The 57,103-nt window shown below is 69.2% G+C and carries 47 protein-coding genes and 3 tRNA genes (1 of these 50 cut by a window edge); 14 read left to right on the top strand and 36 right to left on the bottom strand.

Translation table 11 applies throughout. From position 1 onward, the window contains the following. The 6 genes from AC1C2S_RS16060 to AC1C2S_RS16035 form a co-directional block, all read right to left on the bottom strand. Window positions 1-148, bottom strand: partial view of an Ig-like domain-containing protein gene (locus AC1C2S_RS16060; protein ID WP_495353606.1) — the 5' portion only. 5,168 nt of this gene lie to the left of the window's left edge; only the first 148 of its 5,316 coding nucleotides appear in the window; its start codon is at window positions 146-148; its stop codon lies beyond the left edge, outside the window. Between the two features lie 167 nt (window positions 149-315). Further along, window positions 316-1,032: a hypothetical protein gene (locus AC1C2S_RS16055; RefSeq protein WP_495353605.1), complete on the bottom strand. Its 717-nt coding sequence runs from the start codon at window positions 1,030-1,032 to the stop codon at window positions 316-318. Beyond that, complete coding sequence (locus tag AC1C2S_RS16050; protein WP_495353604.1) at window positions 1,029-2,783, bottom strand: serine/threonine-protein kinase; 1,755 nt, start codon at window positions 2,781-2,783, stop codon at window positions 1,029-1,031. The genes AC1C2S_RS16055 and AC1C2S_RS16050 overlap by 4 nt, the downstream gene beginning before the upstream one ends. Further along, window positions 2,783-4,027, bottom strand: a complete 1,245-nt coding sequence (locus AC1C2S_RS16045; RefSeq protein WP_495353603.1) for an FHA domain-containing protein — start codon at window positions 4,025-4,027, stop codon at window positions 2,783-2,785. The genes AC1C2S_RS16050 and AC1C2S_RS16045 overlap by 1 nt, the downstream gene beginning before the upstream one ends. After that, window positions 4,008-4,901 carry a PP2C family protein-serine/threonine phosphatase gene (locus tag AC1C2S_RS16040; protein ID WP_495353602.1) on the bottom strand — a complete coding sequence of 298 codons (894 nt, stop codon included), beginning with the start codon at window positions 4,899-4,901 and terminating at the stop codon, window positions 4,008-4,010. The genes AC1C2S_RS16045 and AC1C2S_RS16040 overlap by 20 nt, the downstream gene beginning before the upstream one ends. Window positions 4,902-5,042: 141 nt before the next feature. Then, complete coding sequence (locus AC1C2S_RS16035; RefSeq protein WP_495353601.1) at window positions 5,043-6,080, bottom strand: TerC family protein; 1,038 nt, start codon at window positions 6,078-6,080, stop codon at window positions 5,043-5,045. 209 nt (window positions 6,081-6,289) lie between these two features. On the opposite strand from AC1C2S_RS16035, the gene AC1C2S_RS16030 reads away from it, so the two are divergent. Next, the gene (locus AC1C2S_RS16030; protein ID WP_495353600.1) at window positions 6,290-7,003 is read left to right on the top strand and encodes a TIGR00645 family protein; all 714 of its coding nucleotides are present in this window, start codon (window positions 6,290-6,292) and stop codon (window positions 7,001-7,003) included. A gap of 158 nt (window positions 7,004-7,161) precedes the next feature. Here the strand turns inward: AC1C2S_RS16030 and AC1C2S_RS16025 are convergent. Both AC1C2S_RS16025 and AC1C2S_RS16020 read right to left on the bottom strand, forming a co-directional pair. Continuing rightward, window positions 7,162-7,234, bottom strand: a tRNA-Glu gene (locus AC1C2S_RS16025). Window positions 7,235-7,332: 98 nt separating this feature from the next. Continuing rightward, window positions 7,333-8,235, bottom strand: a complete 903-nt coding sequence (locus tag AC1C2S_RS16020; protein ID WP_495353599.1) for a diacylglycerol/lipid kinase family protein — start codon at window positions 8,233-8,235, stop codon at window positions 7,333-7,335. Window positions 8,236-8,295: 60 nt separating this feature from the next. On the opposite strand from AC1C2S_RS16020, the gene AC1C2S_RS16015 reads away from it, so the two are divergent. Then, window positions 8,296-8,931: an MBL fold metallo-hydrolase gene (locus AC1C2S_RS16015; protein WP_495353598.1), complete on the top strand. Its 636-nt coding sequence runs from the start codon at window positions 8,296-8,298 to the stop codon at window positions 8,929-8,931. On the opposite strand, the gene AC1C2S_RS16010 is transcribed toward AC1C2S_RS16015, so the two are convergent. From AC1C2S_RS16010 to AC1C2S_RS15990, 5 genes are all read right to left on the bottom strand, one after another. Then, window positions 8,932-10,401 (bottom strand): serine hydrolase domain-containing protein, encoded by a 1,470-nt coding sequence (locus tag AC1C2S_RS16010; protein WP_495353597.1) that lies wholly within the window; start codon window positions 10,399-10,401, stop codon window positions 8,932-8,934. A gap of 98 nt (window positions 10,402-10,499) precedes the next feature. Next, entirely contained in the window at window positions 10,500-12,869 is a 2,370-nt protein-coding gene (locus AC1C2S_RS16005) for a transglycosylase domain-containing protein (RefSeq protein ID WP_495353596.1), read from the bottom strand. Window positions 12,870-13,070: 201 nt separating this feature from the next. Next, window positions 13,071-13,145: transfer RNA gene (locus tag AC1C2S_RS16000), tRNA-Gln, on the bottom strand. Window positions 13,146-13,241: 96 nt separating this feature from the next. Then, window positions 13,242-14,756 carry a glutamate--tRNA ligase gene (gene gltX / locus AC1C2S_RS15995; RefSeq protein WP_495353595.1) on the bottom strand — a complete coding sequence of 505 codons (1,515 nt, stop codon included), beginning with the start codon at window positions 14,754-14,756 and terminating at the stop codon, window positions 13,242-13,244. Between the two features lie 11 nt (window positions 14,757-14,767). Further along, entirely contained in the window at window positions 14,768-15,709 is a 942-nt protein-coding gene (locus tag AC1C2S_RS15990; RefSeq protein ID WP_495353594.1) for a LysR family transcriptional regulator, read from the bottom strand. An 82-nt stretch (window positions 15,710-15,791) separates the two neighbouring features. Here AC1C2S_RS15990 and AC1C2S_RS15985 point away from each other — a divergent pair, with 82 nt between their 5' ends. Continuing rightward, the gene (locus AC1C2S_RS15985) at window positions 15,792-16,865 is read left to right on the top strand and encodes an aminotransferase class V-fold PLP-dependent enzyme (protein ID WP_495353593.1); all 1,074 of its coding nucleotides are present in this window, start codon (window positions 15,792-15,794) and stop codon (window positions 16,863-16,865) included. Window positions 16,866-16,974: 109 nt separating this feature from the next. On the opposite strand, the gene AC1C2S_RS15980 is transcribed toward AC1C2S_RS15985, so the two are convergent. Beyond that, complete coding sequence (locus tag AC1C2S_RS15980; RefSeq protein WP_495353592.1) at window positions 16,975-17,694, bottom strand: helix-turn-helix transcriptional regulator; 720 nt, start codon at window positions 17,692-17,694, stop codon at window positions 16,975-16,977. Continuing rightward, window positions 17,675-18,145 carry a group III truncated hemoglobin gene (locus tag AC1C2S_RS15975; RefSeq protein WP_495353591.1) on the bottom strand — a complete coding sequence of 157 codons (471 nt, stop codon included), beginning with the start codon at window positions 18,143-18,145 and terminating at the stop codon, window positions 17,675-17,677. Before AC1C2S_RS15975 ends, AC1C2S_RS15980 begins: the two co-directional genes overlap by 20 nt. Window positions 18,146-18,251: 106 nt before the next feature. Here AC1C2S_RS15975 and AC1C2S_RS15970 point away from each other — a divergent pair, with 106 nt between their 5' ends. Continuing rightward, window positions 18,252-18,755 carry a hypothetical protein gene (locus AC1C2S_RS15970; protein ID WP_495353590.1) on the top strand — a complete coding sequence of 168 codons (504 nt, stop codon included), beginning with the start codon at window positions 18,252-18,254 and terminating at the stop codon, window positions 18,753-18,755. A 57-nt stretch (window positions 18,756-18,812) separates the two neighbouring features. On the opposite strand, the gene AC1C2S_RS15965 is transcribed toward AC1C2S_RS15970, so the two are convergent. The 5 genes from AC1C2S_RS15965 to AC1C2S_RS15945 all read right to left on the bottom strand — a co-directional run bounded on the left by AC1C2S_RS15965 (window position 18,813) and on the right by AC1C2S_RS15945 (window position 23,939). Next, window positions 18,813-19,583 (bottom strand): fumarylacetoacetate hydrolase family protein, encoded by a 771-nt coding sequence (locus AC1C2S_RS15965; protein WP_495353589.1) that lies wholly within the window; start codon window positions 19,581-19,583, stop codon window positions 18,813-18,815. Further along, a complete protein-coding gene (locus AC1C2S_RS15960) occupies window positions 19,580-20,107 on the bottom strand; it encodes a GNAT family acetyltransferase (protein WP_495353588.1) in 528 nt (175 codons plus the stop codon). Before AC1C2S_RS15960 ends, AC1C2S_RS15965 begins: the two co-directional genes overlap by 4 nt. After that, entirely contained in the window at window positions 20,104-21,219 is a 1,116-nt protein-coding gene (locus AC1C2S_RS15955; RefSeq protein ID WP_495353587.1) for a branched-chain amino acid aminotransferase, read from the bottom strand. Before AC1C2S_RS15955 ends, AC1C2S_RS15960 begins: the two co-directional genes overlap by 4 nt. Before the next feature lie 25 nt (window positions 21,220-21,244). After that, the gene (locus AC1C2S_RS15950; protein WP_495353586.1) at window positions 21,245-22,306 is read right to left on the bottom strand and encodes a 3-isopropylmalate dehydrogenase; all 1,062 of its coding nucleotides are present in this window, start codon (window positions 22,304-22,306) and stop codon (window positions 21,245-21,247) included. A gap of 79 nt (window positions 22,307-22,385) precedes the next feature. Next, window positions 22,386-23,939 (bottom strand): MFS transporter, encoded by a 1,554-nt coding sequence (locus AC1C2S_RS15945; protein ID WP_495353585.1) that lies wholly within the window; start codon window positions 23,937-23,939, stop codon window positions 22,386-22,388. A gap of 104 nt (window positions 23,940-24,043) precedes the next feature. Here AC1C2S_RS15945 and AC1C2S_RS15940 point away from each other — a divergent pair, with 104 nt between their 5' ends. Next, window positions 24,044-24,619, top strand: coding sequence for a TetR/AcrR family transcriptional regulator (locus AC1C2S_RS15940; protein ID WP_495353584.1), 576 nt, complete (start codon window positions 24,044-24,046; stop codon window positions 24,617-24,619). A gap of 71 nt (window positions 24,620-24,690) precedes the next feature. Here AC1C2S_RS15940 and serA read toward each other — a convergent pair whose 3' ends face one another. From serA to AC1C2S_RS15920, 4 genes are all read right to left on the bottom strand, one after another. Further along, a complete protein-coding gene (gene serA, locus AC1C2S_RS15935; RefSeq protein ID WP_495353583.1) occupies window positions 24,691-26,280 on the bottom strand; it encodes a phosphoglycerate dehydrogenase in 1,590 nt (529 codons plus the stop codon). Window positions 26,281-26,401: 121 nt separating this feature from the next. Next, window positions 26,402-26,773, bottom strand: a complete 372-nt coding sequence (locus AC1C2S_RS15930) for a hypothetical protein (RefSeq protein WP_495353582.1) — start codon at window positions 26,771-26,773, stop codon at window positions 26,402-26,404. Continuing rightward, window positions 26,770-27,231 (bottom strand): hypothetical protein, encoded by a 462-nt coding sequence (locus AC1C2S_RS15925; protein ID WP_495353581.1) that lies wholly within the window; start codon window positions 27,229-27,231, stop codon window positions 26,770-26,772. Before AC1C2S_RS15925 ends, AC1C2S_RS15930 begins: the two co-directional genes overlap by 4 nt. A gap of 62 nt (window positions 27,232-27,293) precedes the next feature. Then, on the bottom strand, window positions 27,294-27,617 hold the full coding sequence (locus AC1C2S_RS15920) for a hypothetical protein (RefSeq protein ID WP_495353580.1): 324 nt from the start codon (window positions 27,615-27,617) through the stop codon (window positions 27,294-27,296). 113 nt (window positions 27,618-27,730) lie between these two features. Between AC1C2S_RS15920 and AC1C2S_RS15915 the strand changes: the two genes are divergently transcribed. Beyond that, entirely contained in the window at window positions 27,731-31,966 is a 4,236-nt protein-coding gene (locus AC1C2S_RS15915; RefSeq protein ID WP_495353579.1) for an nSTAND1 domain-containing NTPase, read from the top strand. A 141-nt stretch (window positions 31,967-32,107) separates the two neighbouring features. On the opposite strand, the gene AC1C2S_RS15910 is transcribed toward AC1C2S_RS15915, so the two are convergent. From AC1C2S_RS15910 to AC1C2S_RS15900, 3 genes are all read right to left on the bottom strand, one after another. After that, a complete protein-coding gene (locus AC1C2S_RS15910) occupies window positions 32,108-33,346 on the bottom strand; it encodes a hypothetical protein (protein ID WP_495353578.1) in 1,239 nt (412 codons plus the stop codon). Next, window positions 33,343-34,083 (bottom strand): copper homeostasis protein CutC, encoded by a 741-nt coding sequence (locus tag AC1C2S_RS15905; RefSeq protein ID WP_495353577.1) that lies wholly within the window; start codon window positions 34,081-34,083, stop codon window positions 33,343-33,345. Before AC1C2S_RS15905 ends, AC1C2S_RS15910 begins: the two co-directional genes overlap by 4 nt. Window positions 34,084-34,296: 213 nt before the next feature. Next, window positions 34,297-34,683 (bottom strand): hypothetical protein, encoded by a 387-nt coding sequence (locus tag AC1C2S_RS15900; RefSeq protein ID WP_495353576.1) that lies wholly within the window; start codon window positions 34,681-34,683, stop codon window positions 34,297-34,299. 115 nt (window positions 34,684-34,798) lie between these two features. On the opposite strand from AC1C2S_RS15900, the gene AC1C2S_RS15895 reads away from it, so the two are divergent. Further along, window positions 34,799-39,022 (top strand): nSTAND1 domain-containing NTPase, encoded by a 4,224-nt coding sequence (locus tag AC1C2S_RS15895; RefSeq protein WP_495353575.1) that lies wholly within the window; start codon window positions 34,799-34,801, stop codon window positions 39,020-39,022. Window positions 39,023-39,107: 85 nt separating this feature from the next. On the opposite strand, the gene ilvC is transcribed toward AC1C2S_RS15895, so the two are convergent. From ilvC to AC1C2S_RS15855, 8 genes are all read right to left on the bottom strand, one after another. Further along, the gene (gene ilvC / locus AC1C2S_RS15890) at window positions 39,108-40,190 is read right to left on the bottom strand and encodes a ketol-acid reductoisomerase (protein ID WP_495354412.1); all 1,083 of its coding nucleotides are present in this window, start codon (window positions 40,188-40,190) and stop codon (window positions 39,108-39,110) included. Further along, window positions 40,187-40,696, bottom strand: a complete 510-nt coding sequence (gene ilvN, locus AC1C2S_RS15885) for an acetolactate synthase small subunit (protein WP_495353574.1) — start codon at window positions 40,694-40,696, stop codon at window positions 40,187-40,189. Before ilvN ends, ilvC begins: the two co-directional genes overlap by 4 nt. Window positions 40,697-40,699: 3 nt before the next feature. Then, the gene (locus AC1C2S_RS15880) at window positions 40,700-42,505 is read right to left on the bottom strand and encodes an acetolactate synthase large subunit (protein WP_495353573.1); all 1,806 of its coding nucleotides are present in this window, start codon (window positions 42,503-42,505) and stop codon (window positions 40,700-40,702) included. 44 nt (window positions 42,506-42,549) lie between these two features. Continuing rightward, complete coding sequence (gene ilvD, locus AC1C2S_RS15875) at window positions 42,550-44,244, bottom strand: dihydroxy-acid dehydratase (RefSeq protein ID WP_495353572.1); 1,695 nt, start codon at window positions 44,242-44,244, stop codon at window positions 42,550-42,552. Window positions 44,245-44,253: 9 nt separating this feature from the next. After that, complete coding sequence (locus tag AC1C2S_RS15870) at window positions 44,254-46,500, bottom strand: bifunctional alpha,alpha-trehalose-phosphate synthase (UDP-forming)/trehalose-phosphatase (RefSeq protein WP_495353571.1); 2,247 nt, start codon at window positions 46,498-46,500, stop codon at window positions 44,254-44,256. A gap of 105 nt (window positions 46,501-46,605) precedes the next feature. Further along, a complete protein-coding gene (locus AC1C2S_RS15865; protein WP_495353570.1) occupies window positions 46,606-48,552 on the bottom strand; it encodes a YhgE/Pip family protein in 1,947 nt (648 codons plus the stop codon). Then, window positions 48,549-51,431 carry an MMPL family transporter gene (locus AC1C2S_RS15860; protein ID WP_495353569.1) on the bottom strand — a complete coding sequence of 961 codons (2,883 nt, stop codon included), beginning with the start codon at window positions 51,429-51,431 and terminating at the stop codon, window positions 48,549-48,551. Before AC1C2S_RS15860 ends, AC1C2S_RS15865 begins: the two co-directional genes overlap by 4 nt. An 8-nt stretch (window positions 51,432-51,439) precedes the next feature. Beyond that, complete coding sequence (locus AC1C2S_RS15855) at window positions 51,440-52,039, bottom strand: TetR/AcrR family transcriptional regulator (protein WP_495353568.1); 600 nt, start codon at window positions 52,037-52,039, stop codon at window positions 51,440-51,442. A gap of 96 nt (window positions 52,040-52,135) precedes the next feature. Here AC1C2S_RS15855 and AC1C2S_RS15850 point away from each other — a divergent pair, with 96 nt between their 5' ends. From AC1C2S_RS15850 to AC1C2S_RS15830, 5 genes are all read left to right on the top strand, one after another. Next, window positions 52,136-52,324: a hypothetical protein gene (locus AC1C2S_RS15850; protein ID WP_495353567.1), complete on the top strand. Its 189-nt coding sequence runs from the start codon at window positions 52,136-52,138 to the stop codon at window positions 52,322-52,324. 101 nt (window positions 52,325-52,425) lie between these two features. Further along, window positions 52,426-52,902 carry a hypothetical protein gene (locus AC1C2S_RS15845; RefSeq protein WP_495353566.1) on the top strand — a complete coding sequence of 159 codons (477 nt, stop codon included), beginning with the start codon at window positions 52,426-52,428 and terminating at the stop codon, window positions 52,900-52,902. A gap of 126 nt (window positions 52,903-53,028) precedes the next feature. After that, window positions 53,029-53,754: a biotin transporter BioY gene (locus tag AC1C2S_RS15840; RefSeq protein WP_495353565.1), complete on the top strand. Its 726-nt coding sequence runs from the start codon at window positions 53,029-53,031 to the stop codon at window positions 53,752-53,754. Beyond that, window positions 53,751-54,431 carry an energy-coupling factor ABC transporter ATP-binding protein gene (locus AC1C2S_RS15835; RefSeq protein WP_495353564.1) on the top strand — a complete coding sequence of 227 codons (681 nt, stop codon included), beginning with the start codon at window positions 53,751-53,753 and terminating at the stop codon, window positions 54,429-54,431. The genes AC1C2S_RS15840 and AC1C2S_RS15835 overlap by 4 nt, the downstream gene beginning before the upstream one ends. Continuing rightward, complete coding sequence (locus AC1C2S_RS15830; protein WP_495353563.1) at window positions 54,428-55,021, top strand: energy-coupling factor transporter transmembrane component T family protein; 594 nt, start codon at window positions 54,428-54,430, stop codon at window positions 55,019-55,021. Before AC1C2S_RS15835 ends, AC1C2S_RS15830 begins: the two co-directional genes overlap by 4 nt. Before the next feature lie 83 nt (window positions 55,022-55,104). Here the strand turns inward: AC1C2S_RS15830 and AC1C2S_RS15825 are convergent. Then, window positions 55,105-55,177, bottom strand: a tRNA-Lys gene (locus AC1C2S_RS15825). Window positions 55,178-55,317: 140 nt separating this feature from the next. On the opposite strand from AC1C2S_RS15825, the gene AC1C2S_RS15820 reads away from it, so the two are divergent. Beyond that, the gene (locus AC1C2S_RS15820) at window positions 55,318-56,172 is read left to right on the top strand and encodes an inositol monophosphatase family protein (RefSeq protein ID WP_495353562.1); all 855 of its coding nucleotides are present in this window, start codon (window positions 55,318-55,320) and stop codon (window positions 56,170-56,172) included. Window positions 56,173-56,174: 2 nt separating this feature from the next. Next, entirely contained in the window at window positions 56,175-57,098 is a 924-nt protein-coding gene (locus AC1C2S_RS15815; protein ID WP_495353561.1) for an LLM class F420-dependent oxidoreductase, read from the top strand. The last annotated feature ends 5 nt before the right edge of the window (window positions 57,099-57,103 follow it).

The raw sequence follows: 57,103 nt of genomic DNA, 5'->3' as shown, positions 1-57,103 counted from the left end.
ACACTTCACGAGCGTCGAGATCGACATCGGTGACCGGAAACCCCTGATGCAGCACCGCGAAGGTGAGCGGAATGCCGGCGAGCAGAGTGATGGCGACAGTGGATGCGGCGGCCTTGCGCGTGCGCACCCACGATGTGAAGGTACCCAAACCGCCACTCCCCTGATTCTGGTCGACTCATGACTGGCGCCGAGCCTGACCCCACACCGGGGTACACGGTAACACGATCGACCTGCGACGACACATGGGGAGAACTCCCCGTGACGCTCCGTGGCGTCGGGCGAAGACGTGGCGTCCTCAGGCGAAGACCGGTGGCGTCACTCGCCGGTCTGCTGCTCGGCATCGCGTCGAGCAGCATCGAGAAGAGGGAGGTCGTCGGTGGTCACGAGCCGCGTCGCGACCGCATACTCGACGAGTCGCGCGCGACGGTTGGTGGCGAGCTTGCCCCGCCCACCGCGCAGGCCGTCGACACCGATGCGGTCGAGCTTCTCGCAGACGTTGTCGAGTTTGCGGTTGAACGTCGTCATGCTCCAGCCGAGTCTCGCGGCGGCTGCAGCCGAGCTCGGCACGAGCGCACGCCCGCCGGCGGGCTGGGCCAGCACGTTCTCGGCGAGCGCGACGACGAGCAGCCGCTGACTCGAGGTGAGGGTCACGGGCAGGATCGTCGTGCCGCCGTCGGCCGCTGCAGCGGTGAGCGAGGTGTTGTAGAAGTCCTCTTCGGCATGCACCGTGAAGTCGTACGTCGTCGCGCCGGCGCTGAACATCACGTGAACCGTCTGGAAGACGAGCGGCAGCTTCGCGCCCGGGGCGAGCCACGCCTGCACGCTGCCCGTCGCGTCGGAGATCGTCGCCGAGAGGATCTGGCCGACGTTCGAGAGCCACCAGAGGCCGAACTCCGAGGAGAGCGTGAGAAAGGTCCGATGCAGGTACGGATTGTCGTCGATCGTGAGGTCGGATTCGCGCCCGATCGTGAAGGGGGCGCCCACCTCGACGGTGTACGACTCCCCGCAGTACTCGACGCGAAGCGGCCTCATGGGGTGCAGCCCGTCGTGGGGTCGGAGGTCTTGCTGCCGCGCTGCACCTGCACGTCGATGCATGTGCGTGCGCCGGCCACGACGTCTTCGACGACGATGGACGGACCATCGGCGACCTGCGGATCCCCGGACCCGTCGGACAGGGTCCAGCGGTACCTGTCGCCATCGACCGATCCGCTGTGGGAGACCTGGAAGGTCACGCTCGTGCCGTCTGCACTCGCGACACCGGTCGAGACGACCGCGGCTGGTACGGCCCCCGGGATCAGCGCATTGCCGCCACCCGGATTCGACGACTCGACAACCGGCGGAGTGTTCACCGTGCCCGACAGCGCGATCGCGATGCCGATGACCGCCGCGATCACGACGGCGGCGGCGATGCCCACGATGATCCCCAGTCGATTCCGGCGGGTCACCGCCGTGGCGGCAGGCTCGCGCGCGGCACCGGTCATTGCATCGGCCGGCCGCACGATCGTCGACTCCGCACCGCTCAGTTGACGACTCGCAGTCGAGCCCGGGGCACCGGTCGGTCGCACGATCGTCGAGTCGGGAACGACATCGCGCACGACGCCGCGCACCACGGTTCCCTCATCGGCCACGTCGCCGGCCGTACTCATCGCGGCGCCGCCCGACGGCGCCTGGGCGTTGATCCGCTGCGGCGAACGAGCGCGGGTCGCATCGTCGTCGTCGGCGGCGACGGCCGGCGCGCCGCGAACCGGAGCGGGACTGACCGGCGTCGCCGACCGCGACGCCTGCGCGTCGACCGTGCGCACCGAGCGCGCCCGCGTCGCATCGTCATCGTCATCGTCGGGTTCCGCCTCGCTCGGAGCGCTCGCGAGGTTCGGCACCTCGATCGTCGTGGCGGCGTACCCGAGTTCGAGCTCGACCCGCTGCAGCGCGCGAGCGAACTCGACGGCGCTCGGGTAGCGGTCGTCACGGCGTGTGGACATGCCCTTGGCGAGCACCGCGGCGAGACTGCGCGGCACGTCCGAGCGGTCCATCGGCGTGATCGCACCACGTTCGATGCGGCCGATGAGATCGAGTGATCCGTTCGAGCGTCCGGGGATCTCGAAGGGCGTGCGACCTGCGACGAGCGTGTGCACCGTGGCCGCGAGCGAGAACACATCGCTGCGAGTGTCGGGCCTCGGGTCGTCTTCGAACATCTCGGGTGGCGACCACGGCACGCTCATGCCCACGGCCGACTGGCCGGAGGCGGTCGACGACGACTCGGACGGAAACGTCATCGTGTGCACGGGCAGCTCGCCCTCGAGGTTCGAGGAGATGCCGAAGTCGGTCAGCGCAGGCCAGCCGTAGTCGTTGGTGAGCACGTTCGCCGGCTTGATGTCGCGGTGCAGGATGCCCGCCGCGTGCGCAGTGGCGATCGCGCCGGCCAGACGCACGCCCGTGCGCAGGGCGTCTTCGATCGAGAGCGGCTGGCGCTTGTATCGTTCGGCGAGGCTCGGCCCAGAGCAGTACTCCATGACGAAGTACGGGCGGCCGTCGCCCGAGACGTCGGCATGGAAGATGGTGACGATGAACGGATGCGCCGACAGCTGGGCCATCAGGTTCGCCTCGGCGACGAACTGCGCCTTGGTGTCGCGACCGAGGCCCTCGGCGAGCAGCACCTTGACGGCGACCTTGCGCCTCGGCAGCTTCTGTTCGAAGAGGAAGACGTCGGCGAAGCCGCCTGATCCGAGCAGGCCGAGCGGGGCGTAGCCCGGCAACTCGGGCGGCGTCGATGGGGCTCGCCGCATCAGCCGCCCACGATCTGGATGGTCCAGCCGCCGCCCAGGTCGACGACGGTGCCGGTGAGTACCGGGGTCGGTTCGCCCGAGCGCAGCTTCACGGGCGGCTTGCCCGGCGCCACGACATGGGTACCGTTGCGCGAGTGCAGGTCGGTGATCACCACGGTGTCGCCTTCGAGGGCGAGTCGCACATGGCTGCGTGAGATGTCGGGGTCGCCGAGGCCGATGGTGATGAGGCGCGGGATGCGGCCACCCGACACCTTGCTGACACTCGGCGCACGCCCGAGCACGACCTCGTGGCCGATCGATTCGAGCGTTCCGTCCGGCATCCTGATGCTCGCCTCTGCCTGTGCTGACGATGCGGCGGGGGCACCTCCAGCGGGAGTCACGACCGCCTCACGGCCCGCACGCGCCTCGCGGAGACGGCGGATGTCGATGCTCGCCACCGTCATGCCGTCGTGGTCGCCGTCGACCTCGGCGACCGGCATCACCGGGGCCGGCATCACCGGGACCGGCGTCATCGCGGCCGACATCACCGGGGCCGGCGTCATCGCGGCCGGCACAGGCGGCAGGCCTGCAGGGCGCGGGCCGGCGGGCAGGCCCTGCGCGAACGAGGACGACGCACCGGCGACGGTCTCTTCGTCGGGCACCATCGTGAGCTCGACGGGCGCGGTCACACGTGCGGGTGCTCCCGAAACAGCCGGGGCAGGCAGCGGGAGGTCGGGTTGCACTTTCGGCGCAGCACTCGTGGCGGGGCCGGGAACAGGGCCGGCTCCGGATGCCGCCGCCGGAGAGACGCTCGGCTGCTCGGGGGCGACCGGCTCGATGCCGTCGGACACCACCGATCGCACAGACACCACGGCCTCGATGACGGGCAGCGGCTCCGACGAGGCATCCGTGCCGCCCTCGACGACGACCGAGATCTCGGAAGCCCCGTCGAGAACGCGCTCGACCCAGGTGGACACTCCCGCATCGTGGATCTCGCCCGAGGCCGAGCGCACGGTGATCGGTCCGCGCACGACGACGCGTGCCGAGCCGGTCGATTCGTCTCGCACCACGAGTGCGAACGACGGGGTCGCCGCGAGTCCCTTCGCGGTGAGGCGATCGAGCACGAGCGGTGTCGGGTCGCCCGAACCGAACCCGGGCCAGAGCTCGGCGAGCTGCCCCACGGCATCGGCGGGAACGACGAGGATCACGCCGCCACGAACTGCAGCGAACCACTTGCCCGCTGGATCATGCCGGTAGGTCGCCATCTCCGCCTCCCCCGGTGCGCGGCCGCGTGTCTTCGGCCGCCCTCGAAAGCCTGCCGCGCCGGTCGCGCGTCGTCTCGTCATCGTCGTCGTCGGATCCGAGCACGGACTCGACGACGATCGCCGTCACGTTGTCACGACCGCCGTGGGCGAGGGCCGCGTCGACGAGTTCGCCTGCGAGGCCCGCCGCGTGGCCCGTGTCGCCCGCGAGGATGTGGGCGATCGACTGGTCGTCGACTTCTTTGGAGAGGCCGTCGCTGCACACGAGGAAGACCTGCCGGCCCGCCGCCGGGATCAACCACACGTCGGGGTCGACGAACTCGTCGGCTCCGAGCGCGCGCGTGATGACATTGCGTTCGGGGTGGCGTTCAGCGTCTTCAGCTTTGATGAGACCGGCATCGACTAGCTCTTGCACCGCCGAATGGTCGACGCTCAGCTGCTCGAGGGTGCGGCCGTCCCACGCGTAGACCCGCGAGTCGCCGATATTGAAGACCATCCAGTGGAACCCCGCACCGTCACCGGCGTCGACCAACGCAATGCCCGAAAGTGTCGTGCCCGCGACCGCGGTGCCCTCTTCGCCGGCCTCGCTCAACGCGCGAACCGCGTCGTTGGAACTGTGAATGGCATCGAGCACCTGCTCGGGCGACGACGGCACACCGAACTCGAGATGACGCGAGAAGGTGTCGATCACCGCACGACTCGCCGCGTCACCGCGGGCGTGGCCGCCCATGCCGTCGGCCACGAGGTAGACGGGCGCTTCGGCGAGGAACGAATCCTCGTTGACACTGCGCACGCGCCCGACATCAGTGCGCGCGCTATGCGCGATGAGCGCAGCGCCGCGCGTCAGGGCGACGACGCCCTCGCCATCACCTGGCACGGTTCTCCTCGATCGAGTGGGAAAGCGGGCGGCGGCCGCGACGAAGCATCCGGACGCCGACTCTCAACGCTAGCAACTCCCGCGCCATCGTGACGACGCCTGTGGATACCGCTCGCCCGGCTGCGGCCCGGGGCGATCGTCTCAGTGACCGTCGGGGTGCGAATCCTCGGTGAAGTGCGGCACCTCGTCCATGAGCTTGTGGCCCCGCGACTTCGCATCGACGCGGGCCTTGATGAGGCTCGCGACCGTCGCGACCGCCATCGCGGCGAGGATCACGCCGAGCGACATCCAGGTGGAGATCTCGGGTGCCCACTCGATGTGCTCACCGCCGTTGATGAACGGCAACTCGTTGACGTGCATCGCGTGCAGCACGAGCTTGACGCCGATGAAGGCGAGGATGAACGCGATGCCGTACTTGAGGTACTCGAGGCGCTCGAGCAGACCGCCAAGCAGGAAGTACAGCTGACGCAGGCCCATGAGCGCGAACACGTTCGCCGTGAATACGATGAACGGGCTCTGGGTGATGCCGAAGATCGCGGGGATCGAGTCGAGCGCGAAGAGCAGGTCGGTCGTGCCGATCGCGACGAAGACGATGAGCATCGGCGTGAAGAACCGCTTGCCGTCGATGACCGTGCGGAGCTTGACGCCGTCGTACTCGTCGGTGATCGCGACCCGCCTGCGCAGGATGCGCACGATGAAGGTGTCGCTGTCGTCGTCTTCGTGGCTGTCGCGCACCTGCTGGATCGCGGTCCAGACGAGCCACGCGCCGAAGATGTAGAAGATCCACGAGAAGTTCTCGATGAGCGAGGCACCGAGGAGGATGAAGATGCCGCGCAGCACGAGGGCGATGATGATGCCCACCATGAGCACCTCTTGCTGCAGTTTTCTCGGCACCGAGAACTTCGCCATGATGATGACGAAGACGAAGAGGTTGTCGATCGAGAGGCTGTACTCCGTCAGCCAGCCGGCGAGGAACTGGCCACCGTGCTCTGCGTCGCCGAGCACGAACATGAGCCCGGCGAAGACGAGCGCCAGCGCGACGTAGAACGCGACCCAGAGCGACGACTCCTTGACCGAGGGCACGTGGGGTCGCTTCAGCACGAGCAACAGGTCGCCGACGAGGATCAGCGTCAAGACGACCAGGGAACCGACTTCGAACCAGATGGGAAGATCGAGCACGTTGTGCCTTTCGGAATGCGGGGACAGCGGAATCCGAAAGTCTCTCCCACTGCTGCTCTCGCAGGTCCCACGCCCGGAGCGGCGACGACGGCGCTCGTACTGACGATCGTGGGTCGAGGCCGGGCCTCGCGGGATACTCCCCTTCGCTTCGGCGAGTCTAGCCGACACGAGTGCGCCGTAGACTCGAACCCCCGATCCGAGGAGAGACCTTGAGCGCCACGAAGACGCCACCGCCCGCCCGGTCCGAATACCGCATCGCCCCGTGGTCGAGAGCCGTCGGCCTGCTCATCTTCACGAGCAGATGGCTGCAAGCCCCGCTCTATCTCGGCCTCATGGTCGCACAGGCCATCTACGTCGTGGTCTTCCTCAAAGAGCTGTGGCACCTCGTCGAAGGGGTCTTCTTCGACCCGCATCCGCTGACCGAGGCCCAGATCATGCTGCTCGTGCTCGGACTCATCGATGTCGTCATGATCGCGAACCTGCTCATCATGGTCATCATCGGCGGCTACGAGACGTTCGTCTCACGTATCAAGGTCGACGGACACCCCGACCAGCCCGAGTGGCTGAGTCACGTCAACGCGAACGTGCTCAAGGTCAAGCTCGCAATGGCCATCGTCGGCATCTCGTCGATCCACCTGCTGAAGACCTTCATCGAGGTCGGCGGCATGACCGCCAGCGGAACGACCGAAGACGGCGAGAAGTACACGCCCACGGGCGTCATGTGGCAGGTCATCATCCACTGCGTCTTCATCCTGTCGGCGCTCGCCCTCGCACTCATCGACCGGATGTCATACCACCAGGTCCGCCTGCACGAGGTGCACGACGGCGTCGCTGTTCCCGAGCCAGCCCCCGAGCCCGACGCCCGTCTCGGGCTCGAAGACGACGCGGCGCCCGAGCTCGTCGGCAGCGGCATCCGCCACTGAGCAGCCGCTGCGGTGCGGCATCGAACGGATGTCGCACCGCAGCGCCGTTCGCGTGTCCGTGCCCGCGCAGACGACCCCGCGCAGCGGAACGACGCCGGAAACGCCGAATGCCCTCGCGGAAGCGAAGGCACTCGAGTGGTTGTCGCTTGTCACATGCGTGACCCCAGCGGGATTTGAACCCGCGCTGCCGCCGTGAGAGGGCGGTGTCCTAGGCCGCTAAACGATGGGGCCGAATCGACAACTTGAAGAGTATGACACAGCTTCAGGGCCGCCGCAAAATCGCGGCAGCGGCGACATCCGCGCGCTCGAGGGGGTTGTTCGCGGCTCTCTCAGGCGAAGACGGAGACCGCGCCGGGCACGATCTCGATGTCGATCGGCAACGGCCCGATGCGCTCGCCGTCGGCGTAGGCGACGATGTCGTCGGCCTCGATGCGCACGGCGCGGGCGGTGAGGAACTCGACCGCCGGATGATCGGTGTGCCGGCCCGCGAACACCTTCGGGAAGACGGCGACGAGCCCCGCCCGCGACAGCGGATGCACGATGAACACGTCGAGCAGTCCGTCGGTGAGGTCGGCGTGCGGCACGATGCGCATGCCCCCGCCGATCGAGGAGTTGTTCGCGACGGAGACGAGCATCGCGCGTTGCTCGCGGCGCACTCCGTCGACCGTGATCGCATAGCTGCGAGGGCGGAACGTCACGAGTTCGCGCACCATCGCGAGCGTGTACCGGCTCGGGCCCCTGGGCCGGACCATCCCGTTCGCCCGCTCGTTGACGACGGCGTCGAAGCCGGCCGAGACCACGCTGACGAACCAGGTGGTCAACTCGCCGTGGCGGATGACGCCGGCGTCGATCGCCCGGGGTTCCCGGCCGAGGGCGGCAACGAGCGCCTCGGTCGCCGCGGCCGGGTCGTCGACTGCGAGTCCGAGCCCGCGTGCCAGGTCATTGCCCGTGCCGGCGGCGACGATGCCGAGGGGCACGCCGGTGCCCGCGATGAGGTTCACGCCGAGCGACACCATGCCGTCGCCGCCGACCACGATCACGCCGTCGGTGCCGAGCGCGAATGCCGACTCGACCTCGCGGCGAAGCAGTTCGAAGTTGGCCTCGCGGAGCTCGGAGACCTCGTACCCCTCGCGAATCAGCCGCTGCGCGACCGCGGGCCCGACGGCGCGATTGCGACCGAACGAGGCTGCTGGATTGATCGCGACGATGAGTCGCTTGGGAGCGCTGGGCATGGAGAGATTCTGGCAGGCGCACGGCTTGCGCGCAGACCGCGCGCGGTGTTGGCTCGGAACATGCGTCTCACGAAACTCGAACATGCCGCGCTCGTCATCGAAGACTCCGGCGACAAGCTCTACGTCGACCCGGGCAAGTTCACGACGCCGATCACCGAGTCGGCCGGCACCGTCGCGGTCGTGATCACGCACCAGCACGACGATCACTGGACGCCCGAGCAACTCACGCGCATCATCGAGGCCGATCCCGAGGTGCGCATCTTCGGCCCTGCGGGCGTCGCCGCGGTGGCCGCCGACTTTCCGATCGAGGTCGTCGCTGCGGGCGACACGATCGAGGTCGGGCCGTTCCGGCTGCGGTTCTTCGGCGGGCGGCACGCGCTCATCCATGCGTCGATCCCGCTCGTCGACAACCTCGGTGTGCTCGTGAACGACGCCCTCTACTACGGCGGCGATTCGTTCACCGTGCCCGGCGTGCCCGTCGAGGTGCTCGCCGCGCCGGCCGGCGCTCCATGGATGAAGATCGGCGAGGCGATGGACTACGTCGTCGAGATCGCGCCGCGGCGGGCGTTCCCGACCCACGAGATGGTGCTCTCGCGCGCCGGCAAGGCGCTCTCGAACGCACGACTGGCCTGGGCGACCCAGCAGGGCGGCGGCGAGTACCTACCGCTCGAGCCGGGCGACACGCTCGACTTCTGATCAGGCGACGGATGCCTCGGGGTCTTCAACCCGAACGATGAATGTCTGCGCCCTGGGCGCGGCGAGCGGGGTCATCCGCACCTCGACCCTGAGCCGCCCGGTCGCGCCGGGTAGGAACCACACGAGGTGATCGGGCGAGTCGCACGTCGCACCGACGGGCGTCGTGCTCGCCTCGGTGCGCCCGCCGACAGCGGCCCAAGCAGCTTCGATCGCGGCGCGGCGCTCGTCGTAGGGCACGTCGAGCCCCACGTTCACCGCGAGCACGGCCGAGGCCGCGGCATCCGACCACTCGTTCACGAGCCGGCTCAGCGCGACGGATGCCTCGTGGGTCTCGGGCCACGGAACGGGGGCCGCCGACACGGGGCCGCTGCGCTCGGCCGCCTCGAGCACGATCGCAAGCGCGACCTCGGCACCCTGGGAGACCCTGGCGTACGTCGCGTTCTCGAATGCGACGACCCCCAGGCCGGATGCGGCGTGCCAGCGCATGTGCGCACTGAATCCCGGATAGCCGCCCGAATGCGACACGATCGCGCCGAACCGCTCATCGAGCTCGACGAAGAGCCCGAAACCGTAGCCGTACACCGTCGGCGTCGGCGCGACCTGCGTGCCCGGCATCGCCGGAGGGCCGTGACGTTTCGCGGCGACTCGCGTGAGCTGCTGCATCTCGCGCCGGCTGGCCGCGCTGAGCGGGCCGCGTTCATCGCCTTCCCAGGCCGAGGCGAGCCAGGCCGCCCACGCCGCGAGGCTCCTGGCCGAGGCGAAGAGTCCGCCGATGGCCGAGAAGACGCCCGGCCCGGTGAACGGGAGCGCGCGCCACCCCTCGCCATCGACCTTCCGGTAGCCGATCGCGACCGACGGCTCCGCACTCTCGGGCCGCTCGAATCGCACGTCGAGCCCGAGCGGGTCGATGAGTTCGCGTGCGACGAACTCGGTGAACGCGACCCCCGAGACCCGCTCGACGACCTGACCGAGCACCGCGTATCCCAGGTTCGAGTATTCGAGCGCCGTGCCGGGGATCGTGACGCAGCGGATGCCCGCGGCGAGCGTCGCACGGAACTCCTCGGGCGTCATCGACTCCTCGCGGTCGGCCCACGGGTCATCGGTCGGCAGCCCGCCCGACATCGTCATGAGCATGCGGACGGTCGGCGCGACGTCGAGACCACCCGGATTCCGGGGCGAGAACTCGGGTACGAATGCGTTCGCCGGGGTGTCGAGGTCGAGGAGTCCCCGATCGCGGAGCAGCAGCAGTCCGGCAGCGGTGAAGCTCTTGGTGCAACTCGCGATGCGGAAGAGCGTGTCTGGGCCGGATGCCTTCGTCGCCCCGGCGAGCTCCGCGGAGCCCGAAGCCCCGGCTTCGATCAGGCCATCACGATCGAACACGGCCCAGCTCGAACCTGGCGCGGTGCCGTCCGCGAGCCGCTCGGCGAAGACGGACTCGATGGCCCGCACGGTGTCGGCGGCGACGCGCATGTTGCTCCCTCGTGATCGTCCCGCCGACGCGGGGTCTCCCCCAGCGTACAAGTCGGTTTCACACGAACCGGCGAATGGCGCCGGGAGCGCACCGGCTGTCAGCCGCGACCGCGGTCGCCGCCGCGATCACCGTCGTCGCGATCACCGCGACCCGGGCCGCCGTCACCATCGTCACCGGGCCCGTCGTTCGGCGGCTCGACCGCAGGCGGCCCGTCGCTCTCGGCCGGAGCGCTCTTCTGCGGCGCAGCCGGCCCGGGCGCCGCCACCGTGAAGGCATCGCCGCCGTACTTCGCCGCCGCAACCGACATGACCATCGGCCACATCCGGTGCCGGGCAGTGGCCGCTTGGCCGCTGTCGAATGAGATCGCACGCTGGTTGGCATCACCCGTGAGGCTCACCACACCGGCGACCGTCGCGACCTTCGAACTCGCCCCCGCCATCCAAGTGTCTTTGCTGCCGTCGGTCGTGCCCGTCTTGCCGATCATCGGCACGTGGGGTTGCACCCCACCGTTCGACACGGTGGCGGTACCGCTCGTCATCACGAGCTGCATCGCATAGTGCATGGCTGCGGCGACCTCAGGTGACACGGCGGGAGTACAACTCGACGCCGGCACGGCAACCTCGTTGCCATCGCGGTCGGTGATGCGATCGATCGCGATCGGAGTGCAGGCCACACCGTTGTTCGCGATACCGGCGAAGGCGATGGCGAGGCTGAGCGGAGCCACCTCGTTCGTGCCGATCACGCTCGACGGACCCTGTTGCAGCGGATCGCCATCGGCGCGGTGCATCCCGAACGCCTCCGCGGTCTTGCGGATGCCGCAGAGGTCGAGCCTCTTCGCCATGCCGATGAACCCGGTGTTGATCGAGTTGACCGTCGACTCGAGAGCCGTGTAGTTGGCGCCGGCCTCGTTCGCATCGTTCCTCGGATTCCACGGCCCGGCATTCTGCGGGCCGAAACAACTGTCTCGGAAGGTGCCCCAGTTCGACTTCGGCTTGGAATCGACGCGCTCGGAAAGCGAGTGGCCCTCGTTGAGCCACTGCGCGAGGGTGAAGACCTTGTAGGTCGACCCGGGCTGGAACCCGCTCGAGCCGCCCTGCGTGTAGTCGGTGTTGTAGTTGATGCTCGTGTACTGCGGGCCCGTCTCGAGCACCTTGGGGTCTTGGCTGTACTGCTTGTTCTGCGCCATGGCCAGCACACGCCCGGTGCCGACCTGCACACTCGAGATCACGCTCCCGACGTCCCAACCGGGGTAGGTCTGCGGCACGTTCTGGGCGATCGCGTTCTCTGCTGCCACCTGCAAGTCGAGGTCGAGCGTCGTGTAGACGTCGTAGCCGCCGCGCCGGAAGTTCCGCATGCGCGTCTCCGCGTCATCCCCGAAGGTCGGATCGGTCTGCAGGATGTTCTTCACGTAGTCGCAGAAGTACGCCGACCCGTTCGCGGTCTGGCACCCGGTGCTCGGCTCCTTGATGGCGGGCTGCACCGGGGTGGCCACCGCCGCGTCGTACTCCTCTCGGGTGATCTTCTTCTCGTCGAGCATGTGGAAGAGGATGTAGTCGCGGCGAGCCTGGTTTCTCGCGTACCCGTTCGCTGCGCCGTTCTCCTCGTTCTCAGGCCTGTCGAGCTGGAACTCCACGGGGTTGTTGACGATCGCCATCAGCGAGGCCGCCTGAGCGAGCGTGAGGTTCGCCGCGGAGGTGCTGTAGTAGTAGTTCGCTGCCGCCTCGACACCGTACACGGTGCCGCCGAAGCCCGCGATGTTCAGGTAGCTGAGCAGTATGTCGTTCTTGGAATACCGCTTCTCGACGCCGATCGCGAGGCGCATCTCTTTCAGCTTGCGTTCGATACCGGCGTTGCCGGTGGATTCCGTCGCGGAGTCGTAGCACTCCGCCTTCTGCTCGTCGATGAGGGCACGGCGTCCGTCGATGCCGAGGGCCTCTGCCTCTTCCTCCGACATGCCCTCGAACGCCGTCACGTTCGCCTCGCCCTCGCACTCCTGCACCCGCACGTTCTTCACGTACTGCTGCGCGATCGACGACCCGCCCTGGGTCTCCCCGCCGGTCGCGGTCGTCACCGCGGCCCGGAGCGTGCCCTGCAGGTCGACGCCCCCGTGTTCGTAGAACCGCGGATCCTCACCGGCGATCGCGGCATCCTTCACGTACTGACTGACGGCGTCCCAACCGACCTCGACCCGGTTCTGGTCGTAGAACGAGGCGAGCAGCACCGGGCTGCCATCATTGGCAAGCGCGTAGATGTTGCTCTTCTCGGAGAGCTCGTCGATCTCGAGATAACCGGGGAGCTTGTCGAACATTCCGATGGTTCCGGATGCCGCGATGCCGACGGTCGCGAGTGCGGGCGTGACTCCGGCGACGACGAGCAGGGCGGCGCCGACGCTCGCCGCGATCAATCCGATGAAGCCGCCGATCACCCCGAGGGTCGTCCGCGTCTCTTGGAAGTCACGACTCCGCATGTTCCGAGAAACCATGGCCCACCAATCCCCTGTCGACGTCTCTCGATTCACCAGGGAGCCTGTATGGAGGCTCGAACGGTGCCGACAACTCAATGCAATCGCAGCGCGCCGCCGAAGTCCAGCCCACACGACGACCACTTCACGGCTCGGTATTCGGGAAAAGAAAAAGGCCCGCGTGACCGGGCCTTTTTCACAAAATATTGGCTGGGGTACCTGGACTCGAACCAAGAACAACGGTACCAGAAACCGCCGTGTTGCCAATTACACCATACCCCAATGGCCGAAACCGAAGTCCCCGGCCGACATGTAACTCTAGCCTACGAGCACACCCCCGCCAAACCGAGCTGCGCTCAGCGGGAGCCTCTCGGCTGCTCAGGCGATGAGCGCCGTGAGCCGGTCGATGCGCTCGAGCGAGTCGACCTTGCCGAGGATCTGCATCGACTCGAAGAGCGGCGGCGAGACCCGTCGACCGGAGATTGCGGTGCGGACGGCACCGAAGGCCACTCGGGGCTTCAGGGCGAGGCCGTCGACGAGGGCGGCGCGTAGTGCCTCTTCGATCTGCACGTGCGTCCACTCTTCGGCCGGCAATCGGTCGAGCGCCTCGCGGGCAGCCGCGAGCACGGTGGCTGCATCAGCGGTGAGCGCGGCGACGGCTGACTCCTCGAACTCGAGCTCTGCGGCATCCGTGAAGAGGAATCCCAGCATGCCGGGAGCCTCGCCCAGCAGGGAGATGCGCTCCTGCACGAGCGGCGCGCCCTCGGCGAGCACGGCCTCTTCGCCGGGGGTGATCGGTGTCGAAACCGCACCGGCCGCCTGCAGGTACGGCACCGTGCGGGCGGCGAAGTCGGCGACGTCGAGCTGGCGGATGTGGTCGCCGTTGATCGACTCGGCCTTCTTCAGGTCGAAGCGGGCGGGGTTGGGGTTCACGTTCTCGACATCGAAGGCCGCGACGAGCTCGTCGCGGCTGAACACGTCGCGGTCGGCGGAGTAGCCCCAGCCGAGGAGCGCCAGATAGTTCAGGAGCCCTTCGGGAATGAAGCCGCGGTCGCGATGGTGGAACAGGTTCGACTCGGGGTCGCGCTTGGAGAGCTTCTTGTTCCCCTCGCCCATGACGTAGGGCAGATGGCCGAAGCGCGGCACGAACGCGGTCACGCCGATGTCGATGAGCGCGTGGTACAGCGCGATCTGACGAGGCGTCGACGACAGCAGGTCTTCGCCGCGCAGCACGTGCGTGATGCCCATGAGCGCGTCGTCGACGGGGTTCACGAGCGTGTACAGCGGTGCGCCGTTCGGGCGAACGACGACGAAGTCGGTCGTGTTTCCGGCAGGGAAGGTGATCTCGCCGCGCACGAGGTCGTCGAAGCCGAGGTCGACCTCGGGCACCCGCAGTCGCAGCGCCGGCTCGCGACCTTCGGCGCGGAACGCCGTACGCTGCTCGTCGGTGAGATCGCGATCGAAGTTGTCGTAGCCGAGCTGTTTCGGGCGACCGGCCGCCTCGTTGCGGGCGTCGATCTCTTCAGCGTTCGAGAAGCTCTCGTAGACGTGGCCCGAGGCCTTCAGTCTTTCGATGACGTCGGCGTAGATGCCGGCGCGCTGCGACTGCCGGTAGGGCTCATGCGGGCCGCCGACGCCGACGCCTTCATCCCAGTCGAGGCCGAGCCAGGTGAGCGCATCGAGGATCTGCTCGTAGCTCTCTTCGCTGTCGCGCGCGGCATCGGTGTCTTCGATGCGGAACACGAACGTGCCGCCGGTGTGGCGCGCGTACGCCCAGTTGAAGAGGGCGGTGCGTACGAGGCCGACGTGCGGCGTGCCGGTCGGCGAAGGGCAGAAGCGCACACGGATGTCGCTGCCGGTGGCCTGGGTCGTGGGGTGAGCTGTCTCAGACATACCCCTCAATGCTATCGAGGCGCGAGGGTCGCGAGTACGGCGAGTGTCGCGGCCACGGCAGGCACGCGTTCGGCGCCGCGCGCCGTGACGAGATGGAGCGAACGCACATCGGCCCGAGCAGTGGGCCTGGCGACGACGTCGGCATGTCGCGGCGATGCGGCGAGCGCGAGCGCCGGCATCAGTGCCACCCCGAGGCGTTGCGCGACCATGCCCTCGACCGCGACGAAGTTGTCGGTTTCGAACGCGATGCGCGGCGTGAACCCGGCGGCGCCGGCGAGCTCGAGCAGGTGGCCGCGGCACCGCGGGCAGCCCGCGATCCAGGGCTCGTCGCGCAGCGTCTCGAGCGCGACGACGTCGGATGCCGCTGCGGGATGGCCGGCCGGGAGCACGAGCCGCATCGGCTCATCGCCGAAGCAGCGCACCTCGAGCCCGCGCGCGCTCGCCCGGTGCGGGTCGTCGCGGTCGCCCGGGTAGCTGAACGTGATCGCGAGGTCGGCGCCGTCGACACGCACCGCCTGAACAGCTTCGGGCGGCTCGGCCTCGACGTAGGTGACATCGATGCCGGGGTGCGCGGCGGCGAGCGCCGCGATCACGCGCGGCACGAGGGTCGCCGACGCCGAAGGGAAGGCGACGAGACGCACCCGGCCGGCTCTGAGCCCTCTGATCTCGGCGAGTTCGCCGGCCGCGGTCTCGAGCACCGTCGCGACCCCGTGCGCGTGCCGGGCGAGTACTCGACCCGATTCGGTCAGGCGGATGCCACGGCCCACGCGCTCCACGAGTGCGATGCCCGTGCGCTCTTCGAAGCGGCGCAACTGCTGGCTCACCGCGGGCTGGCTGTAGCCGAGGGACTCGGCGGCGGCCGTGAGCGAACCACGCGCGGCGATCTGCTGCACGACCCGCACGGTCTGCAGGTCGAGTGCAGCGGCGAGAGCATCGATCGCGGCATCCGGCATGCTCGAATCATAACCGAATGGCATATATATGATCGCTCACTTGATCTTGTCGAATGAATTCGTGCGGTCGAGACTGGACCGTATGCACCGCACGCACCCGACTCGTGATCGCTTCGCCGCCGGACGCGGCTATCTCGCCGCCTGCACCCTCGGCCTGCCCGCCGACGTCACTCGCGACGCGGTGCGACGCGACCTCGAGTCCTGGTCGTCGGGCACGGCGAACGGTGCCGACTACACGGCGGTGCACGAACGCGCGCGCGGCCATGCCGCTACCCTGCTCGGCCGCACAGCCGCCGACATCGCCACCGGGTCGCAGGTCTCCGTGTTCACCGGCATGGTCGCGGCATCCGCGCCCGCCGGCGCCGAGGTGATCTGCGTCGACGGCGACTTCTCTTCGGTCGTCGCACCGTTCCTCGCCCGCGGCGACCTGCGGGTGCGGCACGTTCCGCTCGCCGCGCTCGCCGACGCCGTCAGCCCGTCGACGTGGCTCGTCTCGTACTCGCTCGTGCAATCGGCCACCGGTGAGCTCGCCGACGCGGCATCCGTCACCCGCGCGGTCCGCGAGGCCGGCGCACTCAGCCTCGTCGACACCACACAGGCGACCGGGTGGATGGCCACCGACGCGCTCGAGGCCGACGTCGTCGTCTGCCATGCGTACAAATGGCTGTCGGCACCGCGCGGTGCCGCATTCGCCGCGTTCTCGCCGCGCGCCGTCGAGGAGATCACCCCGCACGCCGCCGGTTGGTACTCGGGCGCGGACCCGTGGGCCTCGTGCTACGGGCCGGGCCTGCACCTCGCCGACGACGCGCGGCGATTCGACGTCTCCCCCGCCTGGCACGCCTGGGCCGGCGCTGAGGCGGCGCTCGAATTCGCCGCCTCGCTCGACATGACGGGTGTGCGCGACCACGACGTCGGCCTCGCGAACGCGTTCCGCGAGCGTCTCGGGCTCGCGGCATCCGACAGTGCGATCGTGGCCTGGCCCGACGCCGACGGCGCCTCGCTCGCCGCGCTCGCCGCTGCGGGCATCACGGCGTCGGGGCGGGCCGGCCGAGCCAGGGTGGCGTTCCATCTCTGGAACGACGACGAGGACGTCGAGCTCGCCGCCAGTGCGCTCGACATCGGCCGCACCCGATCGCCGCTCAGCGCACGGCGCTGAGCGCAACGGGCCAGCGCCCTCGACATCGGCCGCACCCGATCGCCGCTCAGCGCACGGCACTGAGCGCAACGGGCCAGCGCCCTCGACATCGGCCGCACCCGATCGCCGCTCAGCGCACGGCGCTGAGCGCAACGAGGCACCGGTCGGGCGCGGCGAACGGCAGCAGCCGGGCTTCGACAGCCGATTCCGATGCCTCGCCCGAGAGCACTTCGCGGATGAGACTCTCATGCACGGCGCAGATGACATCGCGGTGACGTCGCGCCGCATCGCGGAACGGGCAGGCGTGGAGCGAGAGCCCTTCGGGCACCGGTTCGGGAGCGAAGCCGAGCTCGTCGAGCACCCGGACGAGTCGTTCGGTCGACGATGCCCGGGTCGACGCGATCTCGTCGGGCGAGGGTTCGACGGGCGAAACGCCCTCGTCGGGCGGGATCGACAGGCTCGAGGCCCAGCTTCGGCCCGCTTCACGAGCGAGCATCGCCCGCGTCTCGACTCCCTGCCCCTCGAGTGCGGCCGCGAGCAACTCGATCAGCCGTTCGCGGGAGCGTTCGTCTCGTGCGCGTGTCGCAACGGTGTCGACGAGCGCGTAGCGCAGGCGCGGTCGCCCTCGATGCGAGCGACGCTGGGCCGTCGTGGCGACGACGCCAGCCCCGACGAGCTGGTCGAGGTGGAAACGCGCGGTTGTGATGTGCACACCGATCGATTCGGCGAGCTCCGCGGCCTCGACGGGCTCTCCGGCCAGATGCAACGCGTCGAGCACCCGCCGCCTGGCCGGTGACGCGAGTGCGAGTGCCCAGCGGTCGGTGCCGGACTCAGCTTCCGCCGATTGCATCGATCGCCCCTTCCGCCTCGAGCCGAGCGCGCGTCGAGATTGTCTCGAACGCGCTGCCCGAACCGCCCGACAGCCGAAGGCCGATCGATCCGGCGATGCGGCGCGCCTGGATCTTCGCGCGCTCGGCCGACTCGCCGGCGAACTGCGCGTCGACGTTCGCGACCCAGAGTTCGAGCCATCGGTTGAAGTGCGCCGCGCCGAGCGGGGACTTCGCGTGAAGAGCGACGTGCATGGCGAGCGCGTTTCGACGGTAGCTGCCGGTGCGGAAGAGTACCGTCTCCCAGAAATCGCACATGATCGGCAGGTGGTGATCGAGATTCATGTGCGCGACATCGGTGAAGATCGGTCCGATGAGCGGATCGGCGAAGGCGCGACGGTAGAAGGAGTCGACGAGCCGCCTCACGTCGACACGGTCACGGATGTCGCGGAGCTCTCGCGGGTGATCGGCCATGCGCCCACGGTACCCGTCCTCCCAAATAAACCGCAATCTGTTACGTTCAATTCGACGGTCTCCGCCCAGGCGGGTGTCCGGGCGAATCGACGTCGAAGGGATCGAAATGGGTTCGGGCTATCAGATCGTCGCCGCAGACGGACACCTCCGCGACACGGGGCCGGCTCCGAGGATCGGACCGACCACCGTCGGCAACGCCCTCGGCATCGCGTTCATCGTCATCGGCGGACTCGTCGCCGCACTGACCGGGCCGCTGCAGCTGGAACGGGGCAGTTGGCTCGCGGCCTATCTCGTGCTCGTGGGCGGCGCCACCCAGTGCCTCATCGCCCGCGTGCTCGAACACGCCCCGTGGGCCACCGGCCGTGGCGGCTGGTTCACCTTCGCCGCTTGGAACCTCGGCAACCTGCTCGTCGTCGTCGGGGCGCTCGCACGGGTGCCGCTCATCGCCGACTCCGGCGGTCTGCTGGTCGCGGTGCCCCTCGTCCTGGCATTGCGGACCCCCGGCGGATCGGGGCCTGCTCGGCGTGCTGTCACGGCGCTCGCGCTCATCGTCGTGCTTGTCGGAGTGCCGGTCGGGCTCGTGCTCACCCACCTCCGTTCGGTGGGCTGACCGGGCGCGTTCGAATGCCTCGCCGCGCCGCCACGCCTCGACTCCCCGGCCGCCGGCTCAGGCGGAACGCACCGGGTTCGACAGGGTGCCGAGGCCTGAAATGGTGACTTCAACGGTGTCGCCGTCGATGATCGGGCCGACACCCGCCGGAGTGCCGGTGAGGATGACGTCGCCCGGCAGCAGGGTGAACACGCTCGATGCGTAGGCGATGATCGCGGGCACCGAGTGCACGAGGTCGGCGAGCCGGCCCTGCTGCTTGCGCACCCCGTTGACGCTCGTCTCGATCGTGCCGTTCTCGAAGTCCACTTCGGTGTCGATGACGGGGCCCAGAGGGCAGAACGAATCGAAGCCCTTCGCCCGCGCCCACTGCCCGTCGCGCTGCTGCAGGTCGCGGGCCGTGACGTCGTTGGCGATCGTGTACCCGAAGATGTACTCGTCGGCATCGGCTTCGGCGACGTTCTTCGCGATGCGGCCGATCACGACGGCGAGTTCGCCCTCGTGCTCGACGCGCTCGCTCTGCTTCGGCAGCACGATCGTGTCGTCGGGGCCGATGACCGAGGTGTTCGGCTTCAGGAACAGCAGCGGCTCGGCCGGCGCTTCGCCGCCCATCTCGGCGGCATGGTCGCGGTAGTTCTTGCCGACCGCGACGACCTTCGACCGTGGGATCACGGGCGCGAGCAGCTTGGCCTCGGTGAACTTGATGCGCTCGCCGGTCGGCTCGAAGCCCGCGAACATGGGGTCGGCCTTCAGTACGACGAGCTCGTGCTCCTCTTCGTCGACGATGCCGAACGAGATGGTGTCGTCGTGGCTGAAACGCGCAATCTTCATGCCTTCAGCCTACCGGCGGCGTGTTCGCGATCAGGAGCAGCCGGGGCATCGGGGATGAGCCGCTTGCCGAGGCTCACCGCCTCGTCGACGCCGTAGCCGAGGTGGCGGTAGAACTCGATCACCTCGGTGTTCGTCGAACGTACCTGCAGATTCAGTTTCGGGCAGCCCCGCTCGGCGAGGAGCCGTTCAGCCTCGGCCATCAGCCGCACACCGAGCCCTTCGCGGCGTCGCGACTCGTCGACGGCGAGGTAGTTCACCCAACCGCGATGCCCGTCGTACCCGACCATCGCCGTGGCGATGACCGTGGCGCCCGACTCCCCCACGAGGCCCGACGCCCCCACGAGGAAGAGGTCGGGCTGCACCGTGAGCTTGCGCTCGATGTCGAGGTACGGGTCGTTCCATGGCACGACGAGGCCGGTCGATCGCCAGAGCGCGACGACCGACTCCGTGTCGGCGATCTCGAAGGGACGGATGCGCACCTCGGCATCGCCGACGGGTGCCGCCGGCGCCGCGATCGTCGTCACGCGTCGAGGCGCGTCAACCAGCCGTGGCGGTCTTCGACGCGACCGTACTGGATGTCGGTGAGCTCCTGACGCAGCGCGAGGGCGAGGGCGGATGCCTCGGCGCCGGCGTGCACGATCTCGAAGTCTTCGCCGAGCAGGCGCCCGATGGGCACGACGACCGCAGCGGTGCCGCACGCGAAGGCCCCGACGATGTCACCGGATGCCGCGCCGGCACGCCACTCGTCGAGCGAGACGGTGCGTCGCTCGACCACGTGGCCTCGATCTGTCGCAAGCTGCAGGACGGAGTCGCGCGTGATGCCCTCGAGGATCGACTCCGACTCCGGCGTGACCAGGGTGCCGTCGCGCCGCACGAGCACGATGTTCATGCCGCCGAGCTCTTCGAGGTTGCCTTCGCTGTCGAGGAACGCGACCTGCTGGCATCCCTTCTCATATGCCTCCGCCTGAGGCAACAGGCTCGACGCGTAGTTGCCGCCGGTCTTCGCAGCGCCCGTGCCGCCCTTGCCGGCCCGCGAGTACTGGGTCGAGAGCCAGATGCTCACGGGCTCCACCCCGCCCGGGAAGTAGGCACCCGCGGGGCTCGCGATGACGTAGTAGTTGACCTTCTTTGCCGGGCGCACACCGAGGAACGCCTCTTTCGCGAACATGAACGGCCGCAGGTACAGGCTCGTCTCGGCGGCGCTCGGCACCCAGTCGGCGTCGACGGCGATGATCTGCTTCAGCGATTCGATGAAGTACTCGCTCGGCAGTTCGGGCAGCGCCATGCGATGGGCCGAGCGTTGCATGCGAGCCGCGTTCTCGTAGGGCCGGAAGGTGTGGATCGACCCGTCGGCGTGCCGGTACGCCTTCATGCCCTCGAAGATCTCTTGGGCATAGTGCAGCACGGCGGCAGCGGGGTCGAGCGCGATCGGGCCGTAGGGCGAGACGCGCGGGCGGTGCCAGCCGCCCTTCTCCGACCAGCAGATGTCGACCATGTGGTCGGTGAAGTGGGCGCCGAAACCGGGGTCGGCGAGGATCGACTCGCGTTCGGCGGGCGTCTTCGCCTGCTCGTTGCGGGTGACCTGCCAGATGAGTCCGGCTGCGGACGGGGCCTGGAGCGGGAGGTTGATCGTCATGATGTGTGTCCTTCGATGCGCTGGATCAGTCGAGTGCGCCGATACGGTCGGCGATGGCGTCGCCGACCTCGGAGGTCGTGCGCCGGCGGTCACCGCGTTCGGCCACATCGGCGACGACGGCCCGCTGCACCTTCGCCGCGGCATCCGCCCTGCCGAGGTGGCTGAGCAGCAGTGCAACGGAGAGGATCGCGGCGGTGGGGTCGGCGATGCTTTTGCCGGCGATGTCGGGTGCTGAGCCATGGACCGGCTCGAACATGCTGGGGAATCGGCCGTCGGGGTTGATGTTGCCCGAAGCCGCGAGCCCGATGCCGCCGCTGATCGCGCCGGCCAGGTCGGTGAGGATGTCGCCGAAGAGGTTGTCGGTGACCAAGACGTCGAACCGCGCGGGGTCGGTGACGAGGAAGATCGTCGCCGCATCGACGTGCAGGTAGTCGACGGCGACGTCGGGGAATTCGGCGGCGACCGCGTCGACGGTACGCTTCCACAACGAGCCGGCGAAGACGAGCACATTCGTCTTGTGCACGAGGGTGAGCTTCTTGCGCGAGCGAGCGGATGCCGCGGCGAACGCGTAGCGCACGACCCGCTCGACCCCGTAGGCGGTGTTGACGGAGACCTCGTTCGCGACCTCATGCGGTGTGCCCGCACGGATCGCGCCGCCGTTGCCGACGTACGGACCTTCTGTGCCTTCGCGCACGACGACGAAGTCGACCTCGCCGGGATCGGCGAGCGGGCTCGCGACCCCCGGGTAGAGCACCGACGGGCGCAGGTTCACGTAGTGGTCGAGTTCGAAGCGGAGCTTCAGCAGCAGGCCGCGCTCGATGTTCGCGCCCGCGAGTCGCGGGTCGCCGGGGAGCCCGCCGACGGCGCCCAGGAGGATCGCGTCGTGGCTCTTGATCGACTCGAGGTCGTCGTCGGTCAGCACGTCGCCGGACTCGAGATAGCGGGCGGCGCCCAGTGAGAACTCAGTCTGCTCGAACGAGACACCCGTGCCCTCGGTTGCGGCGGCGAGCGCTTTCAGCGCCTCGCCGACGACTTCGGGCCCGATCCCGTCACCGGGAATCACCGCGAGTTTGACCGTGTCCACCATGAATGCTCCTTCGTGCGCCAGCCCTCCCAGCGTACTGGCCGCACCGCCCGGTGACACCCGGCGCGTCACGGCGATCGGGTCAGTCGACGGCGACTGGGGCGGGGTTGCGCAGCGCGACCGCAGCGACGAGCGCGGCGGCGACCATGAGTGCGACGCCGATGAGCGAGGTCACCACGACCCCCTCGTCGAAAGCGAGCGCGGCGGATGCCGCGAGCTGATCGCCGATCGAGGCTGGCAGCTGCTCGGCGACGGTGACCGCGCCGGCGAGCGTCTCTTGCGCGGTGGAGGCCTGTTCGGTGCTGAGCACGGCGGGCAGCTCGATCGCAGCCCGGAAGTGGGCGGCGAGGATGGAACCGAGCACCGCAGTTCCGAGCACCGCGCCGAGTTCGTAGGCCGTCTCCGACACCGCCGATGCTGCGCCGACCTTCTCAGGCGGCGCACTCGAGAGGATGAGCTCGTTGGAGACCGTCTCGGCGGCGCCGATGCCGACGCCGAGCAGCACGAACGCGATCACGACGGGGGCGATCGACTCGGCGGTTGCGGTGAACGCGATGACCGCGTACCCCGACGCCGAGAGCAGGAGCGCCACGGGCACGAGCACCCGGGGTCGCACCCGGCGTGCGATCGGCACGACGACGAGGCCGGCGATGATCATCGCGACGAGCCCCGGCAGCAGGGCGAGGCCCGCAGCGACCGGAGTGAGGCCCGCGATGAGTTGCAGGTGCTGCGACACGAAGTACAGGAACCCGACGAGGGCGATGACGCTGAAGAGGTTCACGAGCACGGCGCCGCCGAACGATCCCTGCCGGAACAGTCGCACGTCGAGCATCGGAGAGCTCGCCTTCAGTTGCCGTCGCACGAACCAGACACCGCAGACGAAACCGAGGATGATCGCCTGGATGCCGAAGCCCGAGACCCCCTCGGTGGCGATGGACTTGATGCCGAAGACGACGGGCACCATCGTGGCGAGCGAGAGCAGCGTGCTCGGCGCGTCGATGCGCCCGGGCGCGGGGTCGCGGCTCTCGGGAATGAGGAGCGGCACGAGAACCAGCATCGGCACGAGCACGGGCACCGCGAGCAGGAACACAGCGCCCCAGTGGAAGTGCTCCAGCAGGATGCCGCCGACGAGCGGACCGAGGGCGCTGCCTGCGGCGAAACCCGACGCCCAGATGGCGATCGCGAGCCTGCGTTGTTCGCGATCGACGAAGACCGTGCGGAGAAGCGACAGGGTCGACGGCATGAGCATCGCGCCGAAGAAGCCGAGCGCCGCGCGAGCGGCGATGAGTGCTTCGGCGGTCGGTGCGAACGCGGCGACGATCGAGACCACGGCGAAGCCGACGGATCCGATGAGCAGCATACGGCGACGCCCGAAGCGGTCGCCGGCGCTGCCCATGGCGACGAGGAGGCCCGCGAGCACGAGCGGATACGCGTCGATGATCCAGAGTTGCCCGGCCGCGCTCGGTTCGAGATCGCGCGAGATCGCAGGCAGCGCGAAGCTCAACACGGTGTTGTCGACCGAGACGAGCAGCACGGGGAGCATGAGCACGGCGAGTGCCGCCCAGGCGCGGCGAGGCGTGCGGGTCGTGACGTGCGTGCTCGTTGGGATCTGGGCGGTGTCGTTCGTGTCAGTCATCTCTGGCTCGTTCGTCTGAGACGATTTCTATACCGTCCAGCTGGTATAGTAACAGATATGCCACGACCCTCGTCACTCATCAGCTCCTCGACCGCGCCGGCCTCATGAGCCGCCCGCCCGCCGCCCGCGTGGCGGTGCTCGACGCCTTCGAGCGCATCATCATCGCCGACGGCGAGCGCACCGCGACCCTCGACGCCACCGCTCGTGGCGCCGGCGTTTCCAAAGGCGGACTGCTCTACCACTTCGGCTCACGGCATGCGCTGATCGCCGGGCTCATCGAACGGCTGCACCGACTCGTCGACGACGACGTCGCCCGCATCCACGCCGCCCCCGAGGGCGCGATCTCCTACTTCGTGCGCTCGTCGGTCGACCTCGCGTCACCGCTCGACCACAGCTTCGTCGCCACCGTGCGGCTCGCACAGGGCGGCGACCGGCAGGCGGCGCAGGCGATCGACGCCGTGCGGTCGCGCTGGCTCGAGGTGATCGGCCGGCACGTCGACGACCCCTCGCTCGCCCTCGCGATCACGCTCATCGGCGACGGGCTCTACTACCATTCGGCGCTTCGCGCCGGGGTCGACGCGAGTGGCCCCGACGCCGCCGCCGCCGCCGACATCGGCCCCGCCGAGATGGACGGGCTCGTCGCACTGGTCGAACGCATCGCCCAGACGCCGGCCGAGTAGCGACCGGCACAGCGGATGCCCCGGCACGCGCTGCAGGGCAGCGTCACGCCGGGGCATCCCTGTGACAGTCGTTACTCCGTGATGTCGATCTCGACGAACAGGCTCGCGTCGATCGCCGACCGCACTCGCTCGAGCACCTCGGCCGGCACCGGCGAGTCGACGGTCAGCACGCTGAGCGCGTGGCCGCCGGCTTCGCGGCGTGCGATCTGCATGCCGGCGATGTTGATGCCCGCCTCGCCGAATTCCTGTCCGTAGACGGCGACGATGCCGGGGCGATCGGCGTACTCCATGACGATGTGGGTCGTCGCGATCGGCACCTCGAGTTCGTAGCCGTTGACGCCGACGAGCTTCTCGATCTGCTTCGGCCCGGTGAGCGTGCCCGACACCGACACCTGGCGGCCGTCGGCGAGCGCACCCGTGAGGGTGATGACGTTGCGGTACTCGGGCGATTCGGGCGCCGTGATGAGGCGCACGTCGAGACCGCGCTGCTCGGCGAGGAGCGGGGCGTTCACGTACGACACGGTCTCGCTGACGACGTTCGTGAAAACGCCCTTCAAGGCCGCGAGCTTCAAGGCGCTCACATCGAAGTCGGCGAGCTCGCCACGCACCTCGACATCGAGACTCGTGAGGGGGCCGTTCGCGATGCCGGCGAACAGTTGGCCGAGCTTCTCGACGAGCGGGATGCCCGGGCGAACGTAGGGATCGATGACCCCGCCTGCGACGTTGACTGCGTCGGGCACGAGCTCGCCGGCGAGCGCGAGCCGCACCGACTTCGCGACCGAGACGCCCGCCTTCTCTTGCGCCTCGTCGGTCGAGCCGCCGAGGTGCGGCGTGACGATGATGTTGTCGAGCTGCAGCAACCGCGACTCGGTGGGCGGCTCGGTGACGAAGACGTCGAGCGCCGCACCGGCGATCTCGCCGGTCGACAGCGCGTCGAAGAGCGCGTCTTCGTCGATGAGCCCGCCGCGCGCGACGTTCACGACGAAGGCCGTCGGCTTCATGCGCCGCAACTGCTCGACGCCGATCATGCCGAGCGTCTCGGGGGTACGCGGCATGTGGATCGTGATGAAGTCGGACTGCTCGATGAGGTCGTCGAGGGTCACGGTCTGCACGCCCAGCTGCTGGGCGCGAGCGGCGGTGATGTACGGGTCGTACGCGATGACGTTGGTGCCGAAGGCCTGCAGGCGAGCCGCGATGAGGGCGCCGATTCGGCCGAGGCCGATGATGCCGACCGTCTTCTCGTAGAGCTCGACGCCCGTGTACTTCGAGCGCTTCCACTCCCCCGCCCCGAGCGACGCGCGCGCCGCGGGAATGTGACGGGCGAGGCTCAGGATGTGGCCGACGGTCAGCTCGGCGGCGGAGATGATGTTCGATGTGGGCGCGTTCACCACCATGACGCCTGCGGCGGTCGCCGCCTTGACGTCGACGTTGTCGAGGCCGACGCCGGCACGGGCGATGACCTTCAGCTTCGGGGCCGCCGCGATCGCCTCTGCATCGACCTTCGTCGCCGACCGCACGAGGATCGCGTCGGCATCCGACAGCGCCGCGAGCAACGCGGGACGATCGGTTCCGTCGACGGACCTGACATTGAAGTCGGGGCCGAGGGCCTCGACAGTGGCGGGCGAGAGTTCTTCGGCGATCAGCACGATCGGCTTTGACACGAACGATTCCTTCGGGGGCGACGCGCGACGGGGCACGCTGAGGGGAGCGCCTACGCCAGTGGGGGCGCCGTTATCCCGTCAACCCTAATGGAGCAGGGCCGTCGCCTCGTGCCGTGTGACCTCACACGACGACTCCGCCGAGTCGGCCGAGCAGCACCGACAGGCTGAGGAAGAGGGCGGCCGAGACGCAGAGCCCCGTGAAGTACAGGGCGATGCCCACGAGCAGGCGGCGAGATCGGCCGAGCACGAACGCGGCCGCGAAGCAGCCCAACGGCGCGAGGAACGCGACCGCGACGACCGCCCAGCCGGCCGCGGTGAACGAGAGGCCGATGCCGAGCAACTGCACGACGCTCTCGACGACCTCCCACACGTCATAGGCGTAGAACAGGCCGAACACGACCGCGAGGGTGACGGTGAGCCACATCGGCAGCTTCGAAGTGCCAGAAGCCTCGGTGACGACGGATGCTTCGGGCTCGGTGTACTCCGCGCTCATACGGCTACCCCCAGGATGAACGGTACGGGCGCGAGCGCGACGACACCCACGATGAGCCAGACGAGACGAGAGCGCATGCCCGTCGTGGCCCGCAGCGCGAGCAGGAACCAGCACGGAGCGGCGAGCACCGCGAGCCACAGCCCCAGCGCGTACATGAAATCGCCGACGACACTGGTGCCCGGCGTGCTCGTACGCAACGCGGTGATGATCCAACCGATGGTGTAGAGCAGGTAGACCCCGCCCAGCACCCCGAGCACGACGAGCTCGACCGAGCCGGTCTGCCCTGCGGCATCCGGCGCCTCGTGCTGCTCGTCTGCCTCGCCGCCGTTCGCGTCAGAGTCGTCGTCAGCACCGGACTCGACGTCCGCCGGGCCACCGACGGCCTTCCAGCCGGGCGCGAGGGTCGGGTCGTCGTCGCCCTCCCAGCGCAGCGCATCATCGTCGGAGTCCCGGGCCATGGCTCCAGACTAGCGATCCGTCGACGGCGATCCCGTGTCGAGCAGCCGGACTCGCCGAGACGTCAGCGATGCAGGAGGTAGCGGCGTTCGACCTGGTCGGGGGCATGGGTGTCCGACCCTGAATCGGGTGCGAGTCCAGCTCTGCGCTCGGACTGGTCCCGATACGCGGGAGCGTCAGGGGCGGGCGTCTGGAGATCGCGTTCGGGAGCGAGGTCGAGCCGACGCTCGGACTGGTCCCGATACGCGGGAGCGTCAGGGATACTCGCCTGGCCGTGCGCGGCTCCATCGGACTCCACCTGGCCGGCGCATCCACCCAGTCCGACGCCGAGCGATGCGGCGAGCACGGCCGCGAGGATGATGCTTCGGGTCTTCTGTGTCGTGTTCATGACGAGAGCGTCCCGCCTGCCGGTATTGGTCCGTGGAGAGAGCGGTATGGACTCGGTATGGGCGCGGCCCACAATTCGTTGACAACGGTCATCGCCGCGCCCACACTGCAGGTGTGGAGATCCGAGTGCTCGGTGACCTCACGATCGACGGCGGGCGACTCAGTCCGAAAGAGCGTTCCCTGCTCGCCGCCCTTGTCCTCCGGGCCGGCAATGTCGTCACACCCCATGAATTGGCCGATGCGGTGTGGGGCGACGACCTGCCGACGACCTGGCCGAAACAGGTTCAGGCCTTCGTCGTCCAGATCCGACGTGCATTGGGCGCGACCTCCATCGCCACGACACGTGCCGGCTACCGACTCCGGGTCGACCCCGACTCGATCGACGCCGTCCGCTACGAACGGCTCCTCGAAAGCGCCCGCGTGCACCGCGCCAGCGGCGATGCTGCCCGTGCCGTCGACATGATCGAGCGTGCAGCATCGCTCTGGAGCGGGATGCCGTACTCCGATCTCGGCGAGTGGCCGCCTGCAGTTGCGGAGGCGGAGCGCCTCGGCGAGATCGGCAAGTCCGCAGCGGAGGACCTGCTGGCAACGCGGCTGGAGTTCGGCGAGCACCGTGTCGTCGTCCCCGACGCAGAACGCCTGGTGCGGGCCGAGCCGCTTCGCGAACGCCGTTGGGCGATCCTCGCCACAGCGCTGTATCGGAGCGGTCGGCAGGCCGATGCCCTCGCCACGCTGCGGAGCGCGCGGGATCGGCTGGCGGACGAGCTCGGCATCGAACCCGGCACGGAACTCGTTGCGCTCGAATCAGCGATCCTGCACCAAGATGCCTCGCTCGACGCACCACCGGAGCTCCAGCTGGCGAGTGCGGAGTGCCCCTATCGCGGCCTGCAGCCGTTCGGCACGGATGATGCCGAGGAGTTCTTCGGGCGTGACGCCGATATTCAGGCTGCACTGGCCCGGCTCTCCGGGTCGCCGTTCCTCGCGGTCTCCGGGGCATCCGGCTGTGGGAAGTCCTCGCTGGTGCTGGCCGGTCTCGTCCCCGCGCTCCGGGCTCGCGGTGACACCGTAGTCGTCCTCGGCTCGGGGACCACGCCGATCGCCCGGCTCCGAGACGCGATCTCCGGTCGAGGCCACGCCGACGTCGTCGTCATCGATCAGTTCGAGGAGCTGTTCCACTCCGGCCTCCCGGACGCGCACGTGGCGGAGTTCTCCGCGCTGATCGCGGGAGCCGTCGCTGCGGGACAACGAGTGATCGTCGCCGTACGCGCCGACTTCCTCAGCGCATGCGCAGCCGAGCCGAGCATCGGGCCGCTGTTCGCCGCGGGTGTCCACCTCGTCGGGCCGCTCGGTCCCGACGGGCTCCGCAAGGCCATCGAGGAACCGGCGCGCCTCGCCGGCCTCCGGATCGAGCCGGGACTCGTCGAGCTGATCCTGCGAGATGCCGCAGGCGCGCCGGGCGTGCTCCCCCATGTCTCGCACGCCCTCGTTGAGACGTGGCTGCGCCGTGAGGGCGCCACGCTGACGGTCGCCGGCTACGAGGACTCGGGCGGCATTTCGGGCGCGATCGCCAAGTCGGCCGACCAGCTCTACCTGTCGCTCGATCCCGATGCGCGGGCAACCTGTCGCGCCACGTTCCTGCGACTGGTCGAGGTCAGTGCAGACGGGGCGCCAACACGTCGACGCATCCCGATCACTCCGATGCGTCAGGACGCCGCACACGACCGAGTGCTCACAAGTCTCGCCCGCGCCCGGCTGGTGAGCACCGAGGAGGACTCGCTCATCGTTGCGCACGAGTCGCTCGCGACGGCGTGGCCGCGCCTCCGAGGCTGGCTCGAGGACGACGCCGAGGGCCTCCGCGCGATGGGTGCGCTCGCGAGTGCGGCGAACACGTGGGAGGCGGATGGTCGGCCCGATGAGGATCTGTACCGCGGAGCCCGCCTCAACGCCGTCCTCGCATGGCGCGATACCGCAGACCCCGAACTCACCGAATCGGAAGTCGCCTTCCTCGAGGCATCCGCAGCGCAGGAGCGTGCTGCCGTGGACGAGATCGAGCACCGTGCCAAGCACGACCGCAGGCAGAACCGTCGGCTGCGCGTGCTGCTGGCCGCTGCCGTCACGCTGTTCGCCGTCGCCGTCACCGCGGGCGGCTTCGTCGCAGCCGGCTCGAACGAGACCGCGCACCAGCGGGAGACGGCCCAGATCGAAGCGCTCACGAGCACGGCGCTGTCGCTTCGGGGAACGGACCGGGATGTTGCCGCCCTGCTCGCCGCAGAAGCCCACCGACGGTGGCCCGACGACTCTCGCACGCGCTCCGCGCTCATGGGCGCGATGACGAGTTCCCACGGCCTGCTCGCGACGACGCATCTCGAGGGCGTTGACGGCATGTCGGGCACACTCATCCCCGGAACGCGGCGCGCGGTCGCGGTGACCGCCGACGGCACCGCGGTGTTCGACATCGACTCCGGTGCGCGCTTGTACACCGTCGATCTGCCCTCTGAGAGTCGCGACTTCAACAGTCGATACGGGCCGGCGGTCAGCGGAAATGGAGCGCGGGTCGCGAATGCTGAGCGGATCCTCGATGACACCGATACACCCGTGGGGATTCGGTTGTCCATCGCCGACCTTTCAACCGGCGCACTGATCCGGCCGACGATCGAACTCGACTTCCCGCTCAGTTCCATCGCGATGAACCACGAGGGCGTCTTGATCGCCGCGATCGACGAGATCGGTACGCTGCGGCTCATCGACGCGGATTCGGGCCTCATACGGCTGGTCGCCGGCACCTCATCCCACGCGGCGCAGGAGATGACGGATCGCGCCGGGGCCGTGCGCTTCACGCCCGACGGACTCCTCGCGTACGGCACCGTAGAGGGGCCACTGCACGTGGTGGACCCGGACACGGCTGCCGTGGTCACCACGTTGCCGATGCCCGCGGAGTCGACGAACGTCTCCATGACAGTCGTCTCCGACACACGCGTCATCACGACGGGCGACCAATGGATCTCGTCCGTGGATATCGCCGCGGGCCGGGTCGACTGGTCGCAGCAGTTGGTGACCACTACCGACGACCCGTGCCCGTGGGTGACGGCATCCGTCGAACTCCGGACCGTGTATTGCGGTGACCTGTTCGGTCACATCGACGAGCGGAGCCTCGACACCGGAGCGCCGACCGAGCGCTCATTCGACCCACAGCTCGGGTTCGTCGGCCTCATGTCCGTCGTGGAAAACCGTCAGGAGCTCGTGGTCGTCGGCCGCGGCACGGCGATCACGCGCTGGAAGCTCGACGGGTCTGGTGCAGTCACCCGGGTCCTCGCTCCGGGGTGGGTGCTTCGTGACGCGTACTCGCAAACCGGCTCGAGCCTCGTCGTCGCCCGCCGCATCGATGGGGTGGAGACCTGGGAGGACTACCGCGAATTCGCAGTGCTCGACACGCGAACGGAGGAGCTGCTCCTCCGCGTTCCCACGCCCTCGTATGGTGTCATGTGGGCGGGCAAGACAACCCTGGTTGGCGATTTCGGCGGCGTCGGGCCGCACCGAACGGGCTTCCTCGACACCCGCACCGCTGAGACCTTTGCGGGAGACCCGCTCCCCGACGACACGGTGGGCGTCTGGATGAACGCCGGTGGCGACCGGATGTACGTCGGCCGGCGAGACGGCGAGATCTGGACGATCGACCCGACGACCGGCCGCCGCGTCGCACCGACGATGCAGACGGACGGCGGCGATCCGGTGCTCATCACGACGAGTCCCGATGGCAGCCGCGTGCTCGTGACGAGCTGGAACATGAAGTTCATCCCCGATTCGATCCTCTTCGACGGAGAGACGGGCGAGCGGGTCCGAGCCGGACTCGTGGGAGTCGGCTTGGCGGCTCTGACGGCGCGGGGCGAGGTCGCCGGTGCGTTCGACTACCAATCCATCGTCCGCTACGACGCCGACACCTTCGAGCGGATCGGCGCCCTCCCAGGCGCCTCCGGCGGCCTCGACACCGTGAACGTGAGCGCCGACGGCCGCCTCCTCAGCACGTATTCCTTGAACAACACGGTGACCGTCTACGACCTCGTGGGCGGCGTACAGCTCGGCGACCCCATCCCCGTGATGGGCGAGTGGAATTACACCCAGGGACTGGTGTACTCGGGAGTGCTCCGCGCCGATGGAGCAGAACTCGCGGTCAACGTCCCGGCCGGCATCGCGGTGTGGGACCTACGGCCGTCAGCGCACGCGGATGCGGCCTGCGAGATGGCCGGTCGCGACCTCACGCGCGACGAGTGGATCGCCTATCTCTCCGACCTCGGTCCCTACCGATCGACGTGCGGCTTCGGGGCAGCTGGGCAAGCCGAGCCGGCCGGCTAGATATGCAGTGACCCGTTTCTTGGTGAGGGGGTTGCGGGCCGGGGCCTCGCTCACCGTTCTCGTGGGTGACCGGGCAGGGTCCACCGGCCCACCTTTCCGACAGTTGTGGGAGGCTGCTCACCACCCGAGCGACCGACGGGCTCAGGGAACGGGCAGGCAGTGCCCGTCGACACCGGGCAGCACGATGCCGAACTCGAAGTCGATCCTCGCCGAGTCGACGGCGCCCAGCGAACCGCCGCCCACCAACGGTTCGTCGTGGAGCCGTTCGATGGTTCCGAGGCCCGCCGCCTGCCAGGCTGCGACGATGCGATCGGCGGCCGCGACATTGCGCTCGGTGACCTCGCGGTCGTGTTCGTCGCTCGTCGTGTCCGTGATCACTCCCGTCGTGAACTCGCCGTTCAGGCTCAGCTGGATGCCGCCGTCGCACGCCGCCTCGACGACGGCGAGCGGTGACGCAGCCGACCAGGTCGCGGAAGGGCCGGCGGCAGCAACCGCGGCATCGGCGAGCACTGCGAACTGCCGTCGAGCCTCGTCGAGCGACGGGAGCGGGCGATCCGGCGGCGGGGATTCGCCGGCATCTGCCGCACCGATCTCGGGAACGCCACCCGGAGCGGCCGGCTCGGCGACCGACGGCGTCGGCGCTGCCGTGAGCACGGCCGCGACGATGAATACCCCGCCGAGGCATGCCGTCAGCACATACGCGCCGACCCACACCGCCGACGCTACGCCTCTGGTGCGGAACGGCCCGAGTGACACGAGCAGTCCGCCGAGACCGAATACGCCTGCGGCAACCACGAGCACGACGGCCGGCCACGACACCGGTGCGCTGGCGCGGCGAGCGAATGACGACCAGAAATCCGCGTACGTGACGAGCAGGAGCGCGAGCGTGCCGAGCGCGAACCCCACCGAGAGCAGCAGTCGCACGAGCACCGGCCGCCAGGGATCGAGCGGGCGTACGAGCTCCCACCGGTGCGCGATCACCGGCACGATGAGCGCGGTCGGCACCCACAGCCACACCGCCAAGACCGCTGCCGGCCCGAAGACGAACCCGATCGCGGCCAGGGGCGGCAACGAGAGCACGAGCCCGCCGAGCGGTACGACGAACGCCTCGAGAAGCGGTGGCCATCGCAGGGCTCGACATGTCGCCAGCACTGCCGCGGCGCCGACGCCTGCTGCTGCAGCGGCGGGCGGCAGCGCCATCCACATCGGCCCGATCAGGAAGAGCTGCTGGATCGCCAACCCGAGCACGAACGCGGCGGCCGCGGAGACGCCCCCGATCAAGACACTGCGTGCCACGAGCTGTGCGGCGGCACGAAGGATGCCGTCGGCGCTGCGGTCGGGCGGCAGCCGTACCGGTATCGGCGGCGGCGCGACGGTCATCGCATCGCCACGGTCGCGGCCGCGACTGCAGCGCGCACGAGACCCGGATCGGTCACGTCGAATCCGTCGACGCCCCCGCCTGGCCCGCTCACGCCGCCTCGGGTCGTCGTGCCACGCGCCGAGAGATGCACGGCGTCGACGCCCGCGGCCGCGATCTCGGCGATGTCGGCGATGCGCACCCCGCCGCCCGCCATGATCTCGAGCGCGCCGGATTCGGCGGCCATCAGTCGCAACGCTGCGAGACCCGTTCGGCAGTCGGATGCTCCGCCAGAGGTGAGCACTCGGCGCACGCCGAGCGCTGCGAGCGCCGTCACCGAGCCTCGGGGATCGGAGCTCGCGTCGACGGCGCGGTGCACCGTCACGTCGCCGCCGGATGCCGCATCGACGAATCGCCGAATGGCCGGCAGGTCGAGGTGACCGGTGTCGGTGAGCGCACCCACGACGACCCCGTCGGCACCGTGAGCGAAGGCCGCACGGATGTCCCGCTCGATCGTGTCGAGTTCTTCGGAGTCGTACGCGAAGCCGCCGCCGCGCGGACGCACGAGGACGTGCACGAATCCGGGCACCGAGGCGTCGAGCGACGCGGCCGCTGCGGCCTCGATCAGCCCCGCGGACGGGGTCAACCCACCGAGCCCGAGCGCCTGGCAGAGCTCGACACGGGTGGCACCCGCCGTCAGGGCGATGCGCACCCCGGCGACATCCTGGACGGCGATCTCGACGGGGAGGAATCCTGACATTCCCGATACGCTACCGGGTCGCCGTCCGCATCGGGACACTGCCTGACGAGCGCAGGCAGAGCATCTCCGGGTGCTCCATCAGGGGCCGGTCAACATGGTCGTGCCCGGCGGATGTCGCAGCCGGCGTGCCGGCAGAGACCACAGACGACTCGCAGCGGCCTGACGAAGGTCCGCCCTGATCTCCGGACGAGCCTACGTTGTCTCACACCGCCGTCATCGCGGGCCCGACGGCAGGCCGTGCAGCCCGCGCGGATCGATGTCGTTGACGGGAGAGAGATTCTTCGGTGGCGGGGTCCTCGCCTCAGCAGCCGAGAGCGCAGCGCCCGCCTTCGGGACGCCGTGCAGGCCTCGCGGGTCGGCGTCGGCGATCACCGGCATCCGCAGGTGAGCCCGTGACTGCGTGGCATCCGGCAGTGGGCCGTGCAGGCCGCGTGGGTCGATGTCGTTCGGAACCAGCCGCCTGGGCTCGATGGCAGCGCGGGGCTCTTCGACGGGCTCAACGGGTGCGCTCGCCTGGGCGGCGCATCCGGCGAGGGCGGCCGCGACGAGTGCCGCTGCCGCCGCGGAACGGGCGATTCGGGTGGTGTGCGTGGTGTCCATGTGCCGAGCGTGTCGCGCCGCGGTATCCGTCAGTCTCAGCTGCGGTATCCGTGCGGTATCCGTCCGCCCAAGTCATCGTTGACGCCTTCGATGGCGCGCGAGGACAATGACGACCATGGGTGTCGACGTCCTCGGGACACTCGTCATCGACGGGGGCCCGGTCAGCCCGCGCGAGCGTGCGGTGCTCGCCGCCCTCGCACTCGAGGTGGGGCGGCCTCTCCCGGCGCAGCAAATCGCCGATGCGATCTGGGGCGAGAAGGTACCGGCGACCTGGGCGAAGCAGGTTCAGATCGCCATCGCCCGGCTCCGCCGACACCCTGGCACGCCACCCATCACGACGACGCCGGAGGGCTACCGGCTCGACCTGGCAGCCGACGCCATCGACGCGCGACGGTTCGAGCGTCTGGTCGCGAACGGTCGCCAGCACTTGGCGGATGGCGCGCCCGACCGGGCGACCGCGGTGTTCGAGGCGGCGCTCCACCCCTGGCGTGGCGAGCCGTACGCGGACCTTCCCGATTGGGAGCCTGCCCGCGCGGAAGCCGCACGACTGCTCGACCTGCGCGCGTCCGCAGAGGAGGATCTGCTCGCCGCTCGCCTCGGGCTGGGACATGCCGCGAGCGTCGTCTCCGACGCCGAGCGTCTCGTGCGCGAACGCCCGCTCCGCGAGCACCGGTGGGCGCTGCTGGCCCGCGCGCTCTACCGCTCCGGACGCCAGGCCGACGCGCTCGCCACCCTCCGCGATGCCCGCCGGCGGCTCGACGAAGAACTCGGCATCGACCCGTCCGCCGAGCTCACCGAGCTTGAGACGGCGATCCTGCGCCATGACCCCGATCTCGATGCCCCGAGCCCTATCGCCAGGCCTGACGTCCCGTGTCCGTACCGTGGCCTCGCCGCGTTCGGCGAAGAAGACGAGGAGGAGTTCTTCGGTCGGGGTGCCGACATCCGCGCTGGGCTCGCTCGGGTGGAACGCGGACGGTTCGTGGCCTTCACCGGGCAGTCGGGATGTGGCAAGTCCTCACTCGTGCTCGCGGGAATCGTTCCGGCACTGCGCCGGGACGGGCGGTCCGTGGACGTCACGAGCCCGCGCCGCGGCCTGCTTGCCTTCGTAGCCGGAACGCACCACGATCGAGACGTCCTCGTCGTCGACCAGTTCGAGGAGCTCTTCACCGGGCCGGACACCGAAGCGACCGACGGGGCGGCCGGCGCCGTCGAGAACGTCCTCGAGTCTGGCGGCACCGTGCTCGTGACCGTGCGCAGCGACTTCCTCGACGCGTGCGCTCGTCTGCCCCGGCTCGGTGCGCTGTTCACCGACGGCGTCCAGCTGGTGCCGGCGATGGGGCCGGAAGGGCTCAGGGCGGCGATCGAGGGACCGGCGCGAGTCGCTGGGCTGCGCCTCGAACCAGGCCTCACCGAGCTCATCCTGCGGGATGCCACCGGGCGCCCCGGTGTGCTCCCCCACGTCTCACATGCCCTCGTCGAGACCTGGGCGCGTCGCGAGGGGGCGACGCTCACCGTGCACGGGTACGAGGCATCCGGCGGGCTCGCCGCTGCCATCGCACAGTCCGCCGATCGGCTCTACCTGCGGATGTCCCCCGCCGAGCGGGTCATCTGCCGTTCGACGATGTTGCGCCTCGTCGCCCTCGCACCCGATGGCACACCGGTGCGCCAGGCCATGTCGGTCAAGGGGTTGCACGACGACGGCGCACGCGATCGCGTGCTTGCGATGCTCGCGGCCGCGCGGCTCATCAGCACCGACGAGACGAGCGTGGAGGTCTCGCACGAGGCGCTCGCCGAGGCCTGGCCACGGTTGAGGAATTGGCTCGAGCACGACGCCGACGACCTGCGGACGATGCACGCGCTCACCGTCGCTGCGGAGGCGTGGGACGGGGGCGGGCGCGGCGACGAGGACCTGTATCGGGGCGCGCGGTTGCAGTCGGCGCTCGAGTGGCAGCGCGGCGGCGACCGGGATCTGACCGAGCACGAGACAGCCTTCCTCGCAGCGTCATCGGCCCGCGAGACCTCCGAGCAGGAGGCGCTCGTCGCTCAGGCCCGCCACGAACGGACGCAGAACCGGAAGCTCCGCGGTCTCCTCGTGGGCGCGGCGGTTCTGATCCTGGCCCTCGTGGGAGCCGGCGGCATCGCGGTGGTTTCGGCGGATCAGGCGGCACTGAGCCGTGCGGATGCGAAGGTCGAGGCACTCGTCAGCGCAGCGCTCGCATTGAGAACCTCGGAGCGAGACGTCGCAGCCCTGCTCGCCGCTGAGGCGTACCGGCGCTGGCCCGAAGACCCGCGTACGCGGGCCGGGATGATGGGCGTGCTCAGGGCTGCCGGCGGGTTCCTCGGCAATGCGTTCGTCGACGGCGCGCAGAGCACGATGGGTGCGGTCGTGCCGGGCACTGACCGGGCGTTGATGGTGGATGTCTCTGGAGCGGCAGCGATCCGAGACCTCGCGACGGCGGAGTCGATCGTGCACATCGACACCGGTCTCGATGGCCAGGCGTACTTCGAGACGTTCCCACTCGTCGAAGTCAGTTCCGACAGCACGACCGGAGCGATCCTGTGGCCCGCGGACGTCCCACCGGAAGTACCCGGCGCGACGCCGGACTCCTTCTTCGTGATCCCCGGCACCACGATGAACTCGAACCTCGTCGTCGTCGATCTCTCGTCGGGGGAACGACTGCTCGGGCCGCTGCGTCTGGAGATCGGTCTCGGTGCACTCGCCGTGGCGGGCGACGGCTCCAGAATCGCGATCGCGGCTGCACGGGACGGTGCCGTCTCGCTCGTGGACGTGAGGACCGGGTCGGTGACGCCGGTCACCGGGCAGGCCACCGCGCCGCTTCATTTGGCGGAGAGCGTTGCCGCAGCGCTCGCGTTCACGGAGGACGGGCGCCTTTTCGCCGGCCGGGTGGCGGGCGCGATCGAGGTGATCGATCCGGTGGCGGCGGCGGTGGCCGCACGCTATCCGGTCCCCGAGGAATCCGCTCACGTGGCGATGGAGGTGCTCGATTCCGGACTCGTGGTCGCGAGCGGGGATCGTGCGGTCATCGCGGTCGACGGCGAGACCGGCGATGTCCGATGGGTTCGTCCCCTGACCGGGTTCGGTCCTTCCGGTTGCAATTGGATCACGGCCTCCGAGGTAGTTGGACGCGTGTACTGCGCGGGTTGGTTCGGGCTCATGGAGCAGTACGATCTCGACGACGGCGGGCCGGTGGATTCCGGATTCGACGCGCTGCTCAGTACGGTCGGTCCGGTCGCGGTCGTTTCGGAGGGAACCGTGCTGGTCGCACTCGGCCAAGGGCTGCCGGCGATCTCGCGCTGGCAACTCGACGGGGGCGGCCTCATCAAACGGCTGATCGCACCCGGATCGTTCCTGGCCGGCGGCTACTCGCAGGACGGGCACGCGCTGCTCACCGCGGACGGGCAGGGCGACACCGGTTGGGCAAGTGTGCACCACGGGGTCGCGATCCGCGACGTCGTCAGCGGTGAGGTGCTGGAGGTGTTCTCAGCCCCGGTCTACGTGCCGATCTGGGTGGGATCAGACACGATCGTGGGCTGGTTCCCCGACGACGAGGCGTTGCGGCTCGTCGACACGGCAAGTGGGGAGGACATCGGGTCTGCGCTGCCCGTGCCCAGCAGTCGCGGCATGGTGTGGGAAGCCCACGCGGGCACGCGGTTGTACGTGTCGACCGAGGAGGATGGAGTCGTCCGGATCGACCCGGCGACCGGCGAGCGGACCGGCGAGCCGATCGCCGTCGACGGGAGCGTCATCTCGGTTTCCGAGTCGCCCGACGGCCGGCGTCTCGCGATCCTCTCGGTCACCGAGTTGGACAGCGCACTCCTGACCATGGTCGGGGTGGCGAGCGGGAAGATCACTCGCAGCGGAGAGCTCGAGACGGGCCCTCCCGTGCTGCTCGACGACGGCACCTTGATCGGCTCCGCGGACAACCGGATGATGCGATTCGACACGGACACGTATCAGCAGGTGGGCTCCCTGCCCGGCACGGCCGGCGGGCTCGGCGTCCCCGAGACGAGCGACGATGGGGCGACGATGCTCATGTCGGCTGGCGACGACACGCTCCTGCTCCACGACACGGCCACGGGCATCCGGTTGGCCGAGCCCTTCTTCGCGAGTTCCCCCGACTACGTCAGCGGCTACCTGCGACCCGACGGCCTCGAGCTCGCGATCTCGGACGCCGCCGGCGTCATGATCTGGGACCTCGACCCCGAGCACCAGTTCGAGGCGGTCTGCCGCATCGCAGGTCGCGACCTCACGGCGAACGAGTGGCGCAGCTACCTCGACGGACTCGGCGAGCCACGAAGCACGTGCGGACTCGGCTGACCGGAATGAGCGCCGACGCGAAACGGCGGGGCCGACCGAAGCCGACCCCGCCGTGCGGGATGAAGACAGAGCAGCTGCGCTCGCGTCAGCGAGCGACCTCGCCGTCGACGTAGTCGTCGTCGTTCGACGCGTTCCACGCGAAGAGCTTGCGCAGCTCGCGGCCGGTTGCTTCGATCGGGTGCGCCTCGCCCTTCGCGCGGAGCGCGAGGAACTCGGGGGCACCGGCATCCTGATCGGCGATGAACCGCTCGGCGAACGCGCCCGACTGGATGTCGGCGAGCACGGCCTGCATGTTCTCTTTGACGTGGGGGTCGATGACGCGCGGACCCGAGACGTAGTCACCGTACTCGGCCGTGTCGGAGACCGACCAGCGCTGCTTGGCGATGCCGCCCTCCCACATGAGGTCGACGATGAGCTTCAGCTCGTGCAGCACCTCGAAGTATGCGACCTGCGGCTGGTAGCCGGCTTCGGTGAGGGTCTCGAAGCCGTACTGCACGAGCTGGGAGACGCCGCCGCAGAGCACGGCCTGCTCGCCGAACAGGTCGGTCTCGGTCTCTTCGGTGAAGGTCGTCTTGATGCCGCCGGCACGCAGGCCGCCGATCGCCTTGGCGTACGAGAGCACGAGGGGCCACGCGTTGCCCGAGGCATCCTTCTCGACGGCGACGATCACGGGAACACCGCGACCGGCCTCGTACTCGCGACGCACCGTGTGGCCGGGGCCCTTCGGTGCGACCATGATCACGTCGACGCCCTCGGGGGCCTCGATATAGCCGAAGCGGATGTTGAAGCCGTGGCCGAAGACGAGGGTCTTGCCCTCGGCGAGGTTGTCCTTGATGGACTCCGCGTAGATGTGGCGCTGGTACTGGTCGGGCGCGAGGATGACGATGACGTCGGCGGCTGCCGCGGCATCGGCGACGCTCAGCACCTCGAAGCCGGCCTCTTCGGCCTTCGGCTTCGACTTCGAACCCTCCTTGAGTCCGATGACGACCTCGACGCCCGAGTCGCGAAGGTTCTGCGCGTGCGCGTGGCCCTGCGAACCGTAGCCGATGACGGCGACCTTCTTGCTCTGGATGAGCGCGAGGTCGGCATCCTTGTCGTAGTAGATCTCAGCCATTTGCTGTTCTTTCTCCTTGATGGTGGGTCTGGTGCAGTTCGTGAACGTGGTCAGTTCTTGAAGACGCGTTCGGTGATGGACTTGCCGCCGCGGCCGATCGCGAGGAGGCCCGACTGGGCGATCTCTTTGATGCCGTAGGGCTCGAGCACCTTGAGGAACGCGGTGGTCTTGCCGGAGTCGCCCGTGACCTCGATCACGACCGCGTCGGTCGAGACGTCGACGACGCGAGCACGGAAGAGGTTCACGGCTTCGAGCACCTGCGAGCGGGTGGTGTTGTCGACGCGCACCTTGATCAGCAGATGTTCGCGGTGCACCGACTGGTTCGGGTCGAGCTCGACGATCTTGATGACGTTGATGAGCTTGTTGAGTTGCTTGGTGACCTGCTCGAGCGGCAGTTCCTCGACGTCGACGACGACCGTGATGCGACTGAGCCCGTCGATCTCGGAGTGGCCGACGGCGAGGCTCTCGATGTTGAAGCCGCGCCGGGCGAAGAGACCCGCCACCCGGGTGAGCAGGCCCGGCTTGTCCTCCACGAGGAGGGAGAGAACGTGGGTCGACATGTCTTAGTCCTCCTCGGAGAATGCCGGCGAGTGATCACGCGCGTACTGGACGTAGCTGTTCGAGACGCCCTGCGGCACCATGGGCCAGACCATCGCGTCGGCCGACACGACGAAGTCGATGACGACGGGGCGGTCGTTGGTCTCGAGGGCCAGCTTGATCGCGTCGTCGATCTCGTCTTCTTTCGTGACCCGGATGCCGAGTGCACCGTACGCCTCGGCGAGTGCCACGAAGTCGGGGATGCGCACAGTGTCGTGGCCGGTGTTCAGGTCGGTGTTGGAGTACCGGCCGTCGTAGAAGAGCGTCTGCCACTGGCGCACCATGCCGAGCGAGGAGTTGTTGATGATCGCGACCTTGATCGGGATGTTGTTCAAGGTGCAGGTCGCGAGCTCCTGGTTCGTCATCTGGAAGCATCCGTCGCCGTCGATCGCCCAGACCACCCGGTCGGGCTCAGCCACCTTCGCACCCATCGCGGCTGGAACCGCGTAGCCCATCGTGCCGGCGCCGCCGGAGTTCAGCCAGGAGTTCGGTCGCTCGTACTTGATGAACTGCGCCGCCCACATCTGGTGCTGGCCGACGCCCGCGGCGTAGACCGCCTCGGGCCCGGTGAGCTCGCCGATGCGCTGGATGACCTGCTGGGGCGCGAGCAATCCGTCGGACGGGGTCGAGTACCCGAGCGGAAACTCCGCCCGCAGGCCGTCGAGCGTGGTCCACCATTCTCCGAGGTCGGTGGCGACGCCTCCGGTGATCTCGGCGTAGGCGGTATTGAGGTCGACGAGCACGTCTTTCGCATCGCCCACGATCGGCACGTCGGCGACCCGGATCTTCGAGATCTCGGCAGGATCGATATCGACGTGCACGACCTTCGCGTTGGGCGCGAAGAGCGCGGCCTTGCCCGTGACGCGGTCGTCGAAGCGCGCGCCGAGCGCGATGAGGAGGTCGGCTTCTTGCAGGGCGATCACCGCGGGCACCGTGCCGTGCATGCCGGGCATACCGAGCTGCTGCCGGTGGGAGTCGGGGAAGGCACCCCTCGCCATCAGCGTGGTGACGACCGGGGCGTTCGTCGCCTCGGCGAACGCGAGCAGTTCTGCAGAGGCGCCGGACCGGATGACGCCGCCGCCGACGTAGAGCACCGGTCGCTTCGCCTCGGCGAGCAGTTGGGCTGCCGCGGCGACCTGCTTGCCGTGCGCCTTCATGATCGGGCGATAGCCGGGAAGGTCGAGCTTGGGCGGCCAGCGGAACGGTGCGGTCGCCTGTTGCGCATCCTTCGTGATGTCGACGAGGACCGGGCCGGGCCGGCCTGTCGAGGCGATGTGCGCCGCCGCCGCGATGGTCGCCGGAATCTCGGCGGGGTCCTTCACGAGGAACGAGTGCTTCGTGATGGGCATCGTGATGCCGACGATGTCGGCCTCTTGGAATGCGTCCGTGCCCATGAGGGTCGAGAACACCTGTCCGGTGATCGCGAGCAGCGGCACGGAGTCCATGTGCGCGTCGGCGATGGCGGTGACGAGGTTCGTCGCCCCAGGACCGGACGTCGCGATGGTGACCCCGAGCTTGCCCGACGACGAGGCATAGCCCTCGGCCGCGTGCCCGGCACCCTGTTCGTGGCGCACGAGGATGTGGCGGAGCTTCTTGCTGTCGAGCAATGGGTCGTAGACGGGGAGGATCGCGCCGCCGGGCAGCCCGAACACGTCGGTGATGCCGAGCATCTCAAGCGAGCGCACGACGGCCTGCGCACCGGTGAGCTGTTCGGGGGCGCCGGAGGACGGCACTGCAGCGGGCGATGGCACGGGGGTGGATTCCGTGGTCATTCGGTTCCTGTTCTGGTGGACGGTGTGTGCGGGAAGCGCAGCACTCAGCCTGTCGTGGCGCCTTCGGCGGCGGAACGCACGAGCTTCGAGTACTTCGCGAGGACGCCACGGGTATAGCGCGGGGGAAGCGGAGCCCAGCCTTCACGGCGGGCAGCCAGCTCGGCATCGTCGACAAGTAGGTCGATGGAACGAGCTGCGATATCGACCCGTATGAGATCACCATCGCGCACGAAGGCGATGGGACCTGCGTCCACCGCTTCGGGTGCCAGATGGCCGATGCAGAGGCCGGTTGTGCCGCCGGAGAATCGACCGTCCGTCAAGAGTAGTACATCTTTTCCGAGGCCCGCGCCCTTGATGGCAGCGGTGATGGCGAGCATCTCGCGCATGCCGGGCCCACCCTTGGGTCCTTCGTAGCGGATCACGACGACGTCGCCGTGATTGATCGCACCCTCGGTGAGCGCATCCATCGCATCGCGTTCGCGCTCGAACACGCGCGCCGGTCCCTCGAACGTCGCCGCATCGAAGCCGGCGGTCTTGACGACCGCGCCCTCGGGGGCGAGGGAACCGTGCAGGATCGTGAGACCGCCGGTCTCGTGGATCGGGTTGTCGAGGGTGCGCAGCACCTCGCCGTCGAGCGGCTCGATGTCCATCTCGGCGAGGTTCTCGGCGAGTGTCTTGCCCGTGACGGTGAGCGCGTCGCCGTGCATGAGGCCCGCGTCGAGCAGCGCCTTCATGAGCACGGGGAGCCCGCCGCGGCGGTCGACGTCGTTCATGACGTACTTGCCGAAGGGCTTGAGGTCACCGATGTGCGGCACCTTCGCGCCGATGCGGTTGAAGTCGTCGAGCGTGAGGTCGACCTCTGCCTCGTGCGCGATGGCGAGCAGGTGCAGCACGATGTTGGTCGAGCCGCCGAGGGCCATACCGACGGCGATGGCATTCTCGAACGCCTTCTTGGTGAGGATCTGGCGGGCGGTGATGCCATGCTTCAGCAGGTTGACGACGGCTTCGCCTGAGCGGTGCGCGTAGTAGTCGCGACGGCGGTCGGCGGATGCCGGTGAAGCCGAGCCCGGCAGTGACAGCCCGAGCGCCTCGGCGACCGAGGCCATGGTGTTCGCCGTGTACATGCCGCCGCAGGCGCCCTCGCCCGGGGCGAAGGCGCACTCGATGCGCTTCGCGTCGGCCTCGCTCATCGTGCCGGCCTTGACCGCGCCGACCGCTTCGAACGAGTCGATGATCGTGATGTCTTTCTCGGTGCCGTCTGAGAGACGCACCCAGCCCGGCGCGATGGAGCCGGCGTAGAGGAAGACCGAGGCGAGGTCGAGGCGGGCGGCCGCCATGAGCATTCCGGGGATCGACTTGTCGCAGCCGGCGAGCAGCACCGAGCCGTCGAGGCGCTCGGCCTGCATGACGACCTCGACCGAATCGGCGATGACCTCGCGCGAGACGAGCGAGAAGTGCATGCCTTCGTGGCCCATCGAGATGCCATCGGAGACGGAGACCGTGCCGAACTGCAGCGGGTACCCGCCGCCGCCGTGCACTCCCTCTTTCGCGGCCTGCGCGAGGCGGCCGAGCGAGAGGTTGCAGGGGGTGATCTCGTTCCACGACGACGCGATGCCGATCTGGGGCTTGTCCCAATCGGCATCTCCCATGCCGACCGCGCGGAGCATGCCCCGGCTGGTCATGGCTTCGATGCCGTCGGTGACGGTGCGGCTACGCGGTTTGGGATCGAACTCCGACATGCATCGAGTCTATGGCCAGCGCGAAGGGCCTCCGCGCGCCGTGTCACGGGCGTCGGCGAGGTGCTCGAGCAGGTCGGCGACGTCTTCGGGACTGCGCACGCGATGGGTGGCGAGCGATCTTCCCTGACCCACTTTCACGCCGAGGTCGTCGGATTCGAGAACGGCGAACGCGTCTTCGTCGGTGATGTCGTCGCCGACGTAGACCACGGCGCTGGCGCCCGAGTGCTGACGGAGTCGGGTGAGCGCCTCTCCCTTGTCACTCGGTCGCACCGAGAATTCCAGCACCCCCTTGCCGCTGCGCACTGTCAGTTCGGGGATCTCCGACTCCACCCGCTCGCGCGCGGCGTGCTGCAGTTCGGCGGCAGTCGCCGGGGCGACCTTGCGGGTGTGCAGTGCGAGGCCGGCCGGCTTCCACTCCACCCAGGCGCCCTCCGCACCTGAAGCGACCTCTTCGAGGACGCGCGTGAGATGCTCGAGCGCCGCGAGTTCGGCATCGCGCAGGTCGATCGTCACTCCACCGGTGTCGAGTTGCAGTTCGACACCGTGCGAGCCGCTGAGCAGGGCGCCCTGCGGCGGATCCGCGACCTCGCGAAGGCTCTCGAGTGCGCGACCCGAGACGATCGCGACCCTGGTGTCGTCGATGGCGGCGAGCCGTTCGATCGCGGCGCGAGCACGATTGGTCGCTCGCGCGTCTTCGGGTCGATCAACGAGCGGGGCGAGCGTGCCGTCGAAGTCGAGCGCGACGAGCAGGCGATCGGTGGTGGCGATGCGCATGATCGCGGCGTCGAGGCTCTCGGGAACACCCGACGCGATGATGCCCGCGCCGGTCAGCGTCTTCAGGAACGTCGCCGACCACTTCGCGACGTCGTTCTCGCGCACGCGCTTTCGGAGTGCCCGCATGCGGCGGGCGCGTTCCTTTCGAGGCATCCGGGCCGCCTCGACCATCGCGTCTTTCAGGCCTTCGATGTCGTGCGGGTTCACGAGCACGGCTTGCCGCAGCTCGTCGGATGCCCCGGTGAACTCGCTCAGCACGAGCACACCGTCATCGTCGAAGCTGCAGGCGACGAACTCTTTCGCGACGAGGTTCATGCCGTCGCGGAGCGCGGTCACGAGCATGACGTCGGCGGCGAGGTAGAGAGCGACCATCTCTTCGCGCGGGTAGCCGTGGTGCAGGTAGGCGATGGCCTGGTGGCCGAGCGTCGAGTAGTCGCCGTTGAGGCGGCCGACCATGAGCTCGATCTCGTCGCGCAACTGCCGGTACGTCTCGACGCGTTCGCGCGACGGGCTCGCGACCTGCACGAGCGTGACGTCTTCGACCGAGAGGCGACCATCGCGCAGGAGCTCGCCGAATGCTTTCAGCCGGTGCCGGATGCCCTTCGTGTAGTCGAGCCGGTCGACACCCAGCATGATCGTCTCGGGGTTGCCGAGGCTCTCCCGGATCTCGTGGGCGCGCGCCTGCACCTCGGGTCGGCGTGCGATCTCTTCGAAGCCGGCCGCATCGATCGAGATCGGGAACTGACGGGCGACGACGTGACGCACATCGCCGTCGGGACCGGGCACGTCGATGACGCTGCCACGGGTGGCGTAGCCGAACAACCGGCGCACCGCACGGGTGAAGTTGCCCGCGTCGGCGGCACGCTGGAAGCCGATGACGTCGGCGCCGAGCAATCCGTCGATGACCTGGCGTCGCCAAGGCAGCTGCGAGTAGATGCCATATGCCGGAAACGGGATGTGATTGAAGAATCCGATGACGAGGTCGGGGCGCTTCTCGCGAAGCATCCGCGGCACCAATTGCAGTTGGTAGTCGTGCACCCAGACGACTGCCCCGTCGGATGCCGCGCGCGCGGCGGCCTCGGCGAAGCGACGATTGACCCGCACATAGGCGTCCCACCACTCGCGGTGGAACGACGGCGGTGCGATCACGTCGTGGTACAGCGGCCACAGGGTGTCGTTCGAGAAGCCCTCGTAATAGTCCTCGAGCTCCGACTCCGAGAGCGGCACCGGGATGATGTTGATTCCGTCGTACTCGAACGGGTCGAACTCTTGATCGGCGACGCCGGCCCAGCCGATCCACGCTCCGTCGGCGGCGCGCATGATCGGTTCGAGCGCGGTGACGAGACCGCCCGGTGAGCTCTTCCACCCGGTCTCACCATCGGGTCCGCGTTCGTAGTCGACCGGCAATCGGTTCGATACGACGATCATGTCGTAGGCGGCGTCGACGTAGAGCTCGTCGCCTGTGAGTTCAGGGGCGTGCATGGCGGGTGTCCCTCCTGGCGCTTCACTCAGGCTAACAGTCGCCCGTCTCGCGCTCAGGCGGCGATCGAGGGCTGGGGCCGGGCGCGGCGGCGCCCGGCCTGCAGATCAGCCGAGCGCGGCGGCCGCGAAGCCGATCGAGCGGATGCCGCGGCGCCGCCCCACCACGATGGCGGTGCCGATCACGCCGACGGCACCGAAGAGCGCGAGCATGCCCGCGGCCATCGCCACCGCTCCCCCGGCTGCACCGGAGACGATGAGCTGCATGCCCTGCACCGCCCAGGTCAGCGGCAGGAACGGGCTGATCGCCTGGAACGGCCCGCTCAACACCTCGATCGGATAGAGGCCGCCGGATGCGGTGAGCTGCAGCGCGACGAGCACGAGGGAGACGAGCAGGCCCGCGCGTCCGAGCCACACCGTGAGGAAGGCGTGCAGCGAGGTGAACGCGAGCGCGAGCAGGGCCGCGAACGCGAGGGTCTGCGGAAGCAGACTCCAGGCGACACCCATGGCACCGTGCAGGAGCAGCACCACGGTGACGGCCTGGACGAGTGCGAGGAGCCCGGCGCGAGCGAGCGTGCGCCAGACGAGGCCGCCAGTCGACGCCGTGCTGCGCAGCGCCTCGCGCCCGAACGGGCGGAACACGAGGAAGAGCGCCATCGCGCCGAGCCAGAGCCCGACGGGCACGAACAGCATGCCGATCACCTCTCCGATGCCCGCGATCTCGTGGTCGCGGGTGGCGTCGACCGTCACGGGTTCTGCGACGACATCGGCGGTGGCCGCGCTGTCGATGTCGGTAAGGGCCTTCGCGCTCTCGGCACCCGTGGTGAGGCCGGTTGCGAGAGTGTTCGCGCCTCCCGCGAGGTCTGTCGCTCCGGTCGCAGCATCCGCTGCACCGGTCGAGAGCTGCCCGAGGCCGACCGCGAGTTGGTCGACGCCGGTCGCCAGACCGTTCGCCCCGTCGCTGATGCCACTCGAGCCGCCGGAGAGCGCCGCGGCGCCGCCGGAGAGTTGGGAGATGCCGCCCTGAACACCGTCGATGCCGCTTCGGGTTCCGGCTGCGAGCTGCTGACCGGACGTCGCCATGGTCGTCAGACCGCCGAGCGTGCCTTGGATGCGCCCAATGGCTTCGTCGACCCGGGGCTTGAGCTCGGGCTGATCGATCGCCAACTGGGTGAGCTGGGCGATCAGCGGCGTCGTGCCCGTCTCCACCTGGGCGACTCCCGCGGCGATGCCGCCGACGTACTGGTCCCAGCCGGCGGAGAGCCCGTCGAGTTGCGCCGCCTGTCCGTCGAGTTGCGAAAGCCCACTCGCGATGCCGTCCACGCCCTCGGTGTACTGCGCGACGCCGTCGGCGTACGCGTACGCGCCATTCGCGGCATCCGTCGCCCCGGAAGCCGCCGATGCGACGCCGTTCGAGAGCGTGCCGAGCCCGCCGGCGAGGGCGCCTGCCCCCGTCGAGAGCTGGGTCGCGCCATCTGCTGCATCGCCGAGCGAGCCACCCATCTCCGCGAGGTTCGTGTAGAAGCCCTCGAGGTACTGCGCGGTGAGCGCTCGGCCGAACGTCGTCGACATGGCGTCGCCGACCGACTGGGCGACGGATCCGGCGAGGTAGCCGTGCGCATCGTCGGTGCGGATGTCGAGGTTCGCCTTCGTCGGCTTCTGACCCGAGAGGGAGGTCACCGACTCGGAGAAGTCCGCGGGAATCGTCAGCACCGCGTAGGCGTCGCCTGAAGCGAGGAGGTCGGCCGCCTCTTCGTCGTTGGAGATCTTCCACTGGAACCCGGCGGTGTCGGGGTCGGTCAGCTCGGTCACGAGCTGACGCCCGGCGAGCACGGGCTGATCGGTGCCGTCGGGCAGGGTCATCGTGACCATCTCGTCGTTGTTCACGACGACGGCGGGGATCTGCTCGAGGTTGTCGCCGGCACCGCCGAGCGCGCCGGAGACCAGCCCGGAGACGGCGAGCGGCACCGCGATGACCGCGGCCACCAGCACGCCGTAGCGCACCCGGCGCGCCGCGGGCGTCGAGCCGAAGAGTCGGGAGAGTCGAGTACTCATCGGAGTGCCTCCTGGGTCAAGACGGGTTCGAGGGTACGGATGCCGCGTGCGGCGAGTTCCGGCGAGATCGCAGGCGACACGGCCGAAGGGCCGAGACCCACGATCGTCGTGACCTGCGAGGGCACGAGCTCGGCGAGGGCGCGCCACAGCTCACCGCTGGCCGATCCGGGATCGTCGTCGAGGTCGATCACGAGGGCCTTCGGGCGCTCAGCGAGCGCGGCGGCGACCGCCACGAGGGTTCGTGCCTCCACACCGAGCCCGGCGAGCGGGGTGTCGGCGGTGAAGCGCGGACCGTCGAGACCGTGGCCGGCGGCGTCGGCCGCCCTGGCCACCCACGACTGCACGAGGGCGTTCGATGGAGCGAGCCGGTACCAGGGCCGAGTGGCGTCGAGGCGGCGGGCGATGAGTTCGCCGACAGTACCGCCTGGCGAGGCACCCGCTGCAACCTCTGCGATCGCGACGCCGCGCATGACGGTGCCGGCGTCTGAGGGCAGAGGCGAACCGAGCACGGCGAGGCGACCGGCGACGGGGTCGAGACGCCCCGCGAGCGTCGCGGCGACGACGCGCCGATCGACCGTGTCTCCGCGCACGACGAGCACGCCGCCGACGGGAACCTCGATGGAGAGCGGGCCGATGCGCCGTTCGGGCAGGCCGAACACGGCAGCGTCGGCGTTGACCGCGGCGGGCCGTGAGGCGGCCCATGCCTCCTGATCGAGGTGTGCGCGCAGGCCCTCGCCTTCGATGTCGACGTTCGGCAGCGCCTTCGCGAGCCACTTCGGCAACCACCACGCGGCTTTGCCCGCGAGGGCCATCGCGGCGGGCACGAGCGTCATTCGCACGAGGAAGGCGTCGAACGCGACACCGACGGCGAGCGCGAACGCGATGCCCTTGATCACCCCCGAGCCTTCTGGCACGAAGGCGAAGAAGACGAAGAACATGATGAGCGCGGCCGCGGTGACGACCCGGGCGGCGTGCTGGAAGCCGTGCACGACGGCCTTGCGGGCGTCCCGGTTCTTCACGAACGCTTCACGCATGCCCGACACGAGGAACACCTCGTAATCCATCGCGAGGCCGAACAACACGGCCATGAGCAGGATCGGCAGGAAGCTGAGGATCGGACCAGGCTCGACGTGCAGGAGGTCGGCGAACCACCCCCACTGGAAGATCGCCACGGTGACCCCGATGGCACCGAACGCCGAGAGCAGGAATCCGAGGGCGGCCTTGATGGGTACGAACACCGATCGGAACACCATGAGCAGCAGCACGATCGAGAGGCCGACCACGATGAGGGCGAACGGGATGAGCGCGTCGGCGAGCCGGTTCGAGATGTCGATCGCCACGGCCGTATAGCCCGTCACCGCGATGGGGGTGGCGAGGTCGGCGGTGATCGAGGGTTCGAGATCGCGGATGTTCTCGACGAGCACCTTGGTCTCCGGTGCATCCGGAGCACTCTCGGGGATCACCTGGATGATCGCGGTGTCGACTGTCTCGTTGGGCAGGCCGTCGCCGACGTAGGCGACGTCGTCGAGTTCGTCGATGCGCGCGCCGATGGCGTCGAGGTCGCCGAAGATGTCGGTCGTCTGGGTGATGTCGACGGTCACGATGAGCGGCCCGTTGTAGCCCGGGCCGAAGCCGTTCTCGATCATCTCGTAGGCTTCGCGCTGGCTGGATCCCTCGGTTCCCGATCCGTTCGGAAGGTTCAGGTCGAGGCTCGCCGCCGGGATCGCGGCAGCGCCCAGCAGTCCGACCACGAGCACCACGAACACGACGGGCGCCTTCAGCACGAGGTCGACCCAGCGGCGACCCATGGTGCGCTTGCCGCTGTCGTCGTCGGCATTCGCCCGGCGATGTGCGCGGCCGCCGGGCTTCGGGACGAGGCGGCGCCCGAGCACGCCGAGCAGCGCGGGCAGGAGCGTGACGGCGCCCGCGACCGCGATGAGCACGGCGAATGCGGCGCCGACCCCCATCACGCTGAGGAACGGGATGCCGACGACGAGCAGTCCGAGCAGCGCGATGATCACGGTGAGGCCGGCGAACACGACGGCCCCGCCCGCGGTCGCGACCGCCTCGGCGGCACTCTCTTCGGGATCCTCCCCGCGCGCGAGCTGGTTTCGATGGCGCGACAAGATGAACAGCGCGTAGTCGATGCCCACGGCGAGGCCGATCATGACGGCGAGCATCGGCGCCGTCGATGACACCGTCGCGAACGCCGCGACGATCGAGATGCCGCCGAACGCGGCACCGACGCCGACGAGTGCGGTCAGCAGCGGCATGCCGGCTGCGAGCAGCGAGCCGAAGGTGATGATGAGCACCACGGCGGCGAACAGCACGCCGAACACCTCGGTGAGCGTGAGCCCGAAGCTGGTCTCCTGGAAGACGTCGCCGCCGAAGGCGACCGTGAGCCCGGCGTCGCGGCCGAGCTCGCCCGTCGCTGTCACCTCGTCGAGCGATTCCGCCGTGACATCCGTGACCGGTCCGTCGAACTGCAGCTGGATGTAGGCGGTGCGGCCGTCGCCGGAGATCTGGTCGCCCGCATACTCGTCGAACGGACCGAGCACGCTCGCGACCCCGTCGACCTGCTCGATCTCGGCCTCCATCGCCTCGATCGCAGCGCGGAACGAGTCGGACTCGACGGATGCCCCGTCGGGCGCTTCGACGACGGTCTTCGCCGACGCACCCGCCGTCTGCGGGAAGACGGCGGCGAGCTGGTCGATCGCGGTCTGGGACTCGGTGCCGGGAATGGCGAAGGAGTCCTGCAGTTGACCGCCGAGCCCGATGCCCGCGCCGAGGAGCGCGCCGAGGGCGAGCACCCAGGCCGCGATGACGTACCAGGCGCGGCGGAAGGCGAAACGGCCGATGCGGTGCAGGAGGAGTGCCATGGGCGGGCCTATCGGATCGGGCGGCCGTCGGCCGTCAGCAAGAGTTCGGAGAGCACGGTGATGAGGGCATCGCGTACGTCTTCGTCGGCGATCTGCTGGTCTGCATCGAGGAAGGTCGCACCGGCCACGAGCGTGTAGGTGGCCCCGGCGAGCGCGACGCCGAAGCGCATCCGCTCGGCGATCGGGGCGTCGTCGTCGCAGATCGAGTTGGCGAGTCCGCGAATGGCGACGTTGGCGCGTTCGATCACGGGCAGGCCGCGCAGCGACTGCCCCTGGTTGACGAAGGTGTGCACGGCGAGCCGGTTGCCGAGCAGGAAGTCGACGAAGTCCTCGATGAAGGTCGCGTGGGCCGCCGCAGTTCGGCCGCCGGCGACGAAGTCGCGGAGGAGGGTCTCGAGCAGGTCGATGGCCGGGCCGATGGCGGCCTCGAGCAGCGCCTCTTTCGACGTGTAGTGATAGAGGACGCTCGACTTCGAGTACCCGGCATGGTCGGCGATCTGCTGCAGTGAGCTCGCGGCGAAGCCGACGGTGGCGAACTGTTCGAGGGCGACCTGGCGCAGCTCATCGCTGGCGCGCACGCGGGACGGTATGGATGCTTCGGTGGGCATGAACTCACGATATTTGACCGATCGGTCAGCTTCTGCACGATCGGTCAGATTCACGGATGTCTCCCAGCCCGGCGAAACCAGCGGTAGCGTTGCGGCATGCGCAAGTACCTCTTCAGCGGAGCCGTGATCGGCGCCATATTCAGCGGCATCGGCGTGGTGCGGGCGACCGCGTCGGGCCCCCGCGACTGGCGCCTGCTGCTCATGTGGGTGTCGTGGGCGGCGAGCCTCGCGATCGCGATCGGTACGGTCGCCGAAGAGACGAAACAGGGCGAGCTCGGCGAATAGTTTCGTCGCCCGCGCCTTGCGCGGCGTGTCACTCGCGATCCGCAACGCCGTGCCTGAAACTGGGACGAACGACCCGAAACGATCCCACCGAGAGGGGCACGATGTTCCGCCGTTGGCGCCGTGCACGGCTTGCCGCTCAGGCCTCCGCCCATGTTGCCGCCCAGACGCCGCACCCTTCCGCGGCCGATCTTCGTGGTGAGCACATCTTCGAACTCCTGAACACGAAGTTGTCCGAGTTCATCGGTCCGGGCGGCGGGTGGTCGCTCGTGCGCAAGTCCGATGGCGACACCGATCGCATCTTCCACGCGATGCTCACGCACCAGATCGCGGCGGAACTGACCCGCGCCATCCTCGACGAGCGCGATTCCGTCGCCGTCGTCGTGCCTGCCGGCGAAGAGACCCTCGCGCTCGGCTGGGAGCCCGCTCCGCTCATCGTCTGGGCTGAGCCCGTCGAGACGTCGGCACCCTCCGATGAGCTTGTCGCCGAGGCATCCGCCGACTTCGAAACTGCAGACGTCGAAGCCGCCGCCCTGCCGACCATCGGCGCCGCCACGGCACTCGAGGCCCGCGCCGCCTGAGTCGCCTCGGCCTTCGCCGTCCAAGATCGACCCGTGATTCTTGTACGGCTGAGTCGACGAACGTCATCACCTCCCTCGTAACGTGATTCCCGGGCAACCGCCCGCACGTCACGAGAGGGGAACCCGATGACCTCCGCCCACAGCACCACCCCGAGCGACACCGCCACGAACGATGCGGGCGCGCCCGCCCCGCGCCCGCGCCGCAGCACTGCACGCGACCTCGCGCAGATCGCGGTGTTCGCCGCGCTCATCGCCGCCCTCACACTGCCGGGCGCGATCCCCCTCGGCTTCGGTGTGCCGATCACCCTCCAGACCCTCGGCGTAATGCTCGCCGGCGCGATACTCGGCGCCCGCAACGGTACCCTCGCCGTCACCGTCTACGTCGTGCTCGGCCTCGCCGGCCTGCCGATCCTCGCCGGCGGTGCCGCCGGCCTCGGCACCCTCGCCGGCCCGACCGGCGGGTTCCTGATCGGCTTCATCCCCGGCGCGTTCGTCATCGGCTGGCTCGTCGAGCGCTTCGCGCCGAAGCTCCCGTTCTGGTCGCTGCTCGTCGCGAGCCTCGTCGGCGGCGTGCTCGTGGTCTACCTCGTCGGCATCCCGTGGTTCGCGGTCGTCACCGGCATGCCGGTGGGCGGCGCGATCGCGGCGATGTCCCCGTTCCTGATCGGCGACGTCGCGAAGGCCGTGGTCACGGCGATCGTCGCGGCCGGCGTGCACCGCGCCTGGCCCGGCCTGATCACCGCGCGGCGGTGGCCGTGGGCCCGCCGTGTCGCGGCTTCCGACCCCGCGGCATCCGACACCGTGGCATCCGTTGCCGAGGCCGAGGCCGCACCCGAGTCGCCCACCGCATGAGCGAGATCGTCTTCGACCACGTCACGCACCGCTACGACGGCGAGGCGGTGTTGAGCGACGTCTCGCTCCGCCTCACCGAGCGGCGCATCGGCGTGGTCGGGGCGAACGGCTCGGGCAAGTCGACGCTCGCCCGCCTGGTGAACGGACTCGTCACGCCGAGCGCCGGTCGGGTGAGCGTCGACGGACTCGATGTCGCACGCAACGGTCGCGAGGTACGGCGCAGGGTGGGCTTCGTGTTCACGAACCCCGACAATCAGATCGTCCTGCCCACGGTGCGCGAAGACGTCGCGTTCTCACTGCGGCGGCTTCGGTTGAGCGCAGCGGATGCCGCGGCCCGCGTCGACGGTGCGCTCGAACGGTTCGGACTGACCGAGCTCGCCGACCGCCCGGCGCACCGCCTCTCGGGCGGGCAGAAGCAATTGCTCGCCCTCGCCGCAGTGCTCGTGATGCGACCGGCGCTCGTCGTGGCCGACGAGCCGACGACGCTCCTCGATGCACGGAACGCAGCGCTCGTCGAACGTCACTTCGCCGAGCTCGATGAACAGCTCATCGTCGTCACGCACCGCCTCGAGGCGGTCGCCGAGTTCGACCGGGTGCTCGTCATCGAGCACGGCCGCATCGTCGCCGACGACGTGCCTGCGGTCGCCCTCGACGCGTATCGGGCGCTCATCTCATGATCGGCGCGTACTTCGCGGGCGACTCGCTGCTGCATCGCACGCCGGCGGGTGCAAAACTCGTGGGGCTCGCGGCATCCGTCATCGTGGTGGCCCTGCTCCCGGCGTCGTGGATGCTCCTCGCCGCTCTCCTCCTGGTCGTTGCCGGCTTCGCCGTCGCACGCGTCCCGGTGCGGCTCGCCGTGCGCCAGCTCGTGCCAGTGCTCTGGATCCTCGCGATCGCCGCGCCGCTGAACGCGCTCTTCTCCGGCTGGGAGTCGGCGCTCGTCATGTCGATGCGACTCGCGGCGTGCGTCGCCCTTGCGGCGCTCGTGACGCTGACGACGAAGGTCTCGGCGATCCTCGACGCCGTACAGCGTGGGCTCCGCCCCTTCGGGTCGCGCGTCGACGCCGACCGCGTCGGCATCGTGCTCGCGATGACGATCAGGGCGGTGCCGCTCATGGCCGAGATCGTGCGCGCGGTGCTCGAGGCCCGCAAGGCGCGCGGCGCCGAGGGATCGCTCCGCGCCGTTGCGGTGCCGGTCGTCGTACGGGCGCTGCAGACCGCCGATGCGATGGGCGAGGCCCTCGTCGCCCGCGGCTTCGACGACTGACTCTGCGTCGCCTGAAAGTGAAACCATGCGACGCTTGAAAGTGAAAAAGCCCCGAACCCGGCGAGAGGTTCGAGGCTTGATCGTGCACCCCCTGGGACTTGAACCCAGAACCCACTGATTAAGAGTCAGTTGCTCTGCCGATTGAGCTAGAGGTGCATGCTTTCGCATTCGCAGTTCGGACTTTTCAGTAACTCGAACCGAGGAATCACGTTATCAGGAGAACCCGCGGTTGCGCCAATCGGGGCCGGAATCGGCGCGCCGCAGTCTCGGCATGGCAAGCCGGTAGCCTGAACGACGTGACAGATGCCGACGCCAACGACCTCACCACCGACCTTGCATTCGCCCTCGAACTCGCCGAACTGGCCGATGCCGTCTCTCTCGCGAGATTCCGCGCGATCGACCTCGACGTGCAGACGAAGCCCGACCGCTCCCCCGTCACCGAGGCCGACCTCGCCGTCGAACGCGCGATTCGCGATCGCATCTCCGAGGCCCGCCCTGGCGATGGCATCCTCGGCGAGGAGTTCGGCACTGAGGGCGAGAGCACCCGGCAGTGGATCATCGACCCGATCGACGGCACCGCCAATTTCCTGCGCGGCGTGCCGGTATGGGGCACGCTCATCGCGCTGGCCGTCGATGGCGTACCGGTCGTCGGCGTCGCCTCCTCGCCCGCCATGGGCCGCCGCTGGTGGGCCGCGACGGGTCTGGGCGCATGGACGACGGGTTCGGCCGCCGAGGCCGGTGCGAGCGAGCACGGCACGGATGCCGCGTCCGGCCCCTTCCCCGGTGCCAGGCGCCTTCGGGTCTCCGGTGTCGAGACGCTCTCCGACGCCGTCTTGAGCTTCCAGAGCATCGCGCAGTGGCGCAACGCGGGCTACCTCGACCGGCTCCTCTCGCTCGCCGAACGCGTCTGGCGCGACCGGGCCTACGGCGACCTCTGGTCGTACATGCTGCTCGCCGAAGGCCTCATCGACATCACAGGAGAGTTCGACGTGAAGCCGTACGACCTCGCCGCGCTCATTCCGATCGTCGAGGAGGCGGGAGGGCGGTTCACCTCGATCACGGGCGAACCCGGACCGTGGCACGGCAGCGCCCTGGCAACCAACGGCGTGCTGCACGACACGGTGCTCGCAGCGATCGACGGACAGGCGTAGCCATGGAACTCTGCATCTTCACCGAGCCGCAGCAGGGCGCGAGCTACGACGACCAGCTCGCGCAAGCCAGTGCGGCCGAGCGACTCGGCTTCGACGGCTGGTTCCGCTCCGACCACTACCTCGCGATGGGCGAGGGCGATCCCCTGCCCGGCCCCACCGACGCCTGGGTCACCCTCGCCGGCCTGGCGCGTGAGACCAGCCGCATCCGGCTCGGCACGCTCGTCTCTTCGGCGACCTTCCGGCATCCGTCGGTGCTGGCGATCCAGGTCGCACAGGTCGACGCCATGTCGGGCGGCCGGGTCGAGCTCGGACTCGGCACGGGATGGTTCGCCGAGGAGCACGAGGCCTACGGCATCCCGTTCCCGCCGAAGCGCTTCGGCATCCTCGAAGAGCAGCTCGAGGTCGTGACGGGACTCTGGTCGACGCCGGTCGGCGAGCACTACGACTTCGCGGGCGAGCACTACCGCCTCGCTCACTCGCCCGCGCTGCCGAAACCCGCCCAGACGCCGCTGCCGATCATCGTCGGCGGCGCCGGGCCGCGGCGCACGCCGGCCATCGCCGCACGCTTCGCGAGCGAGTTCAACATCGGGTTCCGCGACGAGCGCATGATCGCCGAGACGTTCGACGGGGTGCGGCGAGCGTGCGAAGAGATCGGCCGCGACCCGGGTTCGATTCGCACCAGTGTCGCGCTGCCCGCCGTGGTCGCGACATCCGATGCCGAGTACCTGCGCCGCCTCGCCGCCATCGGTGCCGACCCCGACGACTTCGCGGAGGTCAACATCGCGGGCTCCCCGTCCGCGGCCGTGGAGAAATTGCTGCGACTGCGCGACCTCGGCGCCGACCGGGTGTACCTGCAGCTCGTCGACATGCGCGACCTCGAACACCTCGAGCTCATCGCCGCAGAGGTGGCGCCGCACGTGCGCTGAATCGG

The sequence above is a fragment of the Agromyces sp. Y782 genome (assembly GCF_059445405.1).
This window is presented reverse-complemented; position numbering and strand designations above follow the sequence as displayed.

What these genes read in the sequence shown, in the direction of transcription:
- AC1C2S_RS16055 (WP_495353605.1), bottom strand. Translation starts at nt 1,032, where the DNA reads ATGAGGCCGCTTCGCGTCGAGTACTGCGGGGAGTCGTACACCGTCGAG.
- AC1C2S_RS16050 (WP_495353604.1), bottom strand. Translation starts at nt 2,783, where the DNA reads ATGCGGCGAGCCCCATCGACGCCGCCCGAGTTGCCGGGCTACGCCCCG.
- AC1C2S_RS16045 (WP_495353603.1), bottom strand. Translation starts at nt 4,027, where the DNA reads ATGGCGACCTACCGGCATGATCCAGCGGGCAAGTGGTTCGCTGCAGTT.
- AC1C2S_RS16020 (WP_495353599.1), bottom strand. Translation starts at nt 8,235, where the DNA reads ATGCCCAGCGCTCCCAAGCGACTCATCGTCGCGATCAATCCAGCAGCC.
- AC1C2S_RS16015 (WP_495353598.1), top strand. Translation starts at nt 8,296, where the DNA reads ATGCGTCTCACGAAACTCGAACATGCCGCGCTCGTCATCGAAGACTCC.
- AC1C2S_RS16010 (WP_495353597.1), bottom strand. Translation starts at nt 10,401, where the DNA reads ATGCGCGTCGCCGCCGACACCGTGCGGGCCATCGAGTCCGTCTTCGCC.
- AC1C2S_RS16005 (WP_495353596.1), bottom strand. Translation starts at nt 12,869, where the DNA reads ATGCGGAGTCGTGACTTCCAAGAGACGCGGACGACCCTCGGGGTGATC.
- gltX (WP_495353595.1), bottom strand. Translation starts at nt 14,756, where the DNA reads ATGTCTGAGACAGCTCACCCCACGACCCAGGCCACCGGCAGCGACATC.
- AC1C2S_RS15990 (WP_495353594.1), bottom strand. Translation starts at nt 15,709, where the DNA reads ATGCCGGATGCCGCGATCGATGCTCTCGCCGCTGCACTCGACCTGCAG.
- AC1C2S_RS15985 (WP_495353593.1), top strand. Translation starts at nt 15,792, where the DNA reads ATGCACCGCACGCACCCGACTCGTGATCGCTTCGCCGCCGGACGCGGC.
- AC1C2S_RS15980 (WP_495353592.1), bottom strand. Translation starts at nt 17,694, where the DNA reads ATGCAATCGGCGGAAGCTGAGTCCGGCACCGACCGCTGGGCACTCGCA.
- AC1C2S_RS15975 (WP_495353591.1), bottom strand. Translation starts at nt 18,145, where the DNA reads ATGGCCGATCACCCGCGAGAGCTCCGCGACATCCGTGACCGTGTCGAC.
- AC1C2S_RS15970 (WP_495353590.1), top strand. Translation starts at nt 18,252, where the DNA reads ATGGGTTCGGGCTATCAGATCGTCGCCGCAGACGGACACCTCCGCGAC.
- AC1C2S_RS15965 (WP_495353589.1), bottom strand. Translation starts at nt 19,583, where the DNA reads ATGAAGATTGCGCGTTTCAGCCACGACGACACCATCTCGTTCGGCATC.
- AC1C2S_RS15955 (WP_495353587.1), bottom strand. Translation starts at nt 21,219, where the DNA reads ATGACGATCAACCTCCCGCTCCAGGCCCCGTCCGCAGCCGGACTCATC.
- AC1C2S_RS15950 (WP_495353586.1), bottom strand. Translation starts at nt 22,306, where the DNA reads ATGGTGGACACGGTCAAACTCGCGGTGATTCCCGGTGACGGGATCGGG.
- AC1C2S_RS15945 (WP_495353585.1), bottom strand. Translation starts at nt 23,939, where the DNA reads ATGACTGACACGAACGACACCGCCCAGATCCCAACGAGCACGCACGTC.
- AC1C2S_RS15940 (WP_495353584.1), top strand. Translation starts at nt 24,044, where the DNA reads ATGAGCCGCCCGCCCGCCGCCCGCGTGGCGGTGCTCGACGCCTTCGAG.
- AC1C2S_RS15930 (WP_495353582.1), bottom strand. Translation starts at nt 26,773, where the DNA reads ATGAGCGCGGAGTACACCGAGCCCGAAGCATCCGTCGTCACCGAGGCT.
- AC1C2S_RS15925 (WP_495353581.1), bottom strand. Translation starts at nt 27,231, where the DNA reads ATGGCCCGGGACTCCGACGATGATGCGCTGCGCTGGGAGGGCGACGAC.
- AC1C2S_RS15920 (WP_495353580.1), bottom strand. Translation starts at nt 27,617, where the DNA reads ATGAACACGACACAGAAGACCCGAAGCATCATCCTCGCGGCCGTGCTC.
- AC1C2S_RS15910 (WP_495353578.1), bottom strand. Translation starts at nt 33,346, where the DNA reads ATGACCGTCGCGCCGCCGCCGATACCGGTACGGCTGCCGCCCGACCGC.
- AC1C2S_RS15905 (WP_495353577.1), bottom strand. Translation starts at nt 34,083, where the DNA reads ATGTCAGGATTCCTCCCCGTCGAGATCGCCGTCCAGGATGTCGCCGGG.
- AC1C2S_RS15900 (WP_495353576.1), bottom strand. Translation starts at nt 34,683, where the DNA reads ATGGACACCACGCACACCACCCGAATCGCCCGTTCCGCGGCGGCAGCG.
- AC1C2S_RS15895 (WP_495353575.1), top strand. Translation starts at nt 34,799, where the DNA reads ATGGGTGTCGACGTCCTCGGGACACTCGTCATCGACGGGGGCCCGGTC.
- ilvN (WP_495353574.1), bottom strand. Translation starts at nt 40,696, where the DNA reads ATGTCGACCCACGTTCTCTCCCTCCTCGTGGAGGACAAGCCGGGCCTG.
- AC1C2S_RS15880 (WP_495353573.1), bottom strand. Translation starts at nt 42,505, where the DNA reads ATGACCACGGAATCCACCCCCGTGCCATCGCCCGCTGCAGTGCCGTCC.
- ilvD (WP_495353572.1), bottom strand. Translation starts at nt 44,244, where the DNA reads ATGTCGGAGTTCGATCCCAAACCGCGTAGCCGCACCGTCACCGACGGC.
- AC1C2S_RS15870 (WP_495353571.1), bottom strand. Translation starts at nt 46,500, where the DNA reads ATGCACGCCCCTGAACTCACAGGCGACGAGCTCTACGTCGACGCCGCC.
- AC1C2S_RS15865 (WP_495353570.1), bottom strand. Translation starts at nt 48,552, where the DNA reads ATGAGTACTCGACTCTCCCGACTCTTCGGCTCGACGCCCGCGGCGCGC.
- AC1C2S_RS15860 (WP_495353569.1), bottom strand. Translation starts at nt 51,431, where the DNA reads ATGGCACTCCTCCTGCACCGCATCGGCCGTTTCGCCTTCCGCCGCGCC.
- AC1C2S_RS15855 (WP_495353568.1), bottom strand. Translation starts at nt 52,039, where the DNA reads ATGCCCACCGAAGCATCCATACCGTCCCGCGTGCGCGCCAGCGATGAG.
- AC1C2S_RS15850 (WP_495353567.1), top strand. Translation starts at nt 52,136, where the DNA reads ATGCGCAAGTACCTCTTCAGCGGAGCCGTGATCGGCGCCATATTCAGC.
- AC1C2S_RS15845 (WP_495353566.1), top strand. Translation starts at nt 52,426, where the DNA reads ATGTTCCGCCGTTGGCGCCGTGCACGGCTTGCCGCTCAGGCCTCCGCC.
- AC1C2S_RS15840 (WP_495353565.1), top strand. Translation starts at nt 53,029, where the DNA reads ATGACCTCCGCCCACAGCACCACCCCGAGCGACACCGCCACGAACGAT.
- AC1C2S_RS15835 (WP_495353564.1), top strand. Translation starts at nt 53,751, where the DNA reads ATGAGCGAGATCGTCTTCGACCACGTCACGCACCGCTACGACGGCGAG.
- AC1C2S_RS15830 (WP_495353563.1), top strand. Translation starts at nt 54,428, where the DNA reads ATGATCGGCGCGTACTTCGCGGGCGACTCGCTGCTGCATCGCACGCCG.
- AC1C2S_RS15815 (WP_495353561.1), top strand. Translation starts at nt 56,175, where the DNA reads ATGGAACTCTGCATCTTCACCGAGCCGCAGCAGGGCGCGAGCTACGAC.